Source organism: Arthrobacter sp. 05L421 (assembly GCF_056397785.1).
In genome coordinates, this window is record NZ_JBFTOC010000023.1 from 1 (window position 1) to 55,673 (window position 55,673).

Below are 55,673 nucleotides of genomic sequence, written 5' to 3' on the forward strand. Positions count from 1 at the left end.
TCACACCCCCGAGGACCTCCGGCAGGTCGCCGCGAAACTCAACCGCCGGCCCCGGCCCACCCTGAACCTGGAAACCCCAGCCAACCGGCTGAACCAGCTGCTGCACGCAGCCTAACCCCCTGCGTTGCTCCCACTGATTGACTTTGCCCCCTCGGAATGGGCCGTAGGTGACCCCGCGTTTGCCGTTGGAAGGGGCTACTTCTGTAGCACCGGGCTCGGGGACATCTCCGCGGCCTGGCGCAGGGCCTCAATCATGCTGCGAACGTCCACAATGCCCTTGCCCGCGATGTCGAAGGCCGTGCCGTGGTCCACAGAGGTGCGGATCACCGGTAGGCCCACCGTGATGTTGACGCCGGCCTCGATGCCGAGGACCTTCACCGGGCCGTGGCCCTGGTCGTGGTACATCGCCACGATGAGGTCGAAGTCGCCGCGGCCGGCCAGGAAGAACGCGGTGTCCGCCGGGAGCGGGCCGCGGGCGTCGATGCCGTCGGCCTGCAGCTTCTCGATGGCCGGGGTGATCTTCTCCGCTTCCTCGCCGTAACCGAACAGGCCGTTCTCCCCCGCGTGGGGGTTGATGGCGCAGACGCCGATCTTGGGGTTGGCGATGCCGGCGCGCTGCATGGCGCTGTAGCCGCGACGGACGGTCCGTTCCACCAGACCGGGCTCGATCTTGTTGATCGCATCGATCAGGCCGATGTGCGTGGTGACGTGGATGACCTTGACCTTGGGCGTGGAGAGCATCATGGACACTTCCTCAATCCCCATGAAGTGCGCCAGCAGCTCCGTGTGGCCCGGGTAGACGTGCCCGGCCTTGTGCAGCGCGGCCTTGTTCAGCGGCGCAGTGCAGATCCCCTGCACCTCACCCTTCATCCCGAGCTCGCAGGCGATCCGGATGTAGTGGTAGGCGGCATTGCCGGCCTCCGCGGATTCCACACCCCACGGCAGGTCGTGCGAGAGCAGCTTAGGATCAATCACGTTGATGCGGCCCGGTTCGAACACGGCCTCGGCCACATCCTGGATCTCCACTATGTCGGCCTGGACGCCCAGCGCCTTCACACCCAGTTCCAGCCGGTACACGTCGCCAATGACGATCGGCCGGCAGTCCCGGTATGCGTTCTCGGCCAGCAGCGCGCCTACCGTCACTTCGGGTCCGACGCCGGCGCCGTCGCCCATGGTGACGGCGATGACGGGGCGGGCGTCCTGTGCTGTTGCCTTCAAATCGGTGGCATTCAACTCGGCTGCTTTCAAGACTGAATTCATGGTTTCTCCAGATTTTGCGGAAGGGTCGAGTGGTTCTTGGCGTGCAGTGCCGGCCGATTCACTGGCCCGGCGGCTTTGGATCGAGCGGTAGAGCTGCAGCAGGGCCTGGTCGTCGCCGAAGCTGCCGGGCTTGGTGCCCACCAGCCCGCCGTCGTCGGCGAGGCTGACCACCGCGCCGTGCTGTTCGGCGCCGAGCGGTTCCAGCGCCCGGATGCCGAGGCGGTCCAGCACCTCCCGGGCGGTCTCGCCGCCGGTCAGGATCAGATCGGGAACGACGACGGCGGATCCCGACTGCGGGACGACGGCGGCGGACACGAAATCCGCCAGGTCGCGGACGATCGCGCCGGCTTCGCGGGGATCCACGCGGTCCGCGGTGACGGTCACGACCACCAGTTCGCCGGCGGCCAGCGCCGCACGGACAAGCTGTAGCTTCAGGGCCGTCCCGGGCTGGCGAAGTTCTTCCGGGCTCAGCCCGACGAGCTTGAATCCGCCTTCCTGCAGCTCGCGCAGTTGCCTGCGTGCGGCCTCGGACGCGGAACCGACGACGGCGAGCACCGGCCGCGCGGCACTGCTGTCAGTGGGGTCCGAGGTACTTCCGTCCCCGGCGCCCTGCGCGATTCGCGCAGGGACTGGGTTTTTTGTGTCCGCCGCAGCGCCCGCCCCGGGTCGTAGAGTCTGTGCGAGCCGGGCAGCGATACCGCCCGTACCCACCAGGACGATTCTGCGATCGTCGGCGGAGTAGTCCAACTGCGCCAGGGCGTCGACCACGGCTTCCAGATCCGCCTCGGTTTCGCCATCGACTACCACGGTCTTGGCACCGTCACCTGAGAACAACTGCAGGAGCCGTTCGGCTAAGTTCGGCGAGCGCACTTCAGCGAGATCCAGCCCCTGCCCGGAACTTCCCGCCAGCACGTCCGCCACCCGGGACGGCGGCGCAGCCGCCTCCGCGTGCCAGAGTCCGGTTTCGGCCAGCGGAACGCCGTCAGCGTAGGGACGTCCGTCCACTACGGTGCGCCGCAGCTGCGGGAGGGCTCCGGCAATCAGCACGTGGTAGCCGAGGTCCGTCAGGGCCGCCACTTCGGCGCCCACGTTCCCACGCCACAGCGAATCGCTCTTCTTGAACAGCACGGGTGTCCGCGCCGCGTCCTGGGCTGCAAAGACCCTGGCCACGGCGCTTGCAGCCTCCTCCGCAGAGGATGACCTCGAGTGCGTGTCAACAACAATCACGTCGGAAGTCGCGGAAGATGGTTCGAGCAGGATCCGTGTGTCGAATCCCTGCCGGGCAAAACACTCCCCTACTTCAGCGGCGCCGGAAAAGTCATCGGCCTGTATGAGCACTGTTGCCATGTCCCCTCCTCCCTTGGATCGAACTGGTCATTGAGCTGGTGAAGCAACTGCCACTTGGACTGGATAGCGAGCCAGCAAATGAGCTGGCAATGAAGCTGGTGATCGAGCTCTTCATCAAGCTGTCGATGTCCTCATCATGACACAACTGCGCGAATCGCGCTAGAACTGTTGCGCGAATCGCGCAAACGTGGCAAGGTGATCCATGTAACACGGCGCAGGCCATCCGGTCCCCAGCCGTCCCCCGTTCTACCGAGAGGTCAACGATGACCGTTCTTCCTCAAGGAAGTGAGATTTCCCGGCGCCGCCTGCTGCAATTCGGCGCATTCGCCGGACTTCTCCTGGGCACAGGCAGCGTCGCCGGATGCGCCGGCCCCACCGGCCTGCCGGGCCCCAGCACCCTGACCCTGGCGCTCAACCGGTCCCTGGTCAGTCTGGACAACAAACTCAACCAGTTCGACGCCGCCGTCACGGTCCAGCGCGCCGTACGCCAGGGTCTCACAGCAATCGGCCCCGAAACCAAGCCCGTCCTGGTCCTGGCCGAAAGCTTCAAAATGACCTCGCCCACGGTATGGACCGTCCGGCTCCGCGAGGGCGTCAAGTACTCTGACGGCACGCCGCTGAAGATCGAGGACGTCGCCACGGCCCTCAAGATGTACCAGCAGGTCCAGGGCTCCTTCGTTGCCGGCTTCTTCCCCGAGTTCCCCACCGTGGTGCCGGTTGATGACCGTACGTTCCGGATGGAATCCAAGAAGCCCATCCCCATCCTGGACTCACTCATGAGCATGATCCTGATCAGCCCCGCGGCCAAGAACAAGCCCGAAGAACTGCAGGACGGCGTGGGCACCGGCCCGTACGTCGTGACCAAGTTCAACCGAGGCGCCGGCACCTACAGCCTCCGCCGCAACGAGAACTACTGGGGCCCCGCACCGGCGGTGGACACCGTCGAGGTACGGTTCCTGCCGGAGGAATCCAGCCGCGTCATTGCGCTGCGCAGCGGCGAGGTGGACGTCATCGACTCCATCACGCCCGACTCGCGCGAACAGCTGGCCGGACTTCCCGGCGTCGTACTTAAAGAGGCATCCAGCCTGCGGCTGAACCAGATCTTCTACAACTTCCGTAAACCGGCCGGGCACCCGCTGGCCGACGCCCGGGTCCGCGAGGCCCTCAGCTGGGCCATCAACGGCGAAGCCCTGGTCAAGGACGTGCTGGTGAACTCCGTCAGCCAGGCCGAGGGCGTCACCCCGTCCAGCCTGACCGGCTTCGCCAAGACCGGCACCTACACCTACGATCCCGAGAAGGCCAAGGCAACCCTGAAGAGCCTGGGCGTCAACGACCTCAGCCTGAAGATCATCTGGGAAACCGGCGAATTCGCGTCCGACACCTCCGTCATGGAGGCCCTGGTAGAGATGTTCGGCAACATCGGAGTCAAGGCCCAGCTCCAGCAGTTCGAGGCCGGCGGCAACATCTCGGCCTGGCGCCAAGGCAAGGAAGGCGACTGGGACCTGCTGGGCAACGGTTTCAGCAGCCCCACCGGCCTGGCCATCACCATGATGCAGGGTATGTACGCCGGCACCGCGGAGAAGGAAAAGACCCGCGACACCTACCAGGGGTACGTGGTGCCCGAGGTGCAGGCCAAGATCCAGGCCGCCGCTACCGAGGTGGACCCCGTGCGCCGGCAGCAACTGCTCGCAGTGGCCCAGAAGGCCATCTGGGAGACCTGGCCCTGCGCCTGGGCGTTCGTGCCCAAGTCCGTACTGGCCCACCGGGAGCGCGTGGGTGGCCTCTCGTTGGCGCCCACCAACTCCTACCCGCTTGCTGACGTCCGGCTGGAGGCCTAGACCATGACGACTTACATCCTCAAGAGGCTCGGACAGGGCCTGCTGACCGTGTTCCTCACTGTCTCCACCGTGTTCGTCCTGATCCGGATGGCCCCGGGCGACCCAGCCGTGGCCTACGCCGGACCGCTGGCCACCACCGAGCAGCTCGCCAAGGTCCGGGAGCAGTTCGGCCTGGACCTGCCCCTGATCGAGCAATACTGGATCTTCCTGCAGCAGCTGTTCACCGGCAACCTCGGCATGTCCTACTCCTTCCAGGCCCCGGCCATGCAGGTGGTCTTGGAACGGATGCCGTACACGCTGACCCTGGCCACGGCCTCGATCCTGCTCACCGCAGTAGTCGCCATCCCGCTGGGCGTCTGGATGTCCCGCCGCCCGGACACCAAGAAGGAATTCGGCGTCAACGTCCTGACCATCGCCGGGCAGTCCATGCCGGACTTCTGGACCGGCATCATGCTGCTCACGGTCTTCGCCGTCATCATCCCGATTTTTCCGGCCTCGGGCTTCGCCACCTGGGGTGGTCTGGTCCTGCCGACGGTCACCATCGCCATCCTGCAGATCGCCCTGATCTCGCGGATGGTCCGGCGCGAAATGACAACGAACTTCGCCGCACCCTACCTGACCGTGGCCCGCTCCCGCGGCGTCCGGAACTCCTTCCTGACCTGGCGCTACGCCATGGGCAACTCGGCCATCCCGGTCTTCACTGCCTTGGGCACCCGCTTCGCGGCCATGCTCAACGGCGTGGTGGTAGTGGAAGTGGTCTTCGCGTGGCCCGGCGTCGGCTCCCTGATCGTCCGCGCACTCGAAACCCGCGACTACCCGCTGATCCAGGCCACGGTCCTCCTCACTGCGCTGCTCGCGGTTGCCGTCCAGCTGGTCATCGACCTCGCCTACCCACTGCTTGATCCCCGCGTTCGTCTTGGAAAGGCGGCCACAGCATGAGCCTCAGCGATACCGCAGCTCCTTCCGCAGAAACCCCAACAGCCCTGGCAGAACCGCCCGCCCGGAAGCCCTCCCCCAGCGCCGTCACCAAGCAGCTGATCGCCAAGGCCGGCGCCACCCGCCGCCGGATCGCCGCCAAGGTGAAGATCCGCGTCGGCATCGTCTGCACCCTGCTCGTGGCCGTTCCAATCCTGCTGGCCGGGCTCCTGCCGCTGCCCGACCCCAACCACCAGGACCTTGCACAGCGGCTGCTTCACCCGCTGACGGAAGGACACCTGTTCGGCACCGACCAACTGGGCCGCGACCTACTCTCCCGCGTCCTGCACGGCGGCCAGGTCTCGCTCACCATCGGCGTCCTCGCCGTGGTGGTCTCCGGCGTCCTCGGCGTCATCGCCGGCGCGGCCGCCGGGTACTTCGGCGGCAAGCTGGACACCGTGGTCTCCCGCCTGATCGAGGCGCAGATGTCCCTGCCGCTGCTGATGATGCTGCTGCTGGTGGTGGCGCTCTTCGGCCCGTCCATTCCGGTCATCACGTTCGTGATCGCCATTGCCCAATGGCCCGAGGTGGCTCGGCTGACCCGGTCCATGGTGCTGGTAGAGCGCGAGAAGCCCTACGTCTCCGCCGCCCGGATCCTGGGCCTGCACCGCGTGCAGATCCTGATCCAGCACATCATCCCCAACGTCATCAAGCAGGCCACGCTGGTGGTCCTGCTCCTCCTGGCCCAGGCCGTGCTGCTGGAAAGCGCGCTGAGCTTCCTCGGCGCCGGCCCGCAGCGTCCGTTCGCCACGTGGGGGCGCATCATCTCCGACGGCCAGGACTACATCACCACCGCCTGGTGGCTGGTGACCCTGCCGGGCCTGGTGATCGTGCTCATGGTGGTGGGCGTGAACCTGCTGGGCGACGGCCTCCGCGACCGTCCCCGCCGCAAGAAGAAGGGTGCCTGAGATGAACCTGCATGCGAAAACCGCCGAACAGCCGCTGCTGGAAGTCCGCGACTTCCAGGTGGAACTGATCACCGACGCCGGCATTGTCCGCGCCGTGGATTCCGTCAGCTTCACCATCCACCGGGGAGAGACGGTCACCATCATCGGTGAGTCCGGTTCCGGAAAATCGACGACGGCGATGGGCCTCCTCCGGCTCCTGCCGGAGGACCTCGCCGTGATCTCCGGATCGGTCCGGATCGACGGCGTGGATGTGATCGCCGATCCCAAGGCGATCAACAAGGTCCGGGGCAAGACGCTCGCGCTGATTCCGCAGGACCCCATGACGGCGCTGAGCCCGGTGCACTCGATCGGCAACCAGCTCTTTGAAGCCATCCGGATCGCCGGCGCGGCCTCGACCAAGGAGAAGGGCGCCGTCCATGCCCGCGCCGTCCGGCTGCTGGAACAAGTGCACATCCCCACCCCGGATGCGCAGCTAAAGAAATACCCGCACCAGCTCTCCGGCGGCATGCTGCAGCGCGTCCTGATCGCCATCGCGCTGGCCAGCGAACCGCAGCTGCTGGTGGCCGATGAGCCCACGTCCGCCCTGGACGTCACCGTGCAGGCCGGCATCCTGGACCTGCTGCTCGAACTGCAGGAACAGCGCGGCATCGGCATCCTGATGATCACGCACGACCTCGGGGTGGCACGGCTGATCTCGGACCGGATCCACGTCATGAAGGACGGCGCGTTCGTCGAGTCCGGCGAGGTCCAGCAGATCGTCGACAACCCCGCCACCGAGTACACCCGCAAGCTGCTCGCCGCCATCCCCGTCCTGGGCGTGTGGGACGAATCGCCGGCGGCCGGCACCCCCCTGACCATGACCGGAGCCAGCCATGAATAAGCCGTTCCTTTCCGTCGAAAACCTCGTGGTGGACTACCACGTCTCCGGCGGAACCTTCCGGGCCGTGGACGACGTCTCCTTCTCGGTGGAGAAGGGCAAGACGATCGCCGTCGTCGGGGAATCCGGTTGCGGAAAGTCCACCATCGCCAAGGCGCTGATGCGCCTGGTCACGCCGACCAGCGGGCGGATCGAGCTGGACGGAACGGATCTAGCGGCGCTTAGCGAGGCCAAGCTCCGGCCCCTGCGCTCCAAATTCCAGATGGTCTTCCAGGACCCCTACGGTTCCCTCGACCCGCACCTCACGGCGCAGGAAATCGTGGCCGAGCCGCTGAAGCTCCAGGGTGTCCGGTCGCGGAGGGAGAGGCACAAGGCGGCGGCCAGCCTGATCGACCAGGTGGGCCTGCCTGTAGCATCCCTGGACAAGCATCCGTCAGAGTTCTCCGGCGGGCAGCGGCAGCGGATCGGGATTGCCCGGGCGCTGGCGTCCAAGCCGGAACTGCTGGTCTGCGACGAAGCCACGAGCGCACTGGACGTCTCGGTGCAGGCCCAGGTGCTCCGGCTGCTCAAATCCATCCAGGACGAAACCGGCATCACCTACGTCTTCATTTCACACAACCTCGGCGTGGTGCAGGAGATCAGCGATACCGTGATGGTCATGCAGCGCGGAAAGCTTGTGGAGCACGGAACGACGGCGCAGGTGCTGACCGCGCCGCAGGAGGACTACACCCGCCGGCTCCGCCGGGCAGCCCTCGACCCGTCCACCATGACCGGCCTGAAGCCGCGGCACCTGGTCTCATCGCTGGCGCTGAAGACCAGCGCCTGAGCCCGCTGGCCACCCGTCAACGCAACCAAACGTCAATGCAACCGTGAGGAATCAACCAATGAGCATCCAGTCGCAAGGTACGCCAGTGGACGGCCTGAAGCTACCGATCTCCAGGCTCGTCCTGGGCACCATGACGTTCGGCGACACCGCCGATGAGGCCACCGCGGGACGGATGGTGGACGAGGCGCTCGCCGCCGGCATCACCACCATCGACACCGCCAACGCCTACGTCGGCGGAGCCACCGAGGAGATGCTGTCCCGCCTCCTCAAGGACCGCCGGGCCGACGTCGTCCTCGCCTCCAAGGCGGGCATGCCGCACCCGGACCACGGCCAGCACGCCCCGCTGTCCAAGGAGGGGCTGCGCAACAGCGTGGAGGGCAGCCTGCGCCGGCTCGGCACGGACAGCATCGACCTCTTCTACCTGCACCAGCCGGACCGGGCCACCCCGCTGCAGGAAAGCCTGGGCACCGTGGCCGAGCTCGCCGCCGAAGGCAAAATCGGCGCCCTGGGCGTGTCCAACTTCGCCGCCTGGCAGATCGCCGACGTCATCCACGTGGCCCGCGAAGTGGGCGCACCCCGCCCGGTGGTCGCGCAGCAGCTCTACAACCTGGTGGCCCGCCGGGTGGAGGAGGAATATCTCGAATTCGCCGCCACCCACCAGGTCCACACCATGGTCTACAACCCGCTCGGCGGCGGCCTGCTAACCGGCAAGCACAGCTTCGACGCCAAGCCGACCGAGGGACGCTACGGCGACTCCAAGCTGGCCGCCATGTACACCCAGCGGTACTGGGACAAGCAGCTGTTCGAGGCCGTCAACGAACTCTCCCTCATTGCGCAGGAACTTGGCATCAGCCTGGCCGAGCTGTCCCTGCGCTGGCTCGCCTACCGCGACGGCGTCGGCTCCATGCTGCTGGGCGGATCGAAGGTGGAGCAGCTGCAGGCCAACATCGCCGCCGTGGCCAAGGGTCCGCTGCCCGCAGCCGTTTCGGAGGCGTGCGATGCCGTCGGCGCCGGCCTCCGCGGCCCCATGCCCGCCTACAACCGCTGACATACGCAACCACTCCCCCGACTGAATTCCCCGACTGAAGGCAGAAGAGACAACATGACATCGGAACTCGCCACCGAATTCGCCCGCAAAATCCGCACCCGCGAGCAGGCCGTCGGCTACTGGGCCGTCCTGGACGCGCCGGTCGCCACCGAGCGCATCGGCCGGCTCGGCTATGACTACGTGGCGCTGGACGCGCAACACGGGCTGCTGGGCTACTCGGGCGTGCTGAACGGGCTCATGGCAATCGACGCCGGGCACACCGCCGTCGGGATGGTGCGGGTGAAGGGCAACGACTTCACCGCGATCGGCAAGGCGCTCGACGCCGGCGCCGTCGGCGTGATCGTCCCGCTGGTCAACTCCGCGGCAGACGCCGCCGCGGCCGTCGCCGCGGCCAAGTACCCGCCGCTGGGCGGCCGGTCCTACGGCCCCATGCGCTCGGCCCTGCGGATCGGCCCGGTTCCTGCCGACGCCAACGCCGCAACCCTGGTCTTCGCCATGATCGAGACCCCGGAAGGACTGGCCAACGTCAAGGAAATCTGCGCGACGCCGGGACTGGACGGCATCTACGTGGGCCCCTCAGACCTCGCCATCGCCGTGGGCGCCGCGTACCCCGGCGACCCCGCCGTCGAAACCGAGTTCAACGCCGCCCTGGAGACCATCGCCGAGGCCGCCGCCTCTGCCGGCGTCGCCGCGGGCATCCACACCCCGGCCGGTGACGTCGCCGCGCTCCGGCTGCGGCAGGGCTACACGTTCACCACCATCGCCTCCGACCTGACCCACCTGGAGCAGGTTGCCAAGGCCCACCTGACAGCCGCGACGGCAAAGGACTAACCTGTGACTTCAACCGACTCGACCCGCACCCAGGCTCCCAACACTCTTACTGGTGACGCTGCCGCCGCCGCCGGCTACACCACCATCACGCCCGACGGCGAGGTGAAGGAAGCCGGCGGCAGCCTGTACGCGTACCTACCGGCGCCCACCGTGCAGAGCCACGCCGCGAACCTGCTGACGCTCCCGGACGGCCGGCTCGGCTGCGTGTGGTTCGGCGGCACCCAGGAAGGCGTGCCGGACATCTCGATCTGGTTCTCCACCCTGGAGCCCGGCAGCCGCCAGTGGTCGGCCGCCGAGCAGCTGTCCGACGACTCCGCCCGTTCGGAACAGAACCCCATCCTGTTCGCCGCCCCGGACCACCGGCTGTGGCTGCTGTACACCGCGCAGAAGGCGGGCAACCAGGACACCGCCGAGGTCCGCCGCCGCATCTCCCCGGACAGTGGCCGGACCTGGGGCCCGGTGGAGACCCTGTTCCCCGCCAACGCCACCGGGGGCGTGTTCGTCCGGCAAGTGCCCGTGGTGCTGCCGTCTGGCCGGCTGATCATCCCGATCTTCCGCTGCATCACCACCCCCGGCGAGAAGTGGGTGGGCAACAGCGACGACAGCGCGGTCATGATTTCCGACGACGCCGGCGCCACCTGGAGTGAGCATGTCCTGCCGGGCAGCCTGGGCTGCGTCCACATGAACATCCAGCCCGTGGCCGACGGGTCCCTGCTGGCCCTGTTCCGCAGCCGCTGGGCCGACTCGATCTACGAATCCCGGTCCACCGACGGCGGCACCACCTGGAGCGAACCCGTTCCCACCGAGCTGCCGAACAATAACTCCTCCATCCAGTTCGTTGCCCTAGCCGACGGCCGGCTGGCCCTGGTCTACAACCACAGCCGCGCCGAGGCCTCCACCGAGCGGCGGCTTTCGCTCTACGACGAGATCGACGACGACGGCCTGGCCGAGGAACAGGGGCAGATCGCCGAGCCGGTGGTCACCGCGGGATCCCCGGCCGGTTCGTTTGCCGGCGACGGCGGTGAAAAGAAGGCCTTCTGGGGCACGCCGCGGTCCCCGATGACGCTGGCGATCTCCGAGGACTCCGGCCGCAGCTGGCCCATCCGGCGGAACCTGGACGTGGGCGACGGCTACTGCCTGTCCAACAACTCCCGCGACGGCCTGAACCGCGAATACTCCTACCCGTCCATCCACCAGGGCCCGGACGGCGCGCTCAACATCGCCTACACCTACTTCCGGCAGGCCATCAAGTACGTCCGCGTCGACCTTCAGTGGGCCTCCGAAGGAACCAGCACCCCGGGCGGCGACCTCCAGTGAGCAGCACACCGCACGCCGTCGTCACCGGCTGCAGCTCGGGCATCGGCAAAGCCATTGCCGCCCGACTGCTGGCCGACGGCTGGCACGTGACCGGGCTCAGCCGGAGCGAACCCGCGCTCGGGCCGGGCTTCCAGTGGCGGCAGGTGGACCTCTCGGACCCGGCGTCCCTGGCCGCAGGCGTCCAGGACCTGCCTCCAGTGAATGCCTTGGTCCACGCCGCCGGCTTCCAGCGGACCGCCGTCCTGGGCGAGCTGGATCCTGAGGCGCTGGCCGGGATGTTCACCGTCCATGTGGCGGCCGCGAGCACCCTGGCCAACACCCTGGTTCCGCGGATGCCCGACGGCGGCCGGGTGCTCCTGGTGGGCAGCCGGACCTCCACCGGCTCCCCCGGCAAGAGCCAGTACGCGGCCACCAAGGCTGCGCTGCTTGGCCTGGGCCGGACGTGGGCGCAGGAACTGGCACCCCGCGGCATCACGGTGAACGTGCTGTCCCCAGGACCCACGGACACGCCGATGCTCGCCGATCCGGGCCGGTCCGCCACGCCGCCAAACCTGCCCGCGCTGGGCCAACTCGTGGACCCGGAGGACGTGGCGGCACTCGCCGGATTCCTGCTGGGGAACCACGGGAAGTCCATCACGGGACAAAACTATGTGATCTGCGGCGGCGCGTCCCTATGAACGGAAGCACAGTGAACAGATGCGCGCCGGGTCCGAATAGCATGAGGACAACGATGTACCGCTCGGTACAGCTACGGATGCGACAGCAGCCGGTGAAGGAGAGCCAACGATGACTACCGCCAAAGCCAGGCGCGAAGAGATCTACCACCTCGCCGTGACCACGGGCCTGGCGTCCGTGGAAGATTTGTCGCGCCATTTTGCCGTGACCGCCTCCACGATCCGGCGGGACCTTGCCCAGTTGAACGAGCAGGGAAAACTCGCCAGGACCTACGGTGGCGCCGTGGCGCTCGGCGCGCACCCTGAGCCGTCCCTGCGGCAGCGGACCGGCGAGGCGTTCGAACAGAAACAGGCCATCGCCGCCTGGGCGGCTGCCGAAGTCAGGGAGGGTGAAAACATCCTGCTCGACGGCGGCTCGACCGTCGGGGCGATGGCGCATGCCCTCCGGGACAGGGAAAACCTCTCCGTCACCACCCCGGGCATCAACACGCTCCAGGAACTCGCCGACTCGCCCGGCATCCAGGTGGACTGCCTGGGCGGGCGCCTCCGCGGACTCAGCCAGACCTTCGTGGGTCCCATCGCCGAGGCAGCCCTGGAGCGGATGAGTTTCGATCGCGTATTCCTCGGCGCCGACGCCGTCACGGTGGACGCCGGCCTGTGCGAGGCCGACCAGGCCCAGACCCGCCTCAAAGAACTGATGGCACGCCGCGGCAACACCGTTTACGTCCTGGCGGATTCCACCAAGCTGGGCAAGCGCCCGTTCCATGCCTGGGTGCGGCTTCCCGCCCCCTGGATCCTGGTCACGGACAACCGCGCGGACCCGGATCAGATTGAGCTCTTCCGGCAATCCGGGGTGACGGTCCAGGTCGTTGACGTGGCGCCGGCGCAGGCTGCCTGACGCAACGGCAGACGTAACAACGCCGACGTCGAACGGCTGTCCGCGTTTCCCGAGGGGAACGTGGACAGCCACTGTTGCTGCGCGCGTCGGCTTGGTTCCGCGCGTCGGGCCCTGTTTTTCGTCGCCTAGTTCAGGCGACCGCCACGGCGCCAATCTGCTTCATGAGGCTCAAGTTGTCCGTGGTGCCCCAGTGCTCGGCCACTTTGCCTCCCTCGACACGAATGATGTCAGTGCAGTCGAACTCGACGCTCTTGCCCGTTGGCGGGATGCCGGCCAGTTCCCCACGATGCGTACCCGTGAGAACCACATGGCACGCCTCCAGGTTTCCGGCGGCCACCCTGGGCATGATCTCCTTGACCTTGATGTCCGGGAAAGCCGACCGCATCGTCTTCACGAAGTACTTAACCCCGTCCTTGCCGGGCGGTTGCCCGGGGAGGGCCTCTTCGTGATCCACATAGCTGTCCGCGGCCAGCTCATCAATGAGGTCGAGGTTTCCACTCTCAATGACATCCTTGTAAAACCGCTCAATCAATCCAACATCTCCAGACATTTCCGACTCCTAGTAGACGAGACCGAAATTGGATCCCCCCGGCCTAGTGCCCCGGCCGCACGCGCAGACCACCCCGGAGGGACTCTCCGTTTTTGGTCCCGCAGGTAGGTTTTGAACCCGCGGGCAGGAATCAGCGGTCCGCGCAGAACGCCGAGCAATAGTGTGAAAAAACGAGTGAGGAACGGGCGAAACGCCTCGTTAAGGCAGAAGATATTCCGGGGTTTCGAGGGTGTCAAGATGCGTGCATCAGCGCCCGCTCGAGCCCCCGCCGTCGCCGTACCCGGAGAGCAACGCGGGGTCACCCAAAAGCAACGCGGGGTCACTTAGCGCCCATCCCAGCGGCCCGGATGGGCCGTAAGTGACCCCGCGTTGCGGTGGTTCCTTAGGCGTTGAAGGACTGGGGAGACCAGGTGGCCGGGTTGATCCGGCCCTGGTAGACGGGCAGTTCGATCGCGTCCTCGCCGTCGCGGAACTGAGACCACGGTCGGTTGAGATTTTCGGTGCCGTGGGTCCTGACATGCTCGACGGCGGCAAGGTCTAGTTCAGCCGTGAGCAGCACCGGGGCGTCGTCGCCGGCCTCGGCCAGGGTGTTGCCCTCGGGGTCGACGATGATGCTCAGGCCCTTGCCGGTGGGACCCGCGCAGTTGACGCTGACCACGAAGACCTGGTTGACGATCGCGTTGGCCTTGGCGAGTACCAGTTCCTGGCGGCGGTCCGGGGTGGTGGTCTTGACGACGTTGAGGATGACCTCAGCACCCATCCAGGCGAGCTGGCGTGAGACCTCCGGGAACCACGCGTCGTAGCAGATGTTCAGGCCCACCCGGCCAATACCGGGGAGGTCCACGGTGGTGAACCGGTCGCCGGGGTCGTAAGGCTCGAACGGACGCCAGGGGAAGACCTTCCGGTAATAACCGGCCAGCCCGCCCTCCGGGGACAGGAGCAACTGGGTGTTGAACAACTGGCCTTCCGGGCCGCGCTCGCAGACGCTACCCGGCACCAGCCAGATCCCCAGGTCCGCGGCAAGCTGCCGGAGCTCCTTGACCCGTGGACCGTCCAGCGGCTCGGCAGAGTTCTGCAGCACCTCCGTGCGCTGCTGGTCCGGGCTTTCGTCGCCGAAGAGGTGGAGCTCCGGAAAGACCACCAGCTTGCTGTGCGGCTGGGGGGCGAGGGCGGCTTTGACCTCGTCCGCGAACGCCGAGACGGGTTCGCCGATGAGCCGGGGGCGGGCCTGGGATGCGATGAGGGGAAGGATGCGTTGCATGGTGTTCTCCACGTTGGGGATGTGATTTACACTAAATTAGATCAGAATGATCTAATTATGGGAAGAGGCGAGATTGGGCCGTAAAGTAGCGGATACGAGCCGTCAGTTGGAGGACACCGCCGAGCCTTCGCCCATCGGCGCCGGCAGGTTGGCCGGAATCGACCGGCGCAGCGCCATCGACGCCGTTCGGCTGCGGATCGGCATGGCGATTTCGCTGGGGCTGCTCAAACCGGGCGAGCGCCTGCCCGACCAGGAAGACGTGGCCCTGGGCCTGTCAGTCAGCCCGATTACTGCCCGCCGCGCACTGGCGAGCCTGGCGGAACTGGGCGTGGTGGTCCGCCGCCGCGGCCGGGGCGGCGGAACGTTCGTCGCCGATGAACCCCCGCGCAGCGTCTTGGCGGAACTCGCGGCGTCCCCCGCCGAGTCCCGGGCCGTGAACCGCCTGGTGGACCGGAGGCTGCTCTTCGAATGCGCCGTGACCCACTACGCGGCAGTCAACGCCACGGCCGAACAGTTGGACGACCTGGACCGGCTGACCAAGGACATGGCAGAGTCCACGGACTGGTCCGACTACCACCAGGCGGACGAGCAGTTCCATCAGCTGGTGGGCGCGGCCTCGGGGCTGGGCACCGCCGTCGAGGCGTACCACGAGACCCTGGCGGAGCTCTATGCCTACTTCATTCCCTACCCGATCGAGCTGCTGCATAAATCAAACTGCGACCACGTCGCATTGGTGGCGGCACTGCGTGCCGGCGATGTCCAAGAGGCCGTGGAGGTCTCCCGCAGGCACGTGAACATCCTGCACCAGACCATGTTCATGGGCCTGACGGACGGCGGAGGCTCCCCTACGCCCGAGTGATCAGGCAGGCTTGGCGCATCAGGCGCTGTGGTAGACCTTCAGCGCCGCGCCGTATCCCAAAGGCAATCCGCGCCCGTGAAGCCAGGACATCAGTACCTCGATTACTGCGGCGAGGCTGAGAATCTGGTTAGCCTTGGGCTCCTCGTGGGGCAGGTTTCCGGATTCGTCGGCCCCCGCCCCCATACCAATGCGCCAATTGTGCGTGGTATCTCCGTCGATCTGGGCGACCTCCACCAGATATCCCGAGCCGGTATTGGCAGCCTGCGCGTACCGTCCGGACGGTTGCTCATCCAGGTCTTTCGTCTGAACCGTGAACCAGTCATCCTCCGCGGTGATGCTTTGAGCGATGGCGACGAGTTGATCCGCGGATTCCACGTCATGCCATCCGGTGTAGCTACCGTCCAGTTCGGCCTGCCATTCGAGGGATTCCTCAGATTGAACGCCAAGCATCAATTCAAGCTGTGTGTCGGGCAATGAAAGTGTTTCGAGCATCCCTCGTCCCCTTTCGTGAGCTGTGTACGAGACCATCGTGTCGCGTGGCAGTGACATTTTCGGGTCCACGCGATGAATGTCACAGCCCCTAGGTAGCTTGTGAATGCCGGCGAAGGCCCAACTTGGCCGGTCGACAGAAAGGGTCTCCATGGAAACCCACGTAATGACTTCCGAAATAACCGCCGCGAAGGAGATTGCGACGATCGCCCACCGGTACCAGACGGACAAGATTGGCGTCGCTTACATCGAGCATCCGCGCCGCGTCGCTGCCGGGCTCAAGAAAATGAATGCGGCCCCGTCGCACATCGCTGCGGCCTGGCTGCATGACGTGATTGAGGATTGCGGCGTCACGGCCTCAGACCTGATCGCCGCAGGCATCAGCCGGGACGTCGTGGACGCCGTCGTCCTGCTCACGCGGACCGAATCAAACAAGGGCGACGGGTACTACCTGGAAATCCGCAAGAGCGCTGTTGCGCTCGCAGTGAAGCTGGCGGACATCGCGGACAACATGGATCCGGAGCGGACCGCGCTCTTGTCTGCAGAAAAGCGGGAACGGCTCGCCGCCAAATACGCACATGCCTTGACGATCCTCGACCCCAAATAGGCGAAGTAGCGGCCGGCGTCCCAGAAATAATCGTGGCCGGCCCTTGAGCCTAGGCTGTCCGCCGCTCCCGCCACGCCAGCGACACCATGAACACCACTGCCCCCAGCGCCAGCATGACGAACACCATCAGTCCCCAGTTCGCCTGGGTGACCCCGCTGCCGTAGAAGATGCCGATCAGCACGGTCGCCGTGATCGCGCCCAAGTAGCGGCAGGTCTGGAAGATCCCGGCGGCCACCCCGCGCTCCTCCGGCCGCGTGGAAACGTACATGCCCTGGCTCGAGGAAATGGCGACCACGCAATAGGGTGCACCCAGGAACGCGGTCAGGGCGAGCACCAGCGGGATGGCGAGGGACAACGTCAGCAGCCACATCGCCGCCGACGCGGCAATGAGGAGCACGACGCCGGCGATCAGCACCCGCCGCACGCCGAACCTGTCGATCGCGCGGACCGCGAACGGCGTCCCTACCACGGAGATCGCGGCGAGCGGCAGCATCAGCAGCCCCACGACGCCGGGATTGTATCCGCCGGCGGTCTGCAGCAGCTGCGGCAGGCCGAAGAACGCGAAGTAGTAGACGCCGTTGAACAGCGCGAAGCCCAGGTAGACCAGCAGCAGCGGCCGGTTGCGGCCCAGCAGCCGCAGGTCCAGGAACGGCGGGCTGAACCGCAGCTCCCGCCACGCGAACAGCGCCGCGAGGACCAGCCCTCCGCCAAGCAGCCACCACCGGTAGTCGGGCAGCACATTCAGCAGCGCCATCATCACCAGCACCAGGGCACCGATGAAGGCCCCGATGCCGGGCAGGTCCGAGTCCCGCACCAGTTCCGACACCCGGCCGCGCTCCCGGACACCGTCCGCCGGGGCAAAGCGCCGGACCACGAGGATCGCCACCAGGGACAGCGGGACGTTGATCAGGAACAGCGCCTGCCACCCCACCAGACTCACCAGCAGGCCGCCCACCACGGGCCCGACGGCGGCTGCCGAGGTGTTCGCCATCTGGATCCGGCCCAGCGGCCGCGTGGACTTCACGTTCGCCTCCCGCGCCAGCGCCGCGACCATGACGACGGCGCTCGGGTACGCGGTGGCGGTGCCGAGGGCCATGAAGGCCCGCGCGACGCACAGCAGCGCGAAGTTCGGCGCGAAGGGAGCGAGCGCACAGGTCACGGCCACCAGGGCCATGCCCAGCAGGAACAGCCGCCGCGGGCCGAAGCGGTCCGCGAGCCGGCCCATGAGCGGCTGGCCGGCGGCGGAGGTGAGGTAGAACGCGGTGATCACCCAGGTGACCGTGGCGACGTCGAGCCCGAAGTCCTCGCGCAGCACCACGAGGGCGACGGCGATCATCGAGGAATTCAACGGGTTCAGCGACGTGCCCAGGCTGAGTCCGGCGACGGCCAGGCCCGTCCGGGGAGAGTTGCTCACGGCAACAGTCTGTCCTACGACGCCAGCCGAAATCGAACCGGACGCCACGCGCCGCGCCGGAACCCCGGCGTCAGAGGACCTTGGAAAGGAACGCCTTGGTCCGGTGGTGCTGCGGATCGCTCAGGATCTGGCGGGGCGCTCCGGCCTCCACCACCACTCCTTCGTCCATGAAGACGAGCGTGTCGGCCACCTCGCGGGCGAACCCCATCTCGTGGGTCACCACGATCATGGTCATGCCGCTCTTGGCCAGTTCCTTCATGACGTCGAGCACCTCCCCCACCAGCTCCGGGTCCAGGGCACTGGTGGGCTCATCGAAGAGCATCAGCTTGGGGTCCATCGCCAAGGCACGCGCAATGGCCACCCGCTGCTGCTGGCCGCCGGACAGGTGCGCCGGGTAGTGGTCGCCCTTGTCCCCCAGGCCCACCCGCTCCAGCAGTTCCTTGGCCCGTGCGGTTGCGGCGGCCTTGGACAGCCGTTTGACCCGCATCGGGGCCAGGATGATGTTCTCCACCGCCGTCAGGTGCGGAAACAGGTTGAACCGCTGGAAGACCATGCCGATGTCCTGGCGCTGAAGGGCGGCCTCCTTGAGCTTCAGCTCGTATAGCTTGTCCCCCTTCTGACGGTAGCCAACCAACTGCCCGTCGACCGAGAGCCGGCCCGCATCCACCCGTTCCAGGTGGTTGATGCAGCGCAGGAACGTGGATTTGCCCGAACCGCTGGGACCCACGATGCACAGCACCTCGCCCGGATTGACCTCCAGGCTGATCCCGCGCAGCACCTTGTTGGAGCCGAAGTTCTTCGAAACGCGGTCCGCGAGCACCATTGGCATGCCGGTCATCCCTTACCTCCAAAATCCGTGTTGAGCGGCGCGCCCGGAACCGTGCCCGGCGTCGCGCCGGGGGCAGTGGCGGAGGCCGCCGTCGGATCCGGCGACGTCGGGCCCTTGCCGGTCTTGAGCCGTCCGGTTCCGCGCGAGAACCGCTTTTCAATGAAATGCTGGCCCACCATGAGTGCCGAGGTGAAGAGCAGGTACCAGAGGGACGCCACAATCAGCAGCGGCACCGGAGTGAACGTCACGGCGGAAATGCCGCGGGACACCCCGTAGAGATCGATGCTCAATGGAATCGCGGCCACCAGCGAGGTGGTCTTAAGCATCGAGATCACTTCGTTGCCGGTGGGCGGGATGATGATCTTCATCGCTTGGGGAACCACCACATACCGCATGGTCTGCCCCCAGGACATGGCCAGCGCCGTCGAGGCTTCCTCCTGGCCCTCATCCACGGACAGCAGCCCGGCGCGGACAATCTCGGACATGTACGCGGCCTCGTTCAGGGCCAGTCCGATCACCGCGGTGATGAAGAGGTTGGTGAAGATCTCGTTCGGGAAGCTGACCCACGGCGTCGTGAACGGAATGCCCAGCGTGAACACCGGGTAGATCAAGGCCACGATGCCCCAGAAGACCAGCTGCACATAGACGGGGGTTCCGCGGAAGATCCAGATGTACAGCCACGCCACGCTTTTCAGCACCGGGTTGGGCGAGAGCCGCATGATGGCCAGCAGCAGGCCCAGGACAATCGCGCCGATCATCGAGTAGATGGTCAGCGTCAGCGTCACCCAGGCGGCCTGGCTGATCCGGCGGTCAAAAATGTACTTGCCGACGTCGGGCCAGCCGAAGTCCGGACGCTGCGCGGCGTCCAGCACGAACACCGCCAGCATGAGGACCAGGACCACCGCCACCAGGATCCGCCAGGGATGGCGCAGCGGGACGGCGACAATGGGCGTCGGCTCGTCCGTCATCCCCGGTTCGACGCCGACCGCGGTTCCGGCTCGGTTATGACTGGTCACCCTTTAGCTGCCACGTTCAGCGTTGCCGTCTTGACGCCACCGGATTCCACGCCCCACTTGGCCAGGATCTTGTTGTAGGTGCCGTCATCGATCAGCGTCTGGAGCGCCTTCTGCAGGACCGGGGTGAAGGCGCTGTCCTTGGCCACGGGCATCCCGTACGGTGCCACCTCGAAGGCGTTGCCGGCCGTCTGCAGCTTGTCCTTGGTCTTGGAGATTGCGTAGAGGGTCACGGGTGAATCGGCACTCATCGCGTCGACCTGGCCGACCACCAGGGCGTTGGTGGCTTGGTCCTGCGCGTCGTACTTAAAGACGGTGATGGCGGGCTTACCGGCGTCGGTGCAGGCCTTGGACTTCGCGGGCACCTCGTGGGTGTCCTGGTAGGTGGTGGCCTGGACGGCGACCTTGAGCCCGCAGGCGTTGTTCGGGTCCACGGTCTTGCCCTTCGGCGAGGCCCACTGGATGCCGGCGGAGTAGTAGTTCACGAAATCCACCTGCTTTTCGCGTTCCAGCGTGTCGGTGAAGGAGGACACGCCCACATCGTCCTTTCCGGCCTTCACCGCCGGAAGGATGTTGTCGAAGGTGCCGATGTCGAAGTTGACCTTCAGGCCCAGGACCCCGCCGAGAGCGTTGGTCAGGTCTACGGCCCAGCCGGCCGGCGCACCGTTGTCGTCCTTGAACTCGTTGGGCGGGTAGTTGTTGGCCATGCCGACGTTGAGGACACCGGCGGACTTGATCTTCTCCGGGAGCGACGCCGCGAGGGAGTCGTTCTTCTGCACCGTGACGGCGTCCGCCGTGCCGGAAGCGCCGGGGGCGCCGGCCGTGGCGGCAGGTTCGCTGTTGTTGACACAGCCTGAAAGCGACATTGCCGTGACTACGGTGAGGACGGGAAGCAGGTATCGAGTGCGCATGGTTTCCTTAGCTGTTCAGGGATACGTCGAGACTCCCGCGACGTTGCGGGAGGGCACTGTGTGCCGAATTGTTCGGGGCTGACTTTTCAGGGTGATTGTTCAGGGCTGATTTTGTTCCGGGATAATTACTGTCGGGAGCCTGAGGCTGCTGTTTCGAGGACTTCGGGGGAATGACGGATGTCGCGAAGAATTTCCCCGCCCCGTGCCTTCAATTCGGGAATGCTGGAAACGCCCACCAGCGTCATCGTACGCCGGAGTTCGTCCCCAAAGATGTCAATGATGCGTCCGACACCCGGCGATCCGGCCGCCACCAACCCGTACAGGTAGGCCCGGCCGATCGAACAAGCGTCCGCTCCGAGCGCCAGGGCCTTGAGGATGTCACTCCCCCGGCGGACGCCGGAGTCCACGTAGATCTCGATCGAGTCGCCCACGCGTTGCCGGGATTCCTGCAGGACATCCATGGGGCTCAGCATGTGGTCCAGCTGGCGGCCGCCGTGGTTGCTCAGCTGCACGGCGTCCAGGCCAATACCCGAAGCCTTCGCGACGTCGGCCGGGTTGACGCAGCCCTTGAGCACGATCTTGCCGTGCCAGGCCTGCCGCAACGCCTCGAGTTCCTTCCATCCGCTGCTCGCATCCGAGTGGCCCAGGATGTGCTGCCACATGGTCGGGGTCACCACGGAGGTGGCGGCAGGGCTCTGCGGATCCAGGTTAGGGAAACTGATGCCGTCCGCGCGAAGGAAGTTGACCCACCAGGAAGGGCGCCGGGCGATGTCCGCGATGGTTGACAGCGTCAGCGCCGGAGGGGCGGTGAAGCCGTTGTGGAGGTCCCGTTCCCGGGAGCCCAGTGCCCGCGTGTCGACGCCGACAATCAAGGTGTTGAAACCGGCAGCATCGCAGCGGGCCAGTTTGGTCTTCATCGCCTGGGCGTCAGAGGTGAGGCCAAAGTTGAACCAGCGGTCCAGGCCCGGATGGCGCTCCGCGATGGTCTCCATCGGAACGGTGCTCAGCCCGGCCAAGCCGTAGGGGATCCGGGCGCGGCTGGCGGCGGCCGCGACGGCGAGCTCGCCGTCGGGATGGAACAACCGGGTGGCCCCGGTCGGAGTCAAGGTCAGCGGCAGGGCGCTTTCTTTTCCCAGCAGCGTGGCACTGGTGTCCGGGCCGGAAACCGGGCCCCAGCTGGGCATCAGGGCCCACGCGTCGAAGACGGCCCGATTGCGGCGGAGCGTCACCTCGTCTTCAGATCCGCCGTCCAAATAATCGAAAATGCCGGCCGGCAGGACCCGGCGCGCCGATTTCCGGTATTCCTCCACATTGAACGCGTTGGCCAGCACCCGGCGTCGGCGGGATATCACCGGGGCCTTGACCTGGATGAGCTGCGTGGCTTCGCTGATTTTCAATGACGGCCTTCCGTTTGCTGTGCTGCGTTATGGTTCAGCGTAGAAAGTGAAGCTCCGCGCCACTATGGAGATTGCGACAAATTGAGGGGCCCATGATTAGTAGCGAATGCCAAACGGGTTTTTTGGGGAAGCCATGACGACGCCTCCGGCGGAGCGGCACGCCCTGCCCACGCTGGCCGACGTCGCCCGCTCGGCGGGTTCGGAAATTCTCAGCCTCGTGGAAATGCCGGCCGATGACCGGCAGATCGTCGCCGGTTCGGTGCTCTATGACTCGACGGCCCGGCCCACCAGGTTCCCCGGCGCCGTTGCCCTGGCCATCGGCCTGTCCCTCTCCGGCAAGCGTCTGGGCGCGAAAGTGCGGGAGCTGAGCGACGCCGGCTACGTGGCGATCGTTTACAAATCCAACGGCACCTCGGACGAGGTGTTGCGGGCAGCGGCCCGGGACAACGGGATGGCGCTGTTCCGGGCCTCCGACTCGGTGCCGTGGAACCAGCTCGCGGAGATTATGGATGCCGCCGTCATCCCGCACCGGCAGTCGGGACGGACCCTGGTGGACATCCGGCCCGGCGACCTGTTCGACCTCGCCAACACGGTGGCGGCACAGGCCGGCGGTGCCATCGCAATCGCCGATCCCGAGCAGACGATCCTGGCGTACTCGACCCTCCCGGACCAGCCCATTGACGAGACGCGCAGGAATTCCATCCTGAGCCTGCACGTGCCGCATTCAGCGGAAACGGACAACGACTACCGCCGGGTCCATGCCGCCACCGATGCACTGGATGTGGCGACCCAGGATCCCCTGCTCCGGCGCACGGCCATCGCCATCCGGGCCGGCGACTCCGTGCTGGGCTCGCTCTGGCTCCTGGAACTGGCCGCCCACCCCAACGAGGACGCCAGCCGGATCCTGCGCGAAGCAGCCAACGTGGCCGCGCTCCACATCCTGCACAAACGGACCACCTACGTCTCCAACCTGACCCGCCAGATTGATCTGGTCCAACCGCTGCTGTTCGATCCGAAACGCGCCGAACTGGCGGCCATCAGGCTCGGGATCTCGGCGCCGTCGATCCGTGTGGCGGCCCTGGGCATCTGGCCATCCGATGCCATCGCGGCCGAGACCCTGCAGTCCCGCCTCCGGCTCTTCGACACCATCCGGACCGCCTGCGCCATCCGGCTGCCCTCCGCCGTCTGCGGGCTCTCGGACAACATCGTGTACATCGTCCTGCCGCAGACCACGGAATCGTCGCGCCAGTTCCAGCGCGGCGCGATCCTGAAGATTGTGCAGAATGCGCGCCGGTTGCTCTCCCGTCCGGTCCTGGCGGCGATGGGCGTCGCGGCGACGATCGACCGTCTCGAGGAATCCAGGGTCAACGCGGAACTGGTCCTGTCCGAGCTGGTGCGCAACGTCGCGGAAGGGCTCATTGCCGCCGATTCCGATGACATCGTGGCCGACGACGACTCCCTCGGCTCGCGTCTTTTGCTGCGCCAGTTCGTCTCGGCGCTGACCGCCGCCGGCCAGCTGCCCGGGGCGCACGCGCTCAGCATCGCGGCGTACGACGAACAGCATAAGAAATCCTTCGAGGAGACGCTCTACGCCTACCTGAGCTGCGGCGGCAACGCGATCGACGCCGCCAAGTCGCTGGACGTGCACGTCAACACGGTCCGGTACCGCTTGTCCCGCGTGGAGCCGCTGTTCGGCATAGACCTCGACGACGCCGAAACGCGCCTGCTCGTGTGGCTGCAGTTATGGGCACGACACAACTAGTGGCTGGCTCACGCGGTTCAGGCTTGACCTGCTGCGGCTCGGTCAACCGCTGTCGACGCCCGGCTCTGTCACCGCCCGGGGCATCAGCCGCCGGCGGACGCCGGTGCGGTCGGCGCGGTCGGGTGCCGCCCCCAGGCCAGCTCACGGAGCCGGACCAGGTCCAGGGAGGGCTGGGCCGGCGGGACGCCTGGCCGGTTCTGCGGAACCAGGACCCGCAGGGCGCGGGGTTCGATGCTGCACCGCACCGGCGTGCTCATCAGCAGGGCCTCGCCGTCCACTCCGACGGGGATCTCGGGCACGTCGGCGTCGACCACCACCTCCGCCGCGACTCGTTGGATCAGGCCGTGCTTCGTGGCACGGCGCAGCAGGCCGACCGCTTCGCGGGTGCTGGCCGCGGACAGCGCCACCGCGCCCAGAACTCCGCGGTCCAGCCGGGTCCGGCGGCCCAGGCCCGCGAGGTCGTTGCTGCCGTACGGACCGTTGCTGACCAGCACCGCCTGCGGGCCGTCCACTGTCATGCCGTCCATCTGGGCTCGAAGTCGCGCACCCTTAGCGCCCTTGATCAGGTCGGGAAGCATCTGCAGCACCGTTCCGGCCTTGTCTTCGCGGTACTCCGGGCTCTGCACCACCTCGGCGTACACGCCGAAGGATGAGTTGTTGACGAAGGTGCGGCCGTTGATCTTGCCGAGGTCGACGTGCAGCTCCACCCCGTCCCGGAGGGCGTCCAAGCAGCCCGTCGGGTCCTCCCGGTCGAGCCCGAGGTCCAGGGCGAAATGGTTGCGGGTGCCGGCGCTGATCACGAGGAAGGGAAGGTTGTGCTCGGCCGCAATGCCGGCCACCAGCGCCTGGGTTCCGTCCCCACCGGCGACGCCGAGCAGATCGGCGCCGCGCTCCACCGCCTGCCGGGCCAACGCGTCGACGTCCACCTGTCCGGGACCTTCAAGAAGGGCCACCTCGGCGCCGAGTTCCTCGGCCTTCCGCTTGAGATCGAACTTCACCACCTTGCCCCCGCCGGAACGCGGATTCATCACCAGGAAGGCATGCCGCCAGGTGGGAGCGGGGTACTCGGCCATCGCTTTGCCCTCACCCCTTTCCCGGAGGGCGGCACGGGCACAGACCACCGCCACGAACGCCAGAGCAAGGGCGATCACCACCTCGCGGAGCAGGCTCGCCTGGACATACAGGGCCAGCACCACCAGCGGGGCCAGCACCGCCAGGGCCAGCGCACACCAGCGCAGGAAACCGCGGCTGATGAGGAACCAGTAGATCGCGGCCACGGCCACCAGCACGGCGCCCAACCCGGTGACGACCAGGGCAATGGTGCCTGCAAAACCCGCAGCCACCAAGGGGACAGCCACCGCGAGGATCACCGCCGCGTAGGCCGCCCTGGCCCACCACCGCCGGGTTTCCGGGACCTCCTCGATGGACGGTATGACTTTCATGTCGCGCCCCCGATCTGCGTTACCCCGACGGCGGCCATCGTCCCGGTCCCCGCCCGGAGCTCCCCGTGTCGAGGGTGCGGGCGCCCGAGGTCTCTGCCATCCCTGGAATTCACTTTCGGCCTCTCCTTCGCCTCGAATGAATGCGGCCATCACAGAATCGGGCCGGCCGTTCAGGTCCTGATTTTTGCCACCGTCATCAAAATCGCCGAGTCTTCCTCGGCCTCCAGGCTGTGCAGTCCCGCCGGCACGATCAGCAGATCGCCGGTCTTGCCCTGCCAGGATTCATTGCCGGCCCGCAGGCGCACACAGCCGCGGAGCACAAACACGGTCGCCTCGCCCGGGTTCTGGTGCTCGCTCAGCTGCGTCCCGGCCCTGAACGCCATGACGGTCTGGCGCAGAACTTTCTCGTGCCCGCCGAACACGGTGTCAGCAGCCCGTCCGCTCCCTGCCGCGAGGGCAGCCGCGATCTGCTGCCTGGCCAGGGCATCGATCGAAATTTTCTGCATGGGCACACCGTACTCGCCTCACGCCGCGCTGCCGAGGGTCCTTCGCCCCGGAGTCTGGCCCGCACCCGGTCACCGTCCGGGGTCGATGTCCTGGCATGCACCTCAGGCCACCGTTTCTGAGTCGCGGGAGCGCCCAAGCAGCCGGGTACAGCTGCAGCCCCAATACAGCTCCATCCCCAGTACGCCACTAGCCCTAGTACGCCCTAGCTCTAGTACGCCACGTCGAATCCGCCGAACTCCCCAGTCGCCGCAGAGACAGACTCTTCGACGTCGTCAACCCGGCCGGGCGCTTCCGGCGAGCGCAACCAGCGCCGCAGCTCCAGCACCACGGACTGCGGCCCCTCGGCCACGATGCCCACGGAGCCGTCCATGTTGTTCCTGACCGTGCCGCTGAGCCCCAGCTCCTCGGCCTTCCGGACCGTCCAGTACCGGAAGCCAACAGCTTGAACCACACCGGAGACCCTGGCGTTCAGCCGCACGGGCTCACCGGAATCGGCCGGAAACTGCGCCCGGTGTTTCTCAGTCATGCTCCCAATGTAGCGCCCACAATGGCGCCGATTTTAGTCACAGTTTTTGGTCATACAGGGCTTGGGCAGACCGGGTTTGGTAGTGCAGACATAGTCTCACCACCCAGACACAAGAGGACCTTTGCCTCTTTTCGAGCGGCTGCCGTCCGCGAAAAGCTAGCTTCCGGCACTGCAACAGCTTGTCGACGACCCGGCAACAGCACACCGAAGTGCTCTTCCCCTTACCACCGGCGGTTACAACTGCCAGAAAAAGGACAAATAATGGCTGGACAATTCGAAATCTTCACTGACTCTGAATCCAATGTGCGCTTCCGGCTGCTCGCAGCCGACGGGACCGTGTTAGCAATTTCCACACCATTCGAAGACAAGCGCCAAGCAGCAAACGGCATCATGGCCGTTCGCGAGTGCGCCGGTACCGGGCTGATCAGCGAGGCCCGCAACAACCCTTGGACTGGACAGCGCGCCAGCAAGAATGCGTCGGCCCCGGGCCATCGTCACCTACACCGGCACCTGCCCGCCGTGTAGTTCACGTCTAGCTTGCCAGCCGGCCACACGGCCGGCTGCTTAGCTGTGCCCGGCTGCGGCTCGTAGGAGCGGCATTGAGGGCACCTCGTGCCCGGCTTGCGGCTTTCAGGACATCCTTTGAGGGTGCCCGGTGCCCGGCTGCGGCTACTTTGCCGGCTCCGTCACTGCGCCTGTCACCGCACCCTTCGCAGGACGCAGGGACGTGATCATCTTCCGAACGTCCTGGTACTCGGCCGTGGTGGCGTACAGCTTCGCCTTCTCTAGGTACGGCAGCCCGGGGTCCCCCGGCGTCGTGTTCTTCGCCGGGTCATAGGCTTGGCCGAACAGCGCCCCGCTGGGTGGCCAGAGGAACAGCTGGAACATCGGGCACGACACGGGTCCGGTCTCCTCCGGCATCATGGTGATCCCGTACGACGCGATGGTGGGCGGCGAAGCGTCAGTGGCTGTGGCATCACCGCGGCCCTCGAAAACGTAGCGCGGCACAGTCTGGTCGGCCATGCCAGGTTCACTCAGGGCCTGCATCGGTTCCGAATCGATGAGCAAGTACGGCTGCTGATCGCCGCATTCGGCGCCCGTGACTATGTTGGTGCGCAGCGCGGCCATATGCTTCCCGGCGCCGTTCACAACGTCCACGAACTCACCGCCCAGCGGCGCCTGGCCCGCCGGATCCCGGACCACCCATGTGGCCGGGTAGTCGAAGCTCAACGTCCCGTCCGACGTCGTGAACGTCTTCCACCCGGACGACGACGGCGGGGCCCCCTCCGCAGGTGAGGTGGCCGGCGTCGTGGTCCCCGGTGTTGTTTCCGATGCTGTTCCCGTCGGCGGGGTTCCCTGCGTTCCCTGCGTAGCGGTTCCCGACTCAGTGTTTCCCGGGGACGGGGCCCCGGACGTAGCATCCGGCGCCGACGCAGCGCCGGATGTTGCGGGCGCCACCCCCGGTGAGCCGCAACCGGCCAGCAGCAGGCCTGTGAGGAGCAGCCCCGAGACGAACGGAGCCTGAAAGACTGTGCGTCGCTGCCGCCCCACCATGGCCCGGGCCGGTCCTACTGCCCCGCCGGGTGCAGCGAGGTGATCATCTTCCTGATGTTCTTGAATTCAGAGGTCTCCATGTAGGCCTCCGGGGTGTCGACATTCGCCTCGTTGCCCGGGCTGGTGTCGAAGGGGTTGTAGACGCCCCCGAACGACGCTCCGCTGGGCGGCCAGGTGAAGAAATGGAAGATCGGACAGGCATCGGGCCCGGACGGTTTGGGCGCCGAGCTGATGCCGTAAGCCATGACGTTGGCCTTCATGGGGTCCTTCTCTGCCGGATACAGCCGCAACTCAAAGATGAAGTTCGGTGTGACACCCTGCTGGGCCAAGGCTGGGACGGGCACCAGATCTAGCAGTGAGTAGGGGATCCGTTGAGTGCATTCCGAGCCTGTGGCTACGTTGGTCCGCAACGTGGCCAGCGACTTGCCGTCCGCGGTGAGGACCTCGAGGAACACCGCGCCGGGCGAGGCCTCGGCGCCGCGGTCCTTCACGCTCCACTCGGCCGGGTGGTCGAACTCCAGCTTCCCGTCGGAGGTCTTGAAAGTCTTCCAGTCGGCCGCCGTCGGCGCGGGCGTGCCGGGTGCCGAGGGCGGCTCGGTGGGCGCAACATCTGTTGCGCCGGGCGCGGACGTCAGTGGGGGCACGGAGGGCATCGCCGGCGACGTCGGGCCCGGACCCGCGGGACCGCCGCAGGCGCCGAGCAGTGCCGCAACTAAGAAACCGGCCGATGCTGCTGAGCCGAACGCCGCGAGACGACGCATGTCACCCTCCCCCTGGGATTCAAGTGGTTCGACCATTCTGGAACGTCCGGGCGCAAAAGCAAGAGCCAAAAGTCCCGGGTTGGCGGCCACAACCCGCCGGGACGCGCCGCAGCGTGCCGTGCCTGCCACCATCTGCGCGACTTCTGCCGCGGCGTGACCGGACCCACGTTGACATACCGACGATTTCAATTGCCCGCGGAAGCTTGCTAGAGCTTAACTAATGCAAGAGTTCCTGACACAAGCAATGCCGTTCCTGGCCATGGCCCTCGCCGTGGTTGCCGGGCTGGTCCTGTCCTGGCTGGTGCGCAAGCTTGTGCTCCGGCTCAACCGCAGCAAACCCGAACTGCGCGAAACGTCCCGCGTCGCCCGGCTGCCGTTGCGCTTCTCGCTGTGCCTGGTGGCCGTCCGGATCGCGCTGGCCACAAGCACCGGGGACCTCGAATGGCGCCACGGCCTGGACCATCTGCTGCTGATTGCGCTGATTGCGTCCCTGGCCTGGCTGGCCATCGCCATGCTTCTCATCATCGAGGCGATGGTCCTGACCCGGTACCGGGTGGATGTCGCGGACAACCGCCGCGCCCGGCGGCTGCGCACCCAGGTGATCCTGGCCCGGCGGATCGGCGTCGCGCTGATCGTGGTGGTGGCCCTGGGCAGCGCGATGCTGACCTTCCCCGCGATCCAGGCCCTCGGCGCCGGGCTCCTGGCTTCCGCGGGCGTGATCTCGATTGTCGCCGGCCTCGCCGCCCAGACCTCCCTGGTCAACGTCTTCGCCGGCATCCAGCTCGCCTTCACGGACGCGATCCGGGTGGACGACGTGGTGGTCGTCCAGAAGGAGTGGGGCCGCATCGAGGAGATCACCCTGACGTATGTGGTGGTCCACATCTGGGACGACCGCCGGCTGATCCTGCCCTCAACGTACTTCACCACCACCCCGTTCGAGAACTGGACCCGGCGGCAGTCCGAGGTCATGGGCACCGTGGAGTTTGACCTCGACTGGCGCGCACCGGTCGAGGCGATGCGCGGCGAGCTGAAGAAGGTCCTGGCCGAGACCCCGCTGTGGGACCAGCGGGTGGGGGTCCTGCAGATCACGGACGCCACCGCCGGCTTTGTCCGCGTGCGCATTCTGGTCAGCGCGGCCGACAGTGCCTCCCTGTTCGACCTCCGTTGCCTGATCCGGGAGGAATTGGTGCTGTTCCTGCAGCAGGACCACCCGACGGCGCTCCCCCACGTGCGACTCGAATCGCTGCCGTCCGCGGCTTCCTCCACGGCTTCCTCCAACGCCTCCGACGCCGGGACGGGCGCCAAACGTCCGGGCAAGACTGCCACGGCCGAGCACCACCGGCACCCGGACCCGCACGACTCCCAGCTGTTCACCGGATCCATCGAGGCGATCCAGCGCTCCAAGGCCTTCTCCGGTCCGGGCGAGGACGTCTTCGAGGACCGTGACAACGCCATCGCCTCACAGAACTAGGCCGGGCCGCTTCTACTGGGCCGCGGACCGGACAGGTCTTCCCAGCCTCCGCCAACTGGTCAATAATCAGACGTTGGCGGGACAGCAGTAGCTGCCCGCATTGTCTGCAGGACCAGCTGAGGAGTCCCCATGACGGTCGAACAAGCCCCCGCCGAAACACTAAAGGCGGCTGCCAGCGATTGGTTCCAGAGCGCCGTCGTCTATCAGATCTACCCGCGCAGCTTTGCCGACTCGAACGGCGATGGCATCGGGGACCTCCGCGGCATCACCAGCAAGCTGGACTATCTGCAGCGGCTGGGCGTCGACGTCGTCTGGCTCTCACCGATCTACACCTCCCCGCAGGACGACAACGGCTATGACATCAGCGACTACCGCAATGTCGATCCGCTTTTCGGCACCCTGGACGAGCTCCGGGAACTGACCGACGGGCTGCATGCGCGCGGCATGAAACTGGTGATGGACCTGGTGGTCAACCACACCTCGGACGAGCACCCCTGGTTCGTCGAATCCCGGTCCTCGAAGGACAACCCGAAGCGCGACTGGTACTGGTGGCGGCCGCCGCGGGAGCCCGACGCCGGTGCCGCCCAGGGGCGCACCGCCGCGGAGCCGAACAACTGGGGCTCGGCGTTCTCTGGGCCCGCGTGGGAGTTCGACCAGGCCACCGGGGAGTACTACCTGCACATCTTCTCCAAGAAGCAGCCGGACCTGAACTGGGAGAATCCCGAGGTCCGCGCGGCGGTCTACGAGATGATGAACTGGTGGCTGGACCGGGGCGTGGACGGCTTCCGGATGGACGTCATCAACTTCATCTCCAAGGACACCGCGCTCCCGGACGGCCCGGTCGCGGACGGCAAGCTCTTCGGCGACGGCAGCCCGTTCTACATCGACGGCCCGCGCATGCACGAGTTCTTGCAGGAGATGCACCGGGAAGTCTTCGCCGGCCGCAGCGGCGAGCTGCTCACCGTGGCCGAAATGCCCGGCGTGAGCGTGGCCGACGCCGTCCTGTACACCGACCCCGCCCGGGCCGAGGTGGACATGGTCTTCCAGTTCGAGCACGTGGCCCTGGACCAGGAGGGCGGCGACAAATGGCGGCCCAAGAAGCTCCTGCTCACCGAGCTGAAGCAGACCCTGGGACGCTGGCAGGACGGCCTGGCCAAGACCGGCTGGAACAGCCTGTACTGGGGCAACCACGACCAGGCGCGCGCCGTGTCCCGTTTCGGCGACGACAACCCGCGGCACCGCGAACTCTCCGCCAAGATGCTCGCCGGCATCCTGCACCTGCACCGGGGCACGCCCTACGTCTACCAGGGCGAGGAACTGGGCATGACCAACATGAGCTTCGGCGCGATCAGCGACTACCGCGACATCGAGGTCCTCAACCACCACCGCGAGGCCACCACCCACCTCGGCCACACCGACGCCGAAGTCCTCGCCGCCCTCGCGCCGCTGAACCGGGACAACGCCCGCACCCCGGTTCAATGGGACGCCTCCCGGCACGCCGGATTCACCACGGGGGCTCCCTGGATCGCGGTGAATCCGAACGCTAACCACATCAACGCCGCGGCCCAGGTGGACGATCCGGATTCGGTCTACAGCTTCTACCGCCAGCTCATCGCGCTGCGGCACGCCGAACCTGTGGTCTCCCACGGGAACTTCAGCATGCTCCTGCCAGACGACCCGCACATCTACGCGTTCACCCGGGCGCTGGCTGGGCCCGGTTCAGATGGCTCCCCCGGCACTCCTTCAGACAGCACGGAGCTTTTGGTTCTGGGCAACTTCTCCGGCGAGGAGCGGGACGCAGAGCTCGGGGACGCGGCCTGGCAGAACGCCGAGCTGGTCTTGGGCAACTACCCGGCCGACAGCGGCGCTGCCGACGGCAGCTCAGCCGCGAGTGCCGTCTGGGGCAGCGGCACGGGCGACGGCGGTTCAGCCGCGAACGCCGTGCGGGGCGGCACGTCCGACGGCGGTTCAGCCGCGAGTGCCGTCTGGGGCAGCGGCACGGCCACCATGCGCCTGCGGCCGTGGGAACTGCGGGTCTTGCGCCGGCGCAGCGACGCCTGAAGGCCGTATCTGGAACACCAACTCCGAAAGGAAGTCCGGCATGACAATTCCACCGCCCCCTGAACCCGATCCGTTTCCGCCAGAACCGGGTCCAACTTCGCCGCAGCCGGAGCCCGGGGACCCGTTCCCACCGGAACCTGGCCCGGTCACGCCGCCGCCGGTTCCGGGGCCCGAGCCGGTACCCGGACCCGCACCCACGCCGTCACCGGAACCGGGACCGTTCCCGACGCCGCCCAGTCCCCTCCCGATTCCGGATCCCGGCCCCGTGCCGCCGCGGCCGGACCCCACCCGGTTCTAGCAGGCGTCAACCAGCGGTCACTCCGCGCAGGAACCGGCGTACCTCGGCGTTGAAGGCGTCGGGCGCTTCAACGGCGCCCATGTGCCCGACGTCGGGAATCATCACGAGCGTCGAACCCGGGATCCGCCGGTTCATCTCGCGGGCCACGCTGAGCGGCGCGCGGACATCCTCCGTACCGTACAGCAGCAGAGTGGGCACCGCGATGGTGGGCAGGACATCGCGATAGTCGGCATGTGCGTTCGCGTTCAACAGTGCCCGCATGCCGCTTGGATGGAAGTCGGCCATGATGCCGCTGGTTTCTTGCACCGCCTCCGGATCGGCACGGTCGGTGAACAAAGTGGGCAGCCATACGGGGATGAATTGCTCCGGCGGTTGCTCGAGTTCCGCCAGGACTTGCGCGTAGCGGCGCTCCACTTCCTCGGGCGGCAGAGATCCCGCCCAGCCGGCATACGCCGAGGCCAGCACCAGCGACGCCGGGATTGACGGGTATGCCCGGTAGAACTCCAGCGCAATCCCGGAGCCCATGGACAACCCAAGAATGTGCGGCCTGCCCGGCACGGCTTCCCGCAGAAATCCGGCCAGGGCGTCGGCCAGGTCCTTTCCGGTGAAGTCCGGGGGCGGATCGTCGGAGCCGCCGCACCCGGGCGTATCCCAGGCGAAGACCGTGAATTCGTCCGACAGCGCTTCGAGCTGCCGCCGCCAGATCCGACTGTCTTCGTAGGCGCCGTGCAGCAAGACCAGCGACGGACCCTGGCCCGCACGCTGGTACCTGATGCGCAGGCCCGCAACCTCGACGGTATCCATGAAGCAATGCTAGGTCGGTCCGCGGTCCCCGGGCAGGCTCAGGACGCGCCAACCCACCCACGATGCGCAAATGACCCAGGACGCGCAAATGACCCTGCGACACCCGAATTCGGGTATCGCAGGGTCATTTGCGCGTCGGCAGGAGTATTGGGTGTCGGTGCCTACGGCAGGACGATGTCCCGGGTGCTGTGATCGTACTGAATGACCAAGAGCCCGCCGCCGTGGTGGACCTCGTGGTTGGGTCCGTCGAAGACGCCGAACGCACCGTAGTTCTCGTCCCAGGAGCGGTTCAGGGCGATCTTGAAGGTGTAGTAGCCGGCAGGGAGGTCCGCGGCGATCTTCCAGAGCTGGTCCACCTGGTCCAGTTCCATCTGGGCTTCGTCATACTGCGGCGCCCAGTTGGCGGGCGCGCCGATCAGAACGTTGAAGTCACCGGCAACCGCGACGGCGTCCGGCTGCTCGATGGTTTCGACGCTGACAGCCGGGGCCGCCGGAGCTTCGGCTGACGCAGCCTTCGCCGCAGGGGCCTGGGCAGCGGGCTTGCGTTTCCGCACAGCCTTGGCCACAGGGGCCACAGCGTCCTCGATGAGCTTGGCGGCCTTGCCGGCAACCTTCGATGTTTTCGACGGGGCTTCGTCAGCGATGGCGACCGGCTTTGCGGCTCTCACCGGCTTTACCGCGGGAGCAGCCGGCAGCGGAGTGCCGGCCGGAACTGCAGTGCCGGCGTCGAGCGCCGCAGCGAAGGCAACAGGTTCGGCGAAAGCAACCGTGGCGCGCTGACCTTCATCGGTGATGGACCAGCCGGCGCGGCCCTTGACCAGCCAGCCGGCCTTGACCAGCTTGGAGGTGGCGGTGGTCAGCGTCTTGTGGCCGCGGGGAATGCCGCCGCTGAGGAGTTCGCTTTCGTGGTCGTTGAGGGGCACCCGTGCGATTGCCTCGCCCAGTACGGCCCCGGCGTTCAGCTTCTCGCCAGTCCATACCTCCTCTGCCAAGACATCAAGCACGGCCTTGAGCCGAAGGTTGGTGTTTTCCGCGGTGTTCGCGCCCATGGGTCTCCTTTAGAAGCAATTGATCCACCTGCATTTTGCCAAGGAAAGGCTAGTTTTTGCGAGCGGATTCCGTTAACTCTATGTGTCGTGACCCACTATGACAGGGCTGAGCGGGGTACGCGAGGGACAAACTCACCGCTACCCGCGAGTAGCCTGACGTCGGAGTACTCTTGGCCGCCAGGCCCCTCCGGCAGTGCTGGAGTTGATGTCCCTTGGGCAGCGCTGAATTCGGCAGCTCTGACCAAGGGCGCGGGATTCGGGAGCGCGGGATTCGACAGTGCTGGACCAAGGGCGCTGGACCCGGAGTGCCCGCCGGCGGACAATGAGCCGTATTCGTCCCCGTTGCTCAAGGAGCCGTTGCTCAGGAGCCGTCATGCCGAGATTCAAGGTCTGGCTGCAGCGTCACCGCCTCCCGGCGTTCTTTGTCCTGACGTTCGCGATTTCCTGGTGCTCCTGGCCGCTCTATGCGGCCGGGCTGATGCCGCAGTTCGAATTCCTGCCGATCGGTCCGCTCGCGTCGGCGCTGATCATCATTGGCCTCGCAGAGGGAAGGGCCGGCTACTGGGCGTGGGGCCGGCGGCTGATCCGGTGGCGGGTGGGCTGGATCTGGTACGCCGTGGCCCTCCTCCTCCCGGCGGTGATGGCGCTACTCACCGGATTCGCCACCATGGTCCTCGGCGCGCCGGCTCCGGGGCTGGCAGAAGTGAGCTGGTCCGGGCTCCTTGTTGTCTTTGCCGTGCGGCTGGTCAATCCGATGGACGGCCCCCTGGGCGAGGAGCCCGGTTTCCGCGGTTATGCCCTGCCCCTGCTCCAGGCCCGGTGGAATCCGTTGCGGTCCGCGGCGCTCTTCGGCGTCGTGGTGTCTTTCTGGCATCTTCCGCTGGTCCTGTTCGGCCAGCTCAGCGTGATCGGGCTGCCCACAACCTTCGCCATCACTTTCCTCTACGTGTGGCTGTTCAACCGCACCGGCGGAAGCGTGCTGCTCACCTACCTCTTCCACATCAGCCAGGGCACGTTCACGGTGGGTTCCTTCGGCTTCTCCGGTGCCGCGGCTGATCGGGCGGAACTCATCTACTTCGCCGTCGTGGTCCTCGCGGTCCTCACTACCGTCCTCCTGGACCGGGGCGCCTGGCGTACGGCGCCTGCCTCCGCCATCGACTCAGTGCTGGTCCGTTCCGGATCAGATCCCGTTCCCCGCTAAGGAGGGATCATGTCCTCACCACTGCCGTCCCATGCCGGGCCCATTGCCCTAGCCGCCGGACTGGCCTTCGCGATTCCTAGGCCACTGCTCCCAGGCTCCAGAACCGTTCCGCCCAGGCACTTCTCAGTCCTCGGTGCTCCACTTTGCCCCGGTCTGGGCCATGTAGGCGGCTACGGCTGCTTCGGTGGTCGGATAGAAATGCTCGGGCTCGATTTCGCGGGTAAGGCCGTACCGTTCGATCTTCTCCCGGGTCCTATGCTTGAGCTCGGCGAAGACCAGGTTGATACCCTGCGCGTTCAGCTCGACGTCGAGATCGAGCAATACGTCCGCGGCGGTGGTGTCCACGTCCGTGATCGGTTCGGCCGCGATGACAATCCACCGCGGCTTGGGTTCGGTTAGTGCCAGGTGCCGGATGTTGTCTCGGAACGGCCGGACGTTGGCGAAAAACAACGGGGCGTCCCACCGGTAGATCACCAGGCCGGGCAGGTGCTTCGCGTCGGGGTGGACGCGGATGTCGTGAAATCCTTCGTAACCCGGCACCCGCCCGATCACGGTCTCATACGGCCACCACGCCCGGCGGAAGATGTTCAGGATGGACAGCCCCACCGCAATGCCGATGCCGGGCAGAACGCCCAGGAACGCCACCCCGAGGAAGGCGGCCAGGGACAGGTAGAACTCGGTTCGTCTCTGGTGCCAGAGACGAACCGTTCCAAGAATGTCGGCCAGGGACACGGATGCGGTGATCACCACGGCCGCCAGAGCCGGCTGTGGCAGGTTCTGGAACAGCCCGGGAATTAGCACGAGCATGAGGAGGACCAGCACGGCGCCCGTCACTCCCGTGAGCTGCGTCTTGGAGCCGGAACGTTCGGCGACGGCGGTCCGGGAGCCGCTGGTGCTCACGGGGAAGCCTTGGAAGAAGCCCACGGCCAGGTTCGCGGCACCGATGCCGATCATTTCCTGGTTGCCATGAACCTCTTGGCCGGAGCGCGCCGCGAACGCCGTCGAATTCGAGATCGTGTCCGTCAAGGACACCAACGCTATGCCCAGGGCGCCGGCAAACATCAGCCCGATGTCCTGCAACGTCACGTCCGGGATGGTGAACGGCGGGAAACCTCGCGGGAGTTCCCCGACTAGGGAGACGCCCTTATTGGCGAGGTCAAACACGGACGTCGCCAAGATCGCGAGGACCACCATGACGAGCACCGCAGGGACCTTGGGCAGCCACCGTTGCAGGGCCAGTATCAGCACAATTCCGGTGATGCCGACGGCTGCGGCGGCGACCACTGTTTCGCCGTTGGCCACGCCCTCGACGAAGCCGACCAGGTCCCCAATGAAGTTGTCGCTGTCCACCTTGAACCCGAAGAGTTTCGGGAGCTGGCCCACCAGGATGGTGATCGCGAGGCCGTTCATGTAGCCGATCATCGTGGGCTTGGAGATGAGGTCGGCGATGAAGCCAAACTTGGCCACGGACGCGAGGATCATGATGAGGCCGACCATGATCGCGAGCAGCGACGCGAGCGCCACCGCCTTCTGCGGGTTGCCGCCGGAGGCGACGACCGGCAGGACCGTCGCGGCGATCATCGGGCCGAGTGCGGAGTCCGGTCCCAGCACCAGAATGCGGGACGGGCCGAAGACCGCATAGGCGAACAGACAGAGGATGGTGGTGTACAGCCCGGTGATCGCCGGCAAACCTGCCAGTTCCGCATAGGCCATGCCCTGGGGAACCAGCAACGTCGCCAAGACGACTCCGGCGACGACGTCCTTGCCGAACCAGTCCTTCTGATATGTGGCGGGGACATCGAGTCCAGGCATCACCTTGCGCAGCGAACCCTTGCGCCGCTGTCCGGTTTTGGTCATATCTGCACTCTTCCTTGCGGCTCCGCCCGGCGCATCCCCCGGCAAGGGTGAACCGGCCCCGCCCGGGCGGCGCCCCGGCGCCCCCGCGTCCCCGGGGCTGTGTCCGCCGCGGAACAACAACGCGGGGTCACTTACGGCCCATCCCACGCCCCGGCATGGGCCGTAAGTGACCCCGCGTTGCTTCGAGCATCCGTTGTGCCCCCGGCCCGATGGGCCTAGAGTGGCGGTCTGCCAACTGCGTGCCGTCCCGCTGCCCGATCGGGTGCCGGCGGCCGCCCCCACTGTTCTTATTCAGGAGATATCTATGGAATCCCGTACGCTCGGTTCGCTCACCGTCTCGGCCCTGGGTTTGGGCTGCATGGGAATGAGCGAGTTTTACGGCCACGGCGAGGAAAATGAGTCCATCGCCACCATCCAGGCCTTCCTTGACGCCGGCGGAAGCCTGCTGGACACCGCGGACATCTACGGCCCGTTCACCAACGAAGTCCTTGTCGGCCGGGCCATTGCCGGGCGGCGGGACGACGTCGTTCTGGCCACCAAATTCGGCAACGAACGCCGGGCCGACGGCTCCTGGGTGGGCATCAATGGCTCCCCGGACTATGTGCGCGCCGCGTGCGACGCGAGCCTGCAGCGGCTGGGCGTGGACCATATCGATCTGTACTACCAGCACAGGGTGGACAAGACCGTCCCCATCGAGGAAACCGTCGGAGCCATGGCCGAGCTGGTGCAGGCAGGCAAAGTCCGGCACCTTGGCCTGTCCGAGGCCAGCGCCGACACGATACGCCGGGCCCACGCGGTCCACCCCATCACCGCCCTGCAGACCGAATACTCGCTGTGGGAACGCGAGCCCGAGACCAAGGTTCTTCCGGTCTTGGCCGAGCTGGGCATCGGCTTTGTCCCCTACAGCCCGCTGGGCCGAGGCTTCCTGACCGGCCAATTCCGCAGCCCCGATGACTTCGCGGCGGACGATTTCCGCCGGCACTCCCCGCGCTTCCAGGGCGAGAACTTTGCCCGGAATCTGCAGCTCGTGGATCGGGTCAAGGAATTGGCGGACGCCAAAGGCTGCACCCCCGGGCAACTGGCACTGGCCTGGCTGCTGGCCCAAGGCGAGCACATAGTTCCCATCCCGGGCACTAAGAAGCGTGACCGTCTATGGGAGAACCTGGGCGCTGCCGACGTCGAACTCTCCGCCGCGGACCTCAACCGCCTGGACGAACTCGCTCCAGCCGGGGCGGCCGCCGGATCGCGTTATCCGAACATGGGCACGATCGACGTCTAGGCTCGCGACGTTCGATTCACAACTCATCCACGGACAACGCGGAGTCACTTACGGCCCATCCCATGCCTCAGGATGGGCCGTAGGTGACCCCGCGTTGCTTTGGTGTCTAGTGCCCGGACGCGGCCAGTTCCGCCAGCAGCTCGGCCTTGCGTTCCTCGCTCGCGAAGGATGAACGGATCGAGTTCGCCGCCATCCTGACGCAGTCGAACTCGGACAGGCCGATCACCGATTTCAGCTGCGCGAAGTTGTCGTCCACGTACCCGCCGAAATACGCGGGATCGTCCGAGTTCACGCAGACGTTCAGCCCTGCCGCGAGCATCGCCGGCAGCGGGTGCTCCGCCAGGGTGTCCACCGCCCGGAGCCGGACGTTGGACAGCGGGCACACGGTCAGCGGCATCAGCTCGTCCACCAGCCGCTCCACGAGTTCCGGATCTTCCATGCACCGGATGCCGTGGTCGATCCGTTCCACTTCGAGGATGTCCAGCGCGTCGGTGATGTACGACGGCGGGCCCTCCTCACCGGCGTGCGCGATCCGGTGCAGCCCGGCGTCCTTGGCCCGGGCGAAGAGCCGCTCAAACTTGGCCGGCGGGTTGCCCACCTCGGCGGAATCGAGCCCGATGCCGGCGATCGGGGCGTCCATGGCGAGCAGCTTCTCCAGCACTTCGAGGGCGGATTCCTCGGTGAGGTCGCGCAGGAAGGCCGCGATCAGGAGGGTGGAGATGCCGAACTCTTCCTGGGATCCGGCCAGCACCGAGGCCACTCCGTTGACACACGTCTCCAGTGATATCCCGCGCGACAGGTGGGCCTGCGGGTCCAGCATGATCTCGGCATGCCTGACCCCGGCGAGCGCCGCCCGGGCCAGGTAGGCCCGGGTCATGTCGGCGAAGTCCTGCTCCGTCTGCAGCACGGCCATGTTGGCGTAGTACAGGTCCAAAAAGGACTGCAGGTCCGTGAACGCGTAGCGCGAGCGCAGCTCCTCCAGGTCCGCGTACGGCAGTTCGATCCCGTTGCGCTCCGCCAGCGCGAAGATCAACTCCGGTTCCAGCGTCCCCTCAATATGCAGGTGCAGCTCCGCGACCGGGAGCGCGAGGGGCTCACCGGCTTCAGGTTCTTCGAGTGCTTCGGGTTCTTCCGGCGCTTTCGGCTCTTCCAGCTCTTTCTCCGTAAACAGAGTCTCGCCGTCGTTCGTATCCATCCGGTAAGGATATGCCCGGTGCTGCCCTGAGCGGATAGAGTCGAACTAATGCAAAATACACAGCATGCTTCCGATTTGCCGCGCCCGACCGACCGGGATCTCGTCCAGGATCTGGTTCCCGGCACTCCCCCGGACGGTTTTGTCCGGGTGCGCGGTGCCCGTGAGAACAACCTGCGCAACGTGGACGTGGACGTGCCCCGCGACGCGATCGTCGCCTTCACGGGCGTCTCCGGCTCCGGCAAGTCCTCCCTCGCCTTCGGCACCATCTATGCCGAGGCGCAGCGCCGCTACTTCGAATCCGTAGCCCCCTACGCCCGCCGGCTTATCCAGCAGGGGCACAACCCCAAGGTGGAAATGATCACCGGGCTGCCGCCCGCCGTCGCGCTCCAGCAGCGCCGCGGGACGCCGAGCTCGCGGTCCACGGTGGGCACGCTCACCACCTTGTCCAACTCCCTGCGCATGCTCTTCTCCCGCGCCGGCAGCTACCCGGAGGGCGCCAGCCCGCTGGACTCGGACGCGTTTTCCCCGAACACGGCCGCGGGCGCCTGCCCGGAGTGCCATGGCCTGGGGATCGCGCACACCGTCAGCGAGTCCTCCCTGGTCCCGGACACCTCACTGAGCATCCGCGACGGCGCCATCGCCGCCTGGCCCGGGGCGTGGCAGGGCAAGAACCTGCGCGACATCCTGACTCACCTGGGCCACGACGTCGACACCCCGTGGCGGAAGCTGCCCAAGAAAGACCGCGACTGGATCCTCTTCACTGAGGAACAGCCCGTGGTGGAAGTGACACCCCAGCGCGACCGGGTCGCCAAGCCGTACAAGGGCCGGTTCTGGAGCGCCAAGAGCTACGTGCTGCATACGCTCGCCGATTCCAAGAGCACCACCATGCGCGAGAAGGTGCTGCGCTTCATGGAAACCGGCCCGTGCCCGGTCTGTGGCGGCACCGGCTTGACCCCTGCAGCCCTCGCTGTCACCTTCGCCGGGCATACCATCGCCGAACTCAACGCCGTCCCCATGGCGGAACTGGCTGACATCATCCGGCCGACCACCGAGCTCACCGAAGCCGGGACCGCCTCCCGCAAGCAGTCCTCCGGCGAGGGCAACGAGGTGGCCGTCGCCATCACCCGCGACCTCCTGCAGCGCGTCACGGTGCTGCTGGACCTCGGCCTGGGCTACCTCGCGCTGGGCCGGTCCACCCCCACGCTCTCCCCCGGCGAAATGCAGCGGCTCCGAATCGCCACCCAGCTCCGATCCGGCCTGTTCGGCGTGATCTACGTGCTGGACGAGCCCTCCGCCGGCCTGCACCCCGCAGACGCCGAGCCCCTCCTCGCGGTCCTGGACCAGCTCAAGTCTTCCGGCAACTCGGTGTTCGTGGTGGAGCACAACATGGACATCGTCCGCCGCGCGGACTGGCTGGTGGATGTGGGTCCCCGCGCCGGTGAAGGCGGCGGCGAAGTGCTCTACAGCGGACCCGTCACCGGCCTCGCCGACGTGGATGCGTCCGTCACCCGGCCGTTCCTGTTTCCGAATGGCTCCGGCATGACCGACGACGGCGGCGGTTCAGCCGCCGGTGGCACCCGCCGGGAGGCTGCCGGCTGGCTGGAGCTGCGGGACATCAGCCGCCACAACCTGCGCGAACTCGACGCCGACTTCCCGCTCGGCGTGCTGACCGCCGTCACCGGCGTCTCAGGCTCTGGCAAGTCGACGCTGGTCAGCCAGGTCCTGGCCGAAGTGGTCGGCGCCCGGCTGCACCCAGAAACCGGCGCCGAGGCGAGCCCAGTTGAGGACCTGGAGTCCCAGGCCGGTGAGTCCACCGGCCCGCTCAGCGTTGGTCCGGTCTCCGGCCTAGACCAGCTGGACCGGCTGGTCAAGGTGGACCAGAAGCCGATCGGCCGCACGCCGCGGTCCAACCTCGCCACCTACACCGGCCTGTTCGACGCGGTCCGCAAGGAATTCGCCGCTACGGACGAGGCCAAGGCGCGGGGCTTCGGTGCCGGGCGCTTTTCCTTCAACGTTGCCGGCGGCCGCTGCGAGACCTGCCAGGGTGAGGGCTTCGTGGCCGTCGAACTGCTGTTCCTGCCCGGCAGCTACGGCCCCTGCCCCGAGTGCCATGGCTCGCGCTACAACCCGGAAACGCTGGAGGTGACGTATCTCGGGAAGAACGTGGCAGAAGTGCTGGGCCTGACGGTCAATGCCGCCGCTGAGTTCCTTGAAGGCGTGCCGGCAGCGGCGCGCAGCCTGCAGACGCTGCGGGAGGTGGGCCTGGGCTATCTCCGGCTCGGCCAGCCGGCCACCGAACTCTCCGGTGGCGAGGCCCAGCGCATCAAGCTCGCCACCGAACTGCAGCGCGCCCAGCGGGGCCACTCTCTCTACCTGCTGGACGAGCCCACCACCGGGCTGCATCCTGCCGATGTCCAGTTGCTCATGGCCCAGTTGCACCGGCTGGTGGACGCAGGGAACACCGTCATTGTGGTGGAACACGACATGGATGTGGTGGCCGCAGCGGACTGGGTGATCGACCTCGGCCCGGCCGGTGGCGACGCCGGTGGCCAGATCGTGGCGATCGGCACCCCGGCCGCCGTCGCGACGTCTAAAAACAGCCGGACGGCGCCGTACCTGGCCGCGATGCTCGGGGGCTGAGTCACCCGAAGACGTTCGCGTGGATCAGCGGCGAAACGGGCAGCGATGAGATGTATGGCTCGATGATAACGCAAGAAACGGCAAAAATAACGTCTTGATAACGGGCCCGGCCTGGCTTAACCTAGTTCTCAATGCCCGGTAACCGGGCAGTGCATGCCCGGTGCTACCACCACCAGATACTGCCCGACCGGTAGACACCGTATATGACCTCTATTGTCAGGGGCGGGCAGTGGCGCGAGAACGTCCGGGGACGGACCGAGCGCTGGTGGCCCTCAGGAGCATCTCAACCATGAAGAAATCCACCTATGGCACTTCCGCGCGCCGCGGCATCACTCTGGCTGCTGTTTCGATGGCGGCCGTCGCACTCTCCGCAACGTCCGCAAACGCTGCCGTCCCGGCGCAAACCACCGCCTCCGTCTGGGACTCACTTGCTCAGTGCGAAAGCAGTGGCAACTGGTCCACCAACACAGGAAACGGCTACGCGGGCGGTCTGCAATTCAGCCAGTCGACGTGGGCGGCCCACGGCGGCTCGGGGTCCGCGGCGAACGCCAGCCGTGAGCAGCAGATCGCCGTCGCACAGAAAGTGCAGGCCAGCCAGGGTTGGGGCGCGTGGCCGGCCTGCGCCGCGAAACTGGGCCTGAGCGGCGGCGCAGTGGCTCCGCAGAGTGCGACCACATCACGACGGACCGCCGCGGTTGCCGTCCCAGCCCAGGTGTATGTCCGGCATGCAGCCCCGAAGGCAGCAGTCCCGGCACCCCGCCACGTTGCGCTGGTGGCTGTGAGTGGCCAGACCCACACCATCCGGAGCGGCGAAACCCTGAGCACAATCGCCGAGAAGCTCAGCATCGCGGGCGGCTGGCGCTCGCTGGCCGACGCGAACACGGCAACCATCAGCAACCCCAACCTAGTGTTCCCGGGCCAGGTGCTGCAGCTTCCCAGATAGGGCGCTTAATTACGCACGGCACCGCTGTTACCGGCACTGCTTGGTAAGGCACGGGCGGTGACAGCACGACGCCGGAGCGATCCCGTAAGGGGACGCTCCGGCGTCGTCGTGCTTGAGTCAGCCGTGCGGGCTCGAGTGAGCCGTGCGGCTTAGGCGGACTGGGGGATCTCGCGGACTATCTGCAGTTTCCACGCTGAGTCGTCGCTCGTGTCCAGTAGGGCAACGGTGCCCATCGCCAAGTGCAGCGCCACCCGCTTCGCAGCGAGAAGCTCAAGGTAGAGGTTTTCATTTACCCGGGCAGGGGCGTCAATGACGTACTTCACGGCGTCGCGGACCTTGCGGTAATTGTCGCTCCGTTCACGGTGCAGATGCAGTTCGAGCATGCGGCGCTGCCGGATCTTCGGCTCGTGACGGTTCAGCCAAGACACTGCGGCGTGGACTGCAACTACAAGGGTCAGTGAGACCGCGTAGATCCACCACCCCGTGTTGAGCAGAAAGAGCGGCAGGTTGGCGATCGCCACAACGGCGATGCAGAGGCGCAGCGCCACTATCCGCCGCATGGTCAGCGCGAACGATGCCATTGCGGCACGGAACCCGTGCTGTTCCTTACGGGCTGCCACCGGATCCAGAATCACTTCCTCGAGGACCAAAATCCCGTTCGCTTCCGGGCCGAGCAGTTGTCCGTATTTCGGAACAACCGGCACAACAGGGGCTGGATTCATGGCGTGTCCTCCGGGCGGCATTGATGGGGTCCTGCTATATTACGCCCCTTCGTAATGTGGTGTCTGCTTCATTCCAAAATGTGAACATGCGCACGCGCGGTCCTGTGCAATTGGTGGTTTGGTCATGTGGCCTCAAACTGGAGAGATGCAGACTTTCCTCCCCTTCCCCGATTTCCAGCAGAGCGCCGCGGCTCTGGACCGCGTGCGGCTCGGCAAGCAGCGCGTTGAGTCGCTGCAAATCCTGCGTGCGCTGGTGATCCCGGAGTACGGCTGGCAGTCGCACCCGGCCGTCCGGATGTGGATGGGGTACGTTCCCGCGCTGACCATGTACGGCCTGGCCATGGTGGACGAGTGGACGGCCCGCGGCGGCGAAGACACCACCCGCGAGAAGATCGTGGAGTTCGCCCCGCAGGCGGCCCACCCCGACTACGCCGCCAAGATCCCGATGCCGCCGTGGCTGGGAAATGCGGATTTCCACCTCAGCCACCGGTCCCGGCTGATCGCCAAGGATCCGCGGTTCTATACGAAGGTATTCCCGGGCACGGACCCGGACCTGGAGTACGTCTGGCCCGAACCGAAGCACGAGCTTGTGCCCGAGGATCCTGCCGGGGACCGCATGTGGGTACTGCGCCTGCCGCTCGGCGACACCGCACCCGATCAGCTGAAGACTGTCAGCCTGCCGCCGGTCGGCCGGGGCAAGGCCTCCGCGGAGGATGACTACCAGTTCGTCTACGCCGAATCAGGCTCCCGCCGTCCGGGCAAGGTGCGCAAGCTGCCCCCGAAACAGCTCGTCAAGAAACCCACCCGCAAGCGCCAGCAGCAGGAAGAGGCGTTCACCACTCTTCCCGGCAACTCCGTGGTGGCCATCCCGGTCAACGGCGGCAGCTCCTTCGCCATCGGCAAGGTGGTGGGCCGTCCGATCACCGTTGACGGCCACTTCGCCCGCAACTTCGAGGTGGACGAGGTCGTGGACCGCTCCGTCTTCGATTACCCCGCACTGATGCAGGACCCCCGGGCCTTCTTCCCGATTCCGGCGAGGTAGGCGGACGACGCCGGCAGGTCCGGCGTCGGGCTGGGCGGCGCGAATCAGGCCTCCCGGCCGGCTCCGCCGCCGGGCACCGGCCGACGCGAATCCGCCGTCGGGCGTCCCGCCCGGCGGGTGAGTGGCCGTCAGCAGCTGACGGATTGCGGCAGAGCTGCCCCGGTCCAAGAACCGACCTTCGCCGTCAGGCGGAAGGTATACGTTCCTTTGCCGTTGCCACCACCGCTGGTGGCAATAGTCACCCGTGAATGACCCACGGCGGCCAACGCGGATACGACGGCAGGTCCGCTTGGTGGCGTTAGCGTCGCCGTATATCCCGTGGCGCGATCAACCTCGTCAAAGTCGTCGAAGGTAATGACTGAGCCCCGTTGACCGCCGGCGTTCGTGCACCTCAGCGTTCCGTTGATCGATGCCGGCGCGGGGACCTTGTACGTTCCAACCGTGAGGGCGGCGGTCGTCTTGGCTGTGAACGCCGCATACGCCAGCCCGGGCGCGCCCAGTACCAGAGCCGCTGCCACTGGGACGGCCAGCAGTCCGCGCAGACGCACCAGCCAAGGGGCCTTGGCCCGAGGGGCTACCGGAGCGGACTGAGGGACGTTCACTGTTTGCGCTTCCTGTGAGAGCTGGCGATCTACTAGCTCCTACTCTGGCAGTGCAGCTTCAACCCAACGCCGTAAAAAACTTCAACATTTGCTCAAGAAAACCTGTTAGCCTAAATCCACTGTGGCCCTTGGGGTTTGTGTCACACGCTGTGACACATCAAGTCACAGCCGTGTAGGTCTCAATTGTTTTAGAAGCTGGGGTTTGGGTGGTTCCGTGACTCAACTGCGAGCAGTGGTTGTAGATGACGACGCCGACGTTCGACTGCTGCTGCGCCGGACGCTCGAGATGCAGGGGTTTGCCGTTTTTGAGGTCGCCTCCGGGTCCGCCGCGCTAGTGAGCATCCAGGAAAACGGCCCGGATCTGGTGACCCTGGACCTCAACCTTCCCGATCTCGATGGCGTTGAAGTTTGCCGTCGGATGCGCAAATTCTCCGAGGCTTACGTGGTCATGATCACGGCCCGGGCGGACGAGATAGACGAATTGATGGGCCTGGAAACTGGCGCCGACGACTTTATCAGCAAGCCCTTCAGCCCCCGCGCTGTCCAGGCCCGGGTGACAGCGGTAATGCGCCGCCACCGCCCAACCCCGCAACGCCCCACGCCGCAGCGTCGGGCCACAGACTTCATGCCCCGTGCAACCGACGCATCCTCAGCCGGGGCCCACGACGCACCGCGTCGCCGGGCGAGCGACGCTGCGACGATCACTGACGCAGCGTCCGCCCCGCACGCGCCGCCACGCCGCCGGGCAAGCGATGCGGTGCCCGGCAACGCTTCCGCTGATCCAGCTGTCGCGGCAGGACAAAACCGTCGTAGCGACGACGCTGGCGTCCTCCGGCACGGCCCGTTGGTTGTCGAGGCCGAAAGCCGGGCGGCCTCCATTGACGGCGTCGAACTGGTGCTGACCCGCACTGAATTTGATCTGCTGGAAGCCCTGACCGGGGCGCCGCGTCGAGTCTGGACCCGAAAGGCGCTGCTGACCAAGGTGTGGGGCACCGAATGGCCCATGGACGAGCACCTCGTGGAGGTGCATATCGGCAATCTCCGCCGGAAGCTCGGCGATAAAGGCCGCGAACCACGGTTCATCCGCACGGTACGAGGCGTCGGCTATCGAATGGCGCCAGCCGAAGGGGTGGGCTAGCTGGCCGTGCCACCGCTGGTCCGTAGCGCTGCAGCGTCCGGGATGACGCGACAGTCGGTTCTCGCAGAGTACGGACTGCCTAGCCTTGAACCGCTCCCGGCTACAACCGGCACGCGGACCCCGGATACGCAGGGTCAACTCCAGAAGCTGCTGGTGCTGGCGACCACCACCACCGGCATACCGTTCGCAGCGGTCAACATCATCACCGCGGACCACCAGCACCACATTGCCGCCGAAGGGATCGACCCGGGTATCTGCTCCCGCGAAGATTCGATGTGCAGCCAGGTCTTTCTCAGCGGCCGGACCACCGTGGTGCCCGACGCCTCGCGGGACCCTGTGTTTCGAAGCCATCCCTTTGTCACGGGTCAGGTTGCCGCCGTCCGGTTCTACGCTTCAGTCCCTCTCACCACGGCCGAGGGTTTCGTGTTGGGGTCGTTGTGCCTCTTTTCGCCGTCGCCCGCGGAACTTACTCCCGGTCAGCAGACGGCACTGGAAATCATCGCGTCACAAGTGGTGGAAGTACTCGAACTGCACCACCATGCGCGGATGCTCGCCCGGAGCCTGGAGGAGGCGCGCAACAGCAACGAGCTGCTCGAATCCTTTGCTGCCCGCATCAGTCATGACCTGCGCAACCCGCTGACCAGCGTGATCGGGTTCACCGAGCTAGGCGAGCTGCAGAGGCCTGCGGATGCGGACGAGTTTCGCATCATCGGCAGAACCTCACGCCGGATGTTGGCCATGGTGGACGATCTGCTGTCTTTTTCCCGCATCGGCGGATCCCTCCGACGCCGGCCGGTGTCGCTCAGGGCTTTGGTCAGCGACGTTTCAGAGAACCTTGCGGCGGACATCACGGAAGCCGGGGCCGAGATCGAGGTTTCAGATATGGTCCTGGAGGCGGACATAGAGCAGTTCCGCACGCTGCTGCAGAACCTGATCCACAACGCCGTGGCCTACCGCCGGCCTGGCATCCGGCCCAGAATCTTGGTCACCTCCGTCGCTGTTCCCGACGGCGTGATGGTACGGGTGACGGACAATGGCAAGGGCATTCCCGCGGAACAACGGGGCCACGTCACCGAACCGCTGACCCGCTTACATCGCGACGACGACCCGCCCGGTTCAGGATTGGGGCTGGCAACGTGCGTCCGGATCGCGAAAGCCCATGGCGGACGGCTCAGCATCAGTTCGGGTCCCGACGGCGGAACCACCGTGTCCGTCGCCCTCCCCGGGGCCGGCCCGGAGGAATCTGCCGGCTGACTGGGCCCGGCAAGGCTGCAGGTTCACGGGACGGCGCACTCCCCCGCAGCGGTGCCGTCAGGAACAGCGGTGCCGTCAGTGCCTGAGGAGTTTGTTCGCGTGTTCCGCAAAGTCCGCTGCGTTGGCGTTGAGGGCTCCCGCGGCAGCCCGGGCCGCGCCGAGATCGCCCGCCCGGATACTCCGTTCGACCGCCCTGCTGTGCCCTTCGAGCTGAACCGCTCCGGCCATCGCCGCCGAGGTCGCCACGCTCAGGACCGCGGCTAAAGCACCTTCGCTTTTGCCTTCAAGAAGGCTGCGGTGGATGCATGCCAGGCTGTCCGGCAGGCGCTGGAGGAATCGGCTGACGAAGCCGACTGCGGTGGAACGGGAATCCAGTTCGAGGGCAAGCCTGTCGATCTGCCGGGTATCCAGGATGACGCCTGAACCGGTCATCCTCTGCTCTCTTCATAACCGGCGCCCATGGCGTCTTCAGCGGCATCGTCCCTGACTAGCGATTCGGTGGATAGCGATTCCGTGTTCAGCGATTCCGTGTTCAGCGTTGCGGTGCCCAGCGATTCGGCAGGCTTCTTCCAGATCGCCGTCAGCACCACAACGACGAGCAGCGCTGATGCGCCGTAGAGGAGCACAGACTGGACCAGTGGCTGACGCAAGGCTCGGATGGCGTCGCCAAGATACGGCACCACGCCCGCTTCCCTGTAGACGTAGTCCTCGGACAGCACGGCAACCCACGGGTCGGCCCCCGGGTTGGCGTCTCCCTTGGTGGTCACGGACGTCGTGCCGGCGTCGCGTTTTATGCTGGCCACCCGGTGGGTTTCAATCCGGTGATCGTCAATCGGGATGCTGTAGGTAATGACGTCGCCAACCTTCAGCTCGGAGACCGGCGTCTTCACGCTGATAACGACGTCGCCCGGGTTGATCCCCGGCGACATGCTCCCGGTGAGCATGGTGGACGTCTGGTAGTTCAGGAAGCGCGGCCCGACTGCGAGAAAGAGGAACACCAACGCGGCGACGATGAGGAGGATGGTAACCGCGGCGCGTCCGGCCACGGGAACCCCCTTGGGCACCACACTGCCGCGAGCGCGCGGCGGCCGTTCGGCCCGACGTCGTCCGTGGTTGGGGAGCGCGGCGAGGGTGGGCAGTGCAGCGTCCTGTGCGGCGTTGCCCTGGACAGTTTTGTCCTGGACAGCGCTGTCCAGGGCCGGGCTGTCCAAGGCGGGACCCTCTGCTGGAGGGAGGTCGACGGAGCCCCTGGGACCTGCGTTGACTACTGTGCTCACGGGATCGTTCCTCCTGCCGGGTGTGGATAGTACGCGTAAAACCGGGGACTCAGTCCGGCCGAGACCTGGCCGGTCTGAGTCCCCAAGACTGGTTACTTGTTGGTGGCTCCGCGGGTTGCGGCGTTGAAGGCGAAGGCGACATTGCTGTTCAGGCCCTGGAAGGAGTCGTTCGCTGCGATCGGGAGGGTCAGCGTGACCCGGAGGAAATCGGTCTTTGTGGCGGTCATGGACGTCAGACCCGACAAAGCGATGTTCTGTCCGATCACGGCACGCTTGGCGAGGACCGCAGCGCCCTGCACCGGCGTGCCCGCAGAGTTACAGGTGTACGGACCGGTGCCGGATCCGGTCCAGGCAACCGGGCAGCTGTCGATCTGCAGCTGCAAACCGTTGGTTCCGTCTGTAGTCAGGAGGCTCGGGGACGTCGTGCTGGTGGTGAGAGTGATCGCTGCCAGGTCGATGGTGCCACCGTTGACCAACTTGAGTGTGCGTTCCATGGTGTCGCCCGGGATGACCTTGGCCGCCTGGATGTTGAGCGTGCCGGCGTCGGCGCCAGTCAGGGTTACCGTGGCCGAATCGACGGCGGCGGAAGCCGACGTGCTGGCAGTGAAACCACCGTAGGTACCCATCCCGGCCACGCCGGCAGCTGCGGCGAGGAGGGCGGCGGAAGCCAGGACCTTGCTGGACGTGGACTTGAGGTTGAGACCCATTGGATTTTCCGTTTCGTGGAGCCGGCTCTGAATGGCCGGGCGACGTATGTTGTGTCCGCCAGCCCCCTGGCTGACTGTTACAACGATGCCCGGTCCCCTTCAAGGCAATCCTTCAGCGGGCGACAAGATCAGTTCAAGATTTTCTCAAGCCTGTCCGTGGGACTTCCCGAAGGCTGGCAGACTGGCCTCATGACTGTTCTGCTGGCCGGTTGCGGCGACCTGGGCACCGAGGCCGGGCTGCGTTTCGCGGTGGCAGGCCACCGCGTAGTGGGATGGCGTCGGTCGCCGGCGAAACTTCCGGCTGCCATCGAGGGAGTCGCAGCTGACCTGAGCTCCGGCGAGCTGCCGCCCATCCCGGCGGACACCACCGCCGTCGTCGTCGCGATTGCCGCGGATTCCCCGACGGAGGACGCTTACCGGACCGCCTACGTGGACGGGCTCTCCAACGTGCTGGACGCTATCCTGGCGTCCGGCGCAGGTGTCCCCCGAATCCTGTTTGTGTCCTCGACCGCCGTCTACGGGGACGCCGGCGGCGGCTGGATTGATGAGCGCACGACGCCGGAACCTGGCGGGTTCTCTGGCCGCATCATCCGCGAAGCAGAGGAACTCCTCTACAGCCGCCTGCGCGGCACCGGCATCACCCCAGTAGTGCTGCGGCTCGGCGGGATCTACGGCCCCGGCCGGACGCGGCTGATCGACCAGGTGCGCGGCGGAACCGCGGTCATTCCGGCGGCGTCGCGCTTCACAAATCGGATTCACCGCGACGACGCCGCCGCGGCTATCGTCCATCTGTGCACCATGGACGCGGTTCCTGCGCCGGTCTATCTGGGCGTGGACAACGAACCGGCCGAGCTGGGCGAAGTGCTGGGCTTCCTGGCCGCGGAACTGGGACTCCCCAGGCCGGCGTCGGAGTCGGTTGGCGCGACGGGCGGCGGTTCCGCGTCGGAGTCAGCTGGCGCAGGCGGCGGGTCGGCGGCGGGCGGCGCCTCGGCGTCGGCGGGTACGGCGGGTAGGGCGGGCGGCGAGCCGTCGCGGGGCGGAAATAAGCGAGCCAGCAACGGGCTGCTCCGCAGCACTGGATTCGAGTTTCAGTACCCGAGTTTCCGGGAAGGCTACCGCGCCGTGCTCGCCGGCGTCGGCGTCCGGCACCCGTAAGGTTTTGAATCTCACTGCCCACTTTCTCCAAGGGGAACCATGGATCTTCAGCACATTATCGAGGCGGCCGGCCGCGTCATGGACTTCGCCGGCGTGGCCGTCATGGTGATCGGCGCCCTCGTGTCCATCCCCATGGCGCTGCGGGGATTCCAGCCCAGGCGCCTGCCCTCGGAATCCGAACCGCTCTCCGTCTACCGCTCCTACCGGCAACTGCTGGGCCGCTCCATTCTCCTCGGCCTCGAGCTGCTGGTCGCGGCCGACATCATCCGTTCGGTCGCCGTCACACCGACTTTTGAGGGCGTCGGCGTACTGGCCATTATTGTCCTGATCCGGACTTTCCTGAGCTTCTCGCTCGAGCTGGAAATCACCGGACGCTGGCCCTGGCAGACGCAGCGCGGAGGCGCCCCGGCACAGTCGGCGGCCGGCTGAACCTTCCTGGTGTTGGGGCGTCCGGCTAGGCTCGGGGCATGACAGACTACGCGCGTTCTCTTGCGTCCAAAGCCACCGAACTGCTCCGCCTCCACCAGGCCCCGGAGATCCTCCAAGTCATCAACGTCTGGGACGCGATCACCGCGAAAGTGGTCGGCGACGTTCCGGGCACCAAGGCCTTGGCCACGGCCAGCCATTCCATCGCGGCGTCCCGCGGCTACGAAGACGGCGAGAAAATCCCGCTGGACGAGATGATCGCCGCCGTCGGGGTGATTGTGACCGCTACGTCGCTGCCCGTCAGCGCCGATCTAGAAGCGGGCTACGGGAACCCCGGGGAGACGGTGCGCAAGGCGATTGGCGCCGGCGCCGTCGGAGCCAACATCGAGGACCAGATGCGCCCCCTGGCCGATGCCGTTGCGCAGATGAGCGCTGCAATACGCGCTGGCAAGGCCGAGGGCATCGAATTCGTCCTCAACGCCCGCACCGATGCCTTCTTGAAGGGCAAGGACCGGGACCCGGCCGCGGTGCTGGCCGACGCCATTGAGCGCGGCCGCGCCTTCCTCGATGTCGGTGCGGCCACGGTGTTCGTGCCTGGCCTGTTGGACAAGGCTAGTGTCACCGCATTGGTGGAAGGAATTGGCTGGAACAAGGTCTCAGTCATCAATGTGCCCGGATCCCTGGCCCCGGCCAAATTGCAGGAACTGGGCGTGGCCCGCATTTCCTACGGACCGTGGACCCAGCGCGTGGCGCTGACGGCATTGGCCGACGCGACGGCGGAGCTGCTGGCCGGCGGGGCGCTTCCGGAAGGCACCCGGGCGTTGAACTGACCATTCTCCGAGGCGCGAGTATTCCCGCCATACCGACCGTTGCCTGCTTATGCCCACCTGTGCCGACCTATGCCGACCCGTGCCGACGGAAGGGAGCTGATCCGATTGGCTGTAGATACCTGGCCGGACGCGCCAGAGCTTCCGGCGCCGATCATCATGGACCAGCGGTGGATGGACGCCGTCTTCCTGCACTGGCGCATCCCTGAGGCAGTATCGGCGTCGTTCATGCCGCCGGGCGCCGCGCCGGACACCTTCGACGGATCCGCCTGGGTGGGGCTGATCGGCTTCCGCATGCAGCATGCGGGACTGGGGCGCGGTCCCGGCGTCCCCTACTTCGGAAGCTTCAACGAGATCAACGTGCGCCTCTACTCCCAGGAGCCGGACGGCACCCGGGGTGTAGTTTTCCGCACGCTGGATGCTTCACGCTTGGCGGTGGTGCTGGCCGCGCGGGCGGCCGGGATTCCCTATGTGTGGTCGCGGGCGAGCTTCTTGGGTGCCGATTCGTTGGGTTCCAGTCGGGGCACGGCCGGCGCCTCTTCGGCTGGAGCGGATGGGGCCTTCGGGTCCGGAGGGTCCGGCGGGACCGCAGGGTCCCCTGGGACCGGGAGGTTTGCTGGGACCGCCGGGTCCGTCGGGACCGGAATGTTTGCTGAAACCGCCGGATCCCTCGGGACCGGGAGGTTTGCTGAAACCGCCGGATCCCTTGGGACCGGGACGTTTGCTGGGACCGCCGGAGTCGGTGCCGGCGGGTTCACTGGAGCCGCAGGGTCCGGCGGAACCGCTGGGTATTCCGTACGCCGTTTCCGTGGCGGCGCCCGGAGCGACTTCGCGGTCGTCCCGGAACTCGACGCCCCAGCCGTGGATCCCCTGTCGATCCACCTCACGGCCCGCTTCGGTCTGCATTCCAGGTTCAGGGGCAGGACGCTTTACATTCCCAACACGCATTCCGCGTGGCCGCTGTATCAGGCGCGGCTGACCCTGCTGGAGGACGAGCTCGTCCGCGCGGCCGGCATCCAGGTCGCCGGACCACCCGAGTCCGTGCTGTTTTCGCCGGGGGTCCGTACCCAGTTTGGCCGGCCACGGGTCCTGAACCGCAAGACGTGAAGCGGTCTGACGCTCGCCGACCCGGCTGGCGCCGCGGCGTCAGCGCACGGTGCTCGCTAAATTGTCGGACCCCTTCAGTAGATTCAAGTCATGGAAGCCGTCAGGGATTTCATTGCTTGCGAGGACACGGACCGGGGCGCAGCCCAGGTCCGGCAACCCGGTGTGGACGCGGCTGCTGGCATGGACGGGGTTGCTGCCGCGCTGGCTGCGCTGCAGGCGGTGAGCGCGACGGCGGTGGAGGACGCGGGATCGTGGGGATTCCGGACCGCGTCGGACTTCGCCGGACGGATCGAGGAAGTCTCACGCACCATGGAGTATCTGCAGCTGGTTGCGGCAGCCGCCGTGGACCGGACCCGGAAGCAGTCCGCTAGCACCGGCGCGGCTGGCGCGGGGGCGGCCACCTCGTGGACCACTGGCTGGCGCGAGAGCCGCGCCGGCTGGCAGACCGGCGGATCCGGAGCCGCCGGGCCTGCCGGCACCACCGCGGCGGCCGCGGCGGCGACCGCGCCTGACGCGTCATCCGTCTCGACGGGTGTGACTGCGTCCGTGGCCGCGGCTGCGGTCGGTGCGTCCGGGTCGACGGCGGCGGCTGATGCGTCGGCCGTGTCCGCGTCCGAAGCGTCAATCGTGCCGGCGTCGGTTCTGGATGACGGGTACCGGAACACCGCGGAGTTCCTGCGGACGCGGCTGCGGATCGGCGCCGCGGAGGCACGGCGCCGGCTCTCCCTCGCCGAGTCCCTGCTGCCCCGGGAGGGACTCGCCGGCCGGCCCGTGCCGCCCGTGCACCGGGAGCTCGCCGCGGCCGTCGCGGCCGGCGAGGTCGCGTCCCGGGCCGCGACCGTCATCGCCGTCGCACTCGAGCGGGTCCGGCCGCTCTGCGACCCGGACGCCGCGGCCCGGATGGAACACGCCCTGACCCCCACGGCCGCCGAGAACGACGCCGACTTCCTCGTCCGCGTCACCCGCAGCTGGGCCGACGCGCTGGACCAGGACGGCACCGACCCCTCCGAGGAACTGCTCCGCCAACTCCAGGGCGCCTTCATCCGCCGCCGCCGCCACGGCCTGCACCACCTCGAGATCTACGCGACCACCGAACAGTTCGAACACCTCCTCACCGTCATGAACACCGCCACCAACCCCCGCACCGGCAACGGCGGAACCTCCCCGGCCGGAACGGGCGGCGGGCCCGCGGCGATGGATACTGCCACAGCCACTGCCACCGGTTCTGCCGTCAGCGACGGCTGGGACGCAGACACAGCCTCCGGTGTTGGGTGGCCCGCAGACACCGCCACAGCCGGTGCGGGTTCCGGCGCCGGAAACGAGTGGGCTGCAGGCGCCGTTCAGGGTTCGGTCAGTGCCGCTGCCGCCCGGGTCTCGGCCTGTGTATCCGGTGCCGCCGACGCCGATCCGGCGGGGGCTGGTTCGCCTGCCGGCCCAGCACCGGAGGACCTGCCGGGCCCCGGCAATCAGCCCGCGGCGGCTCAAGAGGATCCCGCGCTGCCGGCCCTGGATCTCCGCTCCCGGCCGCAGAAGCTGCTCGACGGCCTGGTCGGCGCGTGCAAGGCCGCACTCGCGGCCGGAACGCTGCCCGCTGCCGGCGGGCTCCGCCCGCAGGTCATGGCCACGATCGACTACCGCGACCTGCTCACCCGGCTCCAGGACAGCGCCGGCGCGCCGGAGACCGCCCCCGCAGGCTTCCGCCACTCACCAAGTCTGGCTGGCACCGGGTCGCTGCTGTTCACCGGGCCCGTCACCGCCTCCACCATCCGGAAGCTGGCCTGCGACGCTGACATCATCCCGGTCCTCCTCGGCGGCGGGGGCCAGGTCCTGGACATCGGCCGGGCCTCCCGGGTCTTCCCGCCGCACATCCGCAAGGCCCTCACCGCCCGGGACCGGGGCTGCGCCTTCCCCGGCTGCACCATCCCCGCGCCCTGGTG

Annotated in this window: 51 protein-coding genes; 28 read left to right on the forward strand and 23 right to left on the reverse strand. The window is 66.9% G+C overall.

The window, feature by feature from the left end; genetic code table 11:
- Positions 1-195: 195 nt before the first annotated feature.
- Complete coding sequence (gene pdxA, locus AC1DKQ_RS19180) at positions 196-2,607, reverse strand: 4-hydroxythreonine-4-phosphate dehydrogenase PdxA (protein WP_476919858.1); 2,412 nt, start codon at positions 2,605-2,607, stop codon at positions 196-198.
- 263 nt (positions 2,608-2,870) lie between these two features.
- Here pdxA and AC1DKQ_RS19185 point away from each other — a divergent pair, with 263 nt between their 5' ends.
- The 10 genes from AC1DKQ_RS19185 (at position 2,871) to AC1DKQ_RS19230 (ending at position 12,799) form a co-directional block, all read left to right on the forward strand.
- Positions 2,871-4,445 (forward strand): ABC transporter substrate-binding protein, encoded by a 1,575-nt coding sequence (locus tag AC1DKQ_RS19185; protein ID WP_476885942.1) that lies wholly within the window; start codon positions 2,871-2,873, stop codon positions 4,443-4,445.
- Positions 4,446-4,448: 3 nt separating this feature from the next.
- Entirely contained in the window at positions 4,449-5,384 is a 936-nt protein-coding gene (locus AC1DKQ_RS19190) for an ABC transporter permease (RefSeq protein ID WP_476885943.1), read from the forward strand.
- Positions 5,381-6,328, forward strand: coding sequence for an ABC transporter permease (locus AC1DKQ_RS19195; protein WP_476919859.1), 948 nt, complete (start codon positions 5,381-5,383; stop codon positions 6,326-6,328). Before AC1DKQ_RS19190 ends, AC1DKQ_RS19195 begins: the two co-directional genes overlap by 4 nt.
- Position 6,329: 1 nt before the next feature.
- Entirely contained in the window at positions 6,330-7,208 is an 879-nt protein-coding gene (locus tag AC1DKQ_RS19200; RefSeq protein WP_476919860.1) for an ABC transporter ATP-binding protein, read from the forward strand.
- Complete coding sequence (locus tag AC1DKQ_RS19205; protein ID WP_476885946.1) at positions 7,201-8,031, forward strand: ATP-binding cassette domain-containing protein; 831 nt, start codon at positions 7,201-7,203, stop codon at positions 8,029-8,031. The genes AC1DKQ_RS19200 and AC1DKQ_RS19205 overlap by 8 nt, the downstream gene beginning before the upstream one ends.
- 58 nt (positions 8,032-8,089) lie before the next feature.
- On the forward strand, positions 8,090-9,079 hold the full coding sequence (locus AC1DKQ_RS19210) for an aldo/keto reductase (RefSeq protein ID WP_476919861.1): 990 nt from the start codon (positions 8,090-8,092) through the stop codon (positions 9,077-9,079).
- A gap of 54 nt (positions 9,080-9,133) precedes the next feature.
- The gene (locus AC1DKQ_RS19215; RefSeq protein ID WP_476919862.1) at positions 9,134-9,910 is read left to right on the forward strand and encodes an HpcH/HpaI aldolase family protein; all 777 of its coding nucleotides are present in this window, start codon (positions 9,134-9,136) and stop codon (positions 9,908-9,910) included.
- Between the two features lie 84 nt (positions 9,911-9,994).
- Positions 9,995-11,227 (forward strand): sialidase family protein, encoded by a 1,233-nt coding sequence (locus AC1DKQ_RS19220; RefSeq protein ID WP_476919895.1) that lies wholly within the window; start codon positions 9,995-9,997, stop codon positions 11,225-11,227.
- Positions 11,224-11,904, forward strand: coding sequence for an SDR family NAD(P)-dependent oxidoreductase (locus AC1DKQ_RS19225; RefSeq protein ID WP_476919863.1), 681 nt, complete (start codon positions 11,224-11,226; stop codon positions 11,902-11,904). The genes AC1DKQ_RS19220 and AC1DKQ_RS19225 overlap by 4 nt, the downstream gene beginning before the upstream one ends.
- A 109-nt stretch (positions 11,905-12,013) precedes the next feature.
- Entirely contained in the window at positions 12,014-12,799 is a 786-nt protein-coding gene (locus AC1DKQ_RS19230) for a DeoR/GlpR family DNA-binding transcription regulator (RefSeq protein WP_476919864.1), read from the forward strand.
- 130 nt (positions 12,800-12,929) lie between these two features.
- On the opposite strand, the gene AC1DKQ_RS19235 is transcribed toward AC1DKQ_RS19230, so the two are convergent.
- Together AC1DKQ_RS19235 and AC1DKQ_RS19240 are read right to left on the reverse strand one after the other, a co-directional pair.
- The gene (locus AC1DKQ_RS19235; protein WP_476919865.1) at positions 12,930-13,349 is read right to left on the reverse strand and encodes an ester cyclase; all 420 of its coding nucleotides are present in this window, start codon (positions 13,347-13,349) and stop codon (positions 12,930-12,932) included.
- Between the two features lie 382 nt (positions 13,350-13,731).
- Positions 13,732-14,610, reverse strand: a complete 879-nt coding sequence (locus AC1DKQ_RS19240; RefSeq protein WP_476919866.1) for a carbon-nitrogen hydrolase family protein — start codon at positions 14,608-14,610, stop codon at positions 13,732-13,734.
- Positions 14,611-14,683: 73 nt separating this feature from the next.
- On the opposite strand from AC1DKQ_RS19240, the gene AC1DKQ_RS19245 reads away from it, so the two are divergent.
- Positions 14,684-15,469: a FadR/GntR family transcriptional regulator gene (locus tag AC1DKQ_RS19245; protein ID WP_476919867.1), complete on the forward strand. Its 786-nt coding sequence runs from the start codon at positions 14,684-14,686 to the stop codon at positions 15,467-15,469.
- A gap of 18 nt (positions 15,470-15,487) precedes the next feature.
- Here the strand turns inward: AC1DKQ_RS19245 and AC1DKQ_RS19250 are convergent, their stop codons facing one another.
- Positions 15,488-15,961 carry a hypothetical protein gene (locus AC1DKQ_RS19250; protein WP_476919868.1) on the reverse strand — a complete coding sequence of 158 codons (474 nt, stop codon included), beginning with the start codon at positions 15,959-15,961 and terminating at the stop codon, positions 15,488-15,490.
- A 163-nt stretch (positions 15,962-16,124) separates the two neighbouring features.
- Here AC1DKQ_RS19250 and AC1DKQ_RS19255 point away from each other — a divergent pair, with 163 nt between their 5' ends.
- Entirely contained in the window at positions 16,125-16,565 is a 441-nt protein-coding gene (locus AC1DKQ_RS19255; protein ID WP_476919869.1) for an HD domain-containing protein, read from the forward strand.
- 49 nt (positions 16,566-16,614) lie between these two features.
- On the opposite strand, the gene AC1DKQ_RS19260 is transcribed toward AC1DKQ_RS19255, so the two are convergent.
- The 5 genes from AC1DKQ_RS19260 to AC1DKQ_RS19280 form a co-directional block, all read right to left on the reverse strand.
- The gene (locus AC1DKQ_RS19260) at positions 16,615-17,979 is read right to left on the reverse strand and encodes an MFS transporter (RefSeq protein ID WP_476919870.1); all 1,365 of its coding nucleotides are present in this window, start codon (positions 17,977-17,979) and stop codon (positions 16,615-16,617) included.
- A 70-nt stretch (positions 17,980-18,049) separates the two neighbouring features.
- Positions 18,050-18,817, reverse strand: a complete 768-nt coding sequence (locus tag AC1DKQ_RS19265) for an amino acid ABC transporter ATP-binding protein (protein WP_476919871.1) — start codon at positions 18,815-18,817, stop codon at positions 18,050-18,052.
- Positions 18,814-19,824 (reverse strand): amino acid ABC transporter permease, encoded by a 1,011-nt coding sequence (locus tag AC1DKQ_RS19270; protein ID WP_476919872.1) that lies wholly within the window; start codon positions 19,822-19,824, stop codon positions 18,814-18,816. Before AC1DKQ_RS19270 ends, AC1DKQ_RS19265 begins: the two co-directional genes overlap by 4 nt.
- The gene (locus tag AC1DKQ_RS19275; RefSeq protein WP_476885959.1) at positions 19,821-20,732 is read right to left on the reverse strand and encodes an ABC transporter substrate-binding protein; all 912 of its coding nucleotides are present in this window, start codon (positions 20,730-20,732) and stop codon (positions 19,821-19,823) included. The genes AC1DKQ_RS19270 and AC1DKQ_RS19275 overlap by 4 nt, the downstream gene beginning before the upstream one ends.
- Positions 20,733-20,857: 125 nt before the next feature.
- Positions 20,858-22,129, reverse strand: coding sequence for an alpha-hydroxy acid oxidase (locus tag AC1DKQ_RS19280; protein WP_476919873.1), 1,272 nt, complete (start codon positions 22,127-22,129; stop codon positions 20,858-20,860).
- A 133-nt stretch (positions 22,130-22,262) separates the two neighbouring features.
- Here AC1DKQ_RS19280 and AC1DKQ_RS19285 point away from each other — a divergent pair, with 133 nt between their 5' ends.
- The gene (locus tag AC1DKQ_RS19285; protein WP_476919874.1) at positions 22,263-23,891 is read left to right on the forward strand and encodes a PucR family transcriptional regulator; all 1,629 of its coding nucleotides are present in this window, start codon (positions 22,263-22,265) and stop codon (positions 23,889-23,891) included.
- Positions 23,892-23,974: 83 nt separating this feature from the next.
- Here the strand turns inward: AC1DKQ_RS19285 and AC1DKQ_RS19290 are convergent, their stop codons facing one another.
- From AC1DKQ_RS19290 to AC1DKQ_RS19300, 3 genes are all read right to left on the reverse strand, one after another.
- The gene (locus AC1DKQ_RS19290) at positions 23,975-25,333 is read right to left on the reverse strand and encodes a diacylglycerol/lipid kinase family protein (RefSeq protein WP_476885962.1); all 1,359 of its coding nucleotides are present in this window, start codon (positions 25,331-25,333) and stop codon (positions 23,975-23,977) included.
- Positions 25,334-25,503: 170 nt separating this feature from the next.
- The gene (locus AC1DKQ_RS19295; protein WP_377988253.1) at positions 25,504-25,839 is read right to left on the reverse strand and encodes a cupin domain-containing protein; all 336 of its coding nucleotides are present in this window, start codon (positions 25,837-25,839) and stop codon (positions 25,504-25,506) included.
- A 209-nt stretch (positions 25,840-26,048) separates the two neighbouring features.
- Complete coding sequence (locus AC1DKQ_RS19300) at positions 26,049-26,366, reverse strand: acylphosphatase (RefSeq protein ID WP_377988252.1); 318 nt, start codon at positions 26,364-26,366, stop codon at positions 26,049-26,051.
- Positions 26,367-26,627: 261 nt separating this feature from the next.
- Between AC1DKQ_RS19300 and AC1DKQ_RS19305 the strand changes: the two genes are divergently transcribed.
- Entirely contained in the window at positions 26,628-26,891 is a 264-nt protein-coding gene (locus AC1DKQ_RS19305) for a YegP family protein (protein WP_476885964.1), read from the forward strand.
- Between the two features lie 144 nt (positions 26,892-27,035).
- On the opposite strand, the gene AC1DKQ_RS19310 is transcribed toward AC1DKQ_RS19305, so the two are convergent.
- Positions 27,036-27,596 carry a hypothetical protein gene (locus AC1DKQ_RS19310; RefSeq protein WP_476919875.1) on the reverse strand — a complete coding sequence of 187 codons (561 nt, stop codon included), beginning with the start codon at positions 27,594-27,596 and terminating at the stop codon, positions 27,036-27,038.
- 338 nt (positions 27,597-27,934) lie between these two features.
- On the reverse strand, positions 27,935-28,681 hold the full coding sequence (locus tag AC1DKQ_RS19315; protein ID WP_476919876.1) for a hypothetical protein: 747 nt from the start codon (positions 28,679-28,681) through the stop codon (positions 27,935-27,937).
- A gap of 220 nt (positions 28,682-28,901) precedes the next feature.
- On the opposite strand from AC1DKQ_RS19315, the gene AC1DKQ_RS19320 reads away from it, so the two are divergent.
- On the forward strand, positions 28,902-30,152 hold the full coding sequence (locus AC1DKQ_RS19320) for a mechanosensitive ion channel family protein (RefSeq protein ID WP_476919877.1): 1,251 nt from the start codon (positions 28,902-28,904) through the stop codon (positions 30,150-30,152).
- 129 nt (positions 30,153-30,281) lie between these two features.
- Positions 30,282-32,213 (forward strand): alpha-glucosidase, encoded by a 1,932-nt coding sequence (locus tag AC1DKQ_RS19325; RefSeq protein ID WP_476919878.1) that lies wholly within the window; start codon positions 30,282-30,284, stop codon positions 32,211-32,213.
- A 304-nt stretch (positions 32,214-32,517) separates the two neighbouring features.
- Here the strand turns inward: AC1DKQ_RS19325 and AC1DKQ_RS19330 are convergent, their stop codons facing one another.
- Together AC1DKQ_RS19330 and AC1DKQ_RS19335 are read right to left on the reverse strand one after the other, a co-directional pair.
- Entirely contained in the window at positions 32,518-33,315 is a 798-nt protein-coding gene (locus tag AC1DKQ_RS19330) for an alpha/beta fold hydrolase (RefSeq protein ID WP_476919879.1), read from the reverse strand.
- Between the two features lie 161 nt (positions 33,316-33,476).
- On the reverse strand, positions 33,477-34,364 hold the full coding sequence (locus AC1DKQ_RS19335) for a pullulanase X25 domain-containing protein (RefSeq protein WP_476919880.1): 888 nt from the start codon (positions 34,362-34,364) through the stop codon (positions 33,477-33,479).
- Between the two features lie 373 nt (positions 34,365-34,737).
- Here AC1DKQ_RS19335 and AC1DKQ_RS19340 point away from each other — a divergent pair, with 373 nt between their 5' ends.
- On the forward strand, positions 34,738-35,565 hold the full coding sequence (locus AC1DKQ_RS19340) for a CPBP family glutamic-type intramembrane protease (protein ID WP_476919881.1): 828 nt from the start codon (positions 34,738-34,740) through the stop codon (positions 35,563-35,565).
- Positions 35,566-35,688: 123 nt separating this feature from the next.
- On the opposite strand, the gene AC1DKQ_RS19345 is transcribed toward AC1DKQ_RS19340, so the two are convergent.
- Complete coding sequence (locus tag AC1DKQ_RS19345; RefSeq protein WP_476919882.1) at positions 35,689-37,422, reverse strand: SulP family inorganic anion transporter; 1,734 nt, start codon at positions 37,420-37,422, stop codon at positions 35,689-35,691.
- A 304-nt stretch (positions 37,423-37,726) separates the two neighbouring features.
- Here AC1DKQ_RS19345 and AC1DKQ_RS19350 point away from each other — a divergent pair, with 304 nt between their 5' ends.
- Positions 37,727-38,701, forward strand: coding sequence for an aldo/keto reductase (locus AC1DKQ_RS19350; protein WP_476919883.1), 975 nt, complete (start codon positions 37,727-37,729; stop codon positions 38,699-38,701).
- 106 nt (positions 38,702-38,807) lie between these two features.
- Here the strand turns inward: AC1DKQ_RS19350 and AC1DKQ_RS19355 are convergent, their stop codons facing one another.
- Positions 38,808-39,896: an adenosine deaminase gene (locus AC1DKQ_RS19355; protein ID WP_476885974.1), complete on the reverse strand. Its 1,089-nt coding sequence runs from the start codon at positions 39,894-39,896 to the stop codon at positions 38,808-38,810.
- 48 nt (positions 39,897-39,944) lie between these two features.
- Here AC1DKQ_RS19355 and AC1DKQ_RS19360 point away from each other — a divergent pair, with 48 nt between their 5' ends.
- Positions 39,945-42,536, forward strand: coding sequence for an excinuclease ABC subunit UvrA (locus AC1DKQ_RS19360; RefSeq protein WP_476885975.1), 2,592 nt, complete (start codon positions 39,945-39,947; stop codon positions 42,534-42,536).
- A gap of 289 nt (positions 42,537-42,825) precedes the next feature.
- Positions 42,826-43,479: a transglycosylase family protein gene (locus tag AC1DKQ_RS19365; protein ID WP_476885976.1), complete on the forward strand. Its 654-nt coding sequence runs from the start codon at positions 42,826-42,828 to the stop codon at positions 43,477-43,479.
- A 149-nt stretch (positions 43,480-43,628) separates the two neighbouring features.
- Here the strand turns inward: AC1DKQ_RS19365 and AC1DKQ_RS19370 are convergent, their stop codons facing one another.
- A complete protein-coding gene (locus AC1DKQ_RS19370) occupies positions 43,629-44,201 on the reverse strand; it encodes a hypothetical protein (protein WP_476885977.1) in 573 nt (190 codons plus the stop codon).
- 145 nt (positions 44,202-44,346) lie between these two features.
- On the opposite strand from AC1DKQ_RS19370, the gene AC1DKQ_RS19375 reads away from it, so the two are divergent.
- The gene (locus AC1DKQ_RS19375; protein ID WP_476919884.1) at positions 44,347-45,243 is read left to right on the forward strand and encodes an MSMEG_6728 family protein; all 897 of its coding nucleotides are present in this window, start codon (positions 44,347-44,349) and stop codon (positions 45,241-45,243) included.
- A gap of 128 nt (positions 45,244-45,371) precedes the next feature.
- Here the strand turns inward: AC1DKQ_RS19375 and AC1DKQ_RS19380 are convergent, their stop codons facing one another.
- Entirely contained in the window at positions 45,372-45,845 is a 474-nt protein-coding gene (locus AC1DKQ_RS19380; protein WP_476919885.1) for a hypothetical protein, read from the reverse strand.
- Positions 45,846-46,059: 214 nt separating this feature from the next.
- On the opposite strand from AC1DKQ_RS19380, the gene AC1DKQ_RS19385 reads away from it, so the two are divergent.
- Positions 46,060-46,983, forward strand: a complete 924-nt coding sequence (locus AC1DKQ_RS19385; protein WP_476919886.1) for a response regulator transcription factor — start codon at positions 46,060-46,062, stop codon at positions 46,981-46,983.
- A gap of 42 nt (positions 46,984-47,025) precedes the next feature.
- The gene (locus AC1DKQ_RS19390) at positions 47,026-48,237 is read left to right on the forward strand and encodes a GAF domain-containing sensor histidine kinase (protein WP_476919887.1); all 1,212 of its coding nucleotides are present in this window, start codon (positions 47,026-47,028) and stop codon (positions 48,235-48,237) included.
- Positions 48,238-48,312: 75 nt separating this feature from the next.
- Here the strand turns inward: AC1DKQ_RS19390 and AC1DKQ_RS19395 are convergent, their stop codons facing one another.
- The 3 genes from AC1DKQ_RS19395 to AC1DKQ_RS19405 all read right to left on the reverse strand — a co-directional run bounded on the left by AC1DKQ_RS19395 (position 48,313) and on the right by AC1DKQ_RS19405 (position 50,221).
- Positions 48,313-48,669: a hypothetical protein gene (locus AC1DKQ_RS19395; protein WP_476919888.1), complete on the reverse strand. Its 357-nt coding sequence runs from the start codon at positions 48,667-48,669 to the stop codon at positions 48,313-48,315.
- On the reverse strand, positions 48,666-49,514 hold the full coding sequence (locus AC1DKQ_RS19400; protein ID WP_476919889.1) for a signal peptidase I: 849 nt from the start codon (positions 49,512-49,514) through the stop codon (positions 48,666-48,668). The genes AC1DKQ_RS19395 and AC1DKQ_RS19400 overlap by 4 nt, the downstream gene beginning before the upstream one ends.
- Before the next feature lie 92 nt (positions 49,515-49,606).
- Positions 49,607-50,221, reverse strand: a complete 615-nt coding sequence (locus AC1DKQ_RS19405; protein ID WP_476919890.1) for a TasA family protein — start codon at positions 50,219-50,221, stop codon at positions 49,607-49,609.
- Positions 50,222-50,410: 189 nt separating this feature from the next.
- Here AC1DKQ_RS19405 and AC1DKQ_RS19410 point away from each other — a divergent pair, with 189 nt between their 5' ends.
- From AC1DKQ_RS19410 to AC1DKQ_RS19430, 5 genes are all read left to right on the forward strand, one after another.
- The gene (locus AC1DKQ_RS19410; protein ID WP_476919891.1) at positions 50,411-51,376 is read left to right on the forward strand and encodes an SDR family oxidoreductase; all 966 of its coding nucleotides are present in this window, start codon (positions 50,411-50,413) and stop codon (positions 51,374-51,376) included.
- A 39-nt stretch (positions 51,377-51,415) separates the two neighbouring features.
- Positions 51,416-51,805: a DUF1622 domain-containing protein gene (locus tag AC1DKQ_RS19415; protein ID WP_476885987.1), complete on the forward strand. Its 390-nt coding sequence runs from the start codon at positions 51,416-51,418 to the stop codon at positions 51,803-51,805.
- Between the two features lie 38 nt (positions 51,806-51,843).
- Positions 51,844-52,632 carry an isocitrate lyase/PEP mutase family protein gene (locus tag AC1DKQ_RS19420; protein WP_476919892.1) on the forward strand — a complete coding sequence of 263 codons (789 nt, stop codon included), beginning with the start codon at positions 51,844-51,846 and terminating at the stop codon, positions 52,630-52,632.
- Between the two features lie 105 nt (positions 52,633-52,737).
- Complete coding sequence (locus tag AC1DKQ_RS19425; protein ID WP_476919893.1) at positions 52,738-53,736, forward strand: YqjF family protein; 999 nt, start codon at positions 52,738-52,740, stop codon at positions 53,734-53,736.
- 90 nt (positions 53,737-53,826) lie between these two features.
- Positions 53,827-55,673, forward strand: a 1,847-nt coding sequence (locus tag AC1DKQ_RS19430) for a DUF222 domain-containing protein (protein ID WP_476919894.1), incomplete at its 3' end; no start/stop codon positions are given.

Excerpts from the sequence above, each read along its gene's own strand:
- AC1DKQ_RS19395 (WP_476919888.1), bottom strand. The coding sequence starts at position 48,669 with ATGACCGGTTCAGGCGTCATCCTGGATACCCGGCAGATCGACAGGCTT.
- AC1DKQ_RS19330 (WP_476919879.1), bottom strand. The coding sequence starts at position 33,315 with ATGGATACCGTCGAGGTTGCGGGCCTGCGCATCAGGTACCAGCGTGCG.
- AC1DKQ_RS19290 (WP_476885962.1), bottom strand. The coding sequence starts at position 25,333 with ATGAAAGTCATACCGTCCATCGAGGAGGTCCCGGAAACCCGGCGGTGG.
- AC1DKQ_RS19275 (WP_476885959.1), bottom strand. The coding sequence starts at position 20,732 with ATGCGCACTCGATACCTGCTTCCCGTCCTCACCGTAGTCACGGCAATG.
- AC1DKQ_RS19215 (WP_476919862.1), top strand. The coding sequence starts at position 9,134 with ATGACATCGGAACTCGCCACCGAATTCGCCCGCAAAATCCGCACCCGC.
- AC1DKQ_RS19265 (WP_476919871.1), bottom strand. The coding sequence starts at position 18,817 with ATGACCGGCATGCCAATGGTGCTCGCGGACCGCGTTTCGAAGAACTTC.
- AC1DKQ_RS19250 (WP_476919868.1), bottom strand. The coding sequence starts at position 15,961 with ATGCTCGAAACACTTTCATTGCCCGACACACAGCTTGAATTGATGCTT.
- AC1DKQ_RS19230 (WP_476919864.1), top strand. The coding sequence starts at position 12,014 with ATGACTACCGCCAAAGCCAGGCGCGAAGAGATCTACCACCTCGCCGTG.
- AC1DKQ_RS19190 (WP_476885943.1), top strand. The coding sequence starts at position 4,449 with ATGACGACTTACATCCTCAAGAGGCTCGGACAGGGCCTGCTGACCGTG.
- AC1DKQ_RS19295 (WP_377988253.1), bottom strand. The coding sequence starts at position 25,839 with ATGCAGAAAATTTCGATCGATGCCCTGGCCAGGCAGCAGATCGCGGCT.
- AC1DKQ_RS19285 (WP_476919874.1), top strand. The coding sequence starts at position 22,263 with ATGACGACGCCTCCGGCGGAGCGGCACGCCCTGCCCACGCTGGCCGAC.
- AC1DKQ_RS19355 (WP_476885974.1), bottom strand. The coding sequence starts at position 39,896 with ATGGATACGAACGACGGCGAGACTCTGTTTACGGAGAAAGAGCTGGAA.
- AC1DKQ_RS19300 (WP_377988252.1), bottom strand. The coding sequence starts at position 26,366 with ATGACTGAGAAACACCGGGCGCAGTTTCCGGCCGATTCCGGTGAGCCC.
- AC1DKQ_RS19375 (WP_476919884.1), top strand. The coding sequence starts at position 44,347 with ATGCAGACTTTCCTCCCCTTCCCCGATTTCCAGCAGAGCGCCGCGGCT.
- AC1DKQ_RS19370 (WP_476885977.1), bottom strand. The coding sequence starts at position 44,201 with ATGAATCCAGCCCCTGTTGTGCCGGTTGTTCCGAAATACGGACAACTG.
- AC1DKQ_RS19350 (WP_476919883.1), top strand. The coding sequence starts at position 37,727 with ATGGAATCCCGTACGCTCGGTTCGCTCACCGTCTCGGCCCTGGGTTTG.
- AC1DKQ_RS19205 (WP_476885946.1), top strand. The coding sequence starts at position 7,201 with ATGAATAAGCCGTTCCTTTCCGTCGAAAACCTCGTGGTGGACTACCAC.
- AC1DKQ_RS19195 (WP_476919859.1), top strand. The coding sequence starts at position 5,381 with ATGAGCCTCAGCGATACCGCAGCTCCTTCCGCAGAAACCCCAACAGCC.
- pdxA (WP_476919858.1), bottom strand. The coding sequence starts at position 2,607 with ATGGCAACAGTGCTCATACAGGCCGATGACTTTTCCGGCGCCGCTGAA.
- AC1DKQ_RS19235 (WP_476919865.1), bottom strand. The coding sequence starts at position 13,349 with ATGTCTGGAGATGTTGGATTGATTGAGCGGTTTTACAAGGATGTCATT.
- AC1DKQ_RS19410 (WP_476919891.1), top strand. The coding sequence starts at position 50,411 with ATGACTGTTCTGCTGGCCGGTTGCGGCGACCTGGGCACCGAGGCCGGG.
- AC1DKQ_RS19185 (WP_476885942.1), top strand. The coding sequence starts at position 2,871 with ATGACCGTTCTTCCTCAAGGAAGTGAGATTTCCCGGCGCCGCCTGCTG.
- AC1DKQ_RS19365 (WP_476885976.1), top strand. The coding sequence starts at position 42,826 with ATGAAGAAATCCACCTATGGCACTTCCGCGCGCCGCGGCATCACTCTG.
- AC1DKQ_RS19305 (WP_476885964.1), top strand. The coding sequence starts at position 26,628 with ATGGCTGGACAATTCGAAATCTTCACTGACTCTGAATCCAATGTGCGC.
- AC1DKQ_RS19360 (WP_476885975.1), top strand. The coding sequence starts at position 39,945 with ATGCAAAATACACAGCATGCTTCCGATTTGCCGCGCCCGACCGACCGG.
- AC1DKQ_RS19240 (WP_476919866.1), bottom strand. The coding sequence starts at position 14,610 with ATGCAACGCATCCTTCCCCTCATCGCATCCCAGGCCCGCCCCCGGCTC.
- AC1DKQ_RS19200 (WP_476919860.1), top strand. The coding sequence starts at position 6,330 with ATGAACCTGCATGCGAAAACCGCCGAACAGCCGCTGCTGGAAGTCCGC.
- AC1DKQ_RS19340 (WP_476919881.1), top strand. The coding sequence starts at position 34,738 with ATGCCGAGATTCAAGGTCTGGCTGCAGCGTCACCGCCTCCCGGCGTTC.
- AC1DKQ_RS19415 (WP_476885987.1), top strand. The coding sequence starts at position 51,416 with ATGGATCTTCAGCACATTATCGAGGCGGCCGGCCGCGTCATGGACTTC.
- AC1DKQ_RS19255 (WP_476919869.1), top strand. The coding sequence starts at position 16,125 with ATGACTTCCGAAATAACCGCCGCGAAGGAGATTGCGACGATCGCCCAC.
- AC1DKQ_RS19335 (WP_476919880.1), bottom strand. The coding sequence starts at position 34,364 with ATGGGCGCGAACACCGCGGAAAACACCAACCTTCGGCTCAAGGCCGTG.
- AC1DKQ_RS19315 (WP_476919876.1), bottom strand. The coding sequence starts at position 28,681 with ATGCGTCGTCTCGCGGCGTTCGGCTCAGCAGCATCGGCCGGTTTCTTA.
- AC1DKQ_RS19325 (WP_476919878.1), top strand. The coding sequence starts at position 30,282 with ATGACGGTCGAACAAGCCCCCGCCGAAACACTAAAGGCGGCTGCCAGC.
- AC1DKQ_RS19345 (WP_476919882.1), bottom strand. The coding sequence starts at position 37,422 with ATGACCAAAACCGGACAGCGGCGCAAGGGTTCGCTGCGCAAGGTGATG.
- AC1DKQ_RS19210 (WP_476919861.1), top strand. The coding sequence starts at position 8,090 with ATGAGCATCCAGTCGCAAGGTACGCCAGTGGACGGCCTGAAGCTACCG.
- AC1DKQ_RS19390 (WP_476919887.1), top strand. The coding sequence starts at position 47,026 with ATGACGCGACAGTCGGTTCTCGCAGAGTACGGACTGCCTAGCCTTGAA.
- AC1DKQ_RS19420 (WP_476919892.1), top strand. The coding sequence starts at position 51,844 with ATGACAGACTACGCGCGTTCTCTTGCGTCCAAAGCCACCGAACTGCTC.
- AC1DKQ_RS19320 (WP_476919877.1), top strand. The coding sequence starts at position 28,902 with ATGCAAGAGTTCCTGACACAAGCAATGCCGTTCCTGGCCATGGCCCTC.
- AC1DKQ_RS19405 (WP_476919890.1), bottom strand. The coding sequence starts at position 50,221 with ATGGGTCTCAACCTCAAGTCCACGTCCAGCAAGGTCCTGGCTTCCGCC.